The 57671-nt window shown below is 63.3% G+C and carries 44 protein-coding genes and 1 tRNA gene (1 of these 45 running past the window's edge); 19 read left to right on the forward strand and 26 right to left on the reverse strand.

Annotated elements, in window-relative coordinates:
* A partial coding sequence (locus VCS63_RS24105) for an autotransporter-associated beta strand repeat-containing protein (RefSeq protein WP_323881177.1) occupies positions 1–5001 on the reverse strand: 5001 nt, incomplete at its 3' end.
* A 308-nt stretch (positions 5002–5309) separates the two neighbouring features.
* On the opposite strand from VCS63_RS24105, the gene VCS63_RS24110 reads away from it, so the two are divergent.
* A complete protein-coding gene (locus VCS63_RS24110; protein WP_063642819.1) occupies positions 5310–6968 on the forward strand; it encodes a CYTH and CHAD domain-containing protein in 1659 nt (552 codons plus the stop codon).
* Positions 6969–7052: 84 nt separating this feature from the next.
* Here VCS63_RS24110 and ftsY read toward each other — a convergent pair whose 3' ends face one another.
* Positions 7053–8177, reverse strand: a complete 1125-nt coding sequence (gene ftsY, locus VCS63_RS24115; RefSeq protein ID WP_416379210.1) for a signal recognition particle-docking protein FtsY — start codon at positions 8175–8177, stop codon at positions 7053–7055.
* A gap of 283 nt (positions 8178–8460) precedes the next feature.
* Here ftsY and rsmD point away from each other — a divergent pair, with 283 nt between their 5' ends.
* From rsmD to VCS63_RS24135, 4 genes are all read left to right on the forward strand, one after another.
* Positions 8461–9027: a 16S rRNA (guanine(966)-N(2))-methyltransferase RsmD gene (gene rsmD / locus VCS63_RS24120; protein ID WP_042795126.1), complete on the forward strand. Its 567-nt coding sequence runs from the start codon at positions 8461–8463 to the stop codon at positions 9025–9027.
* 58 nt (positions 9028–9085) lie between these two features.
* Positions 9086–9589: a pantetheine-phosphate adenylyltransferase gene (gene coaD / locus VCS63_RS24125; RefSeq protein ID WP_013396175.1), complete on the forward strand. Its 504-nt coding sequence runs from the start codon at positions 9086–9088 to the stop codon at positions 9587–9589.
* A 124-nt stretch (positions 9590–9713) separates the two neighbouring features.
* A complete protein-coding gene (locus VCS63_RS24130; RefSeq protein ID WP_042795127.1) occupies positions 9714–9965 on the forward strand; it encodes a YfhL family 4Fe-4S dicluster ferredoxin in 252 nt (83 codons plus the stop codon).
* Positions 9962–11185 (forward strand): benzoate/H(+) symporter BenE family transporter, encoded by a 1224-nt coding sequence (locus VCS63_RS24135; RefSeq protein ID WP_042795128.1) that lies wholly within the window; start codon positions 9962–9964, stop codon positions 11183–11185. The genes VCS63_RS24130 and VCS63_RS24135 overlap by 4 nt, the downstream gene beginning before the upstream one ends.
* A 29-nt stretch (positions 11186–11214) precedes the next feature.
* On the opposite strand, the gene VCS63_RS24140 is transcribed toward VCS63_RS24135, so the two are convergent.
* Both VCS63_RS24140 and VCS63_RS24145 read right to left on the reverse strand, forming a co-directional pair.
* The gene (locus VCS63_RS24140; RefSeq protein ID WP_042795129.1) at positions 11215–11601 is read right to left on the reverse strand and encodes an MOSC N-terminal beta barrel domain-containing protein; all 387 of its coding nucleotides are present in this window, start codon (positions 11599–11601) and stop codon (positions 11215–11217) included.
* Entirely contained in the window at positions 11598–14111 is a 2514-nt protein-coding gene (locus tag VCS63_RS24145; RefSeq protein WP_042795130.1) for an AsmA family protein, read from the reverse strand. The genes VCS63_RS24140 and VCS63_RS24145 overlap by 4 nt, the downstream gene beginning before the upstream one ends.
* 391 nt (positions 14112–14502) lie before the next feature.
* Here VCS63_RS24145 and VCS63_RS24150 point away from each other — a divergent pair, with 391 nt between their 5' ends.
* Together VCS63_RS24150 and VCS63_RS24155 are read left to right on the forward strand one after the other, a co-directional pair.
* Positions 14503–16101, forward strand: coding sequence for an MDR family MFS transporter (locus VCS63_RS24150; RefSeq protein ID WP_042795131.1), 1599 nt, complete (start codon positions 14503–14505; stop codon positions 16099–16101).
* Positions 16102–16104: 3 nt separating this feature from the next.
* Positions 16105–16551 (forward strand): MarR family winged helix-turn-helix transcriptional regulator, encoded by a 447-nt coding sequence (locus VCS63_RS24155; protein WP_042795132.1) that lies wholly within the window; start codon positions 16105–16107, stop codon positions 16549–16551.
* Positions 16552–16591: 40 nt separating this feature from the next.
* Here the strand turns inward: VCS63_RS24155 and VCS63_RS24160 are convergent, their stop codons facing one another.
* Positions 16592–17488 carry a LysR family transcriptional regulator gene (locus VCS63_RS24160; RefSeq protein ID WP_323881182.1) on the reverse strand — a complete coding sequence of 299 codons (897 nt, stop codon included), beginning with the start codon at positions 17486–17488 and terminating at the stop codon, positions 16592–16594.
* 104 nt (positions 17489–17592) lie between these two features.
* Between VCS63_RS24160 and VCS63_RS24165 the strand changes: the two genes are divergently transcribed.
* The 6 genes from VCS63_RS24165 (at position 17593) to VCS63_RS24190 (ending at position 23838) form a co-directional block, all read left to right on the forward strand.
* Positions 17593–18282 carry an RraA family protein gene (locus VCS63_RS24165; RefSeq protein ID WP_243759317.1) on the forward strand — a complete coding sequence of 230 codons (690 nt, stop codon included), beginning with the start codon at positions 17593–17595 and terminating at the stop codon, positions 18280–18282.
* Between the two features lie 40 nt (positions 18283–18322).
* Positions 18323–19300, forward strand: coding sequence for a tripartite tricarboxylate transporter substrate binding protein (locus VCS63_RS24170; RefSeq protein WP_323881184.1), 978 nt, complete (start codon positions 18323–18325; stop codon positions 19298–19300).
* A gap of 1 nt (position 19301) precedes the next feature.
* Entirely contained in the window at positions 19302–19934 is a 633-nt protein-coding gene (locus tag VCS63_RS24175) for an RraA family protein (protein ID WP_323881186.1), read from the forward strand.
* Between the two features lie 112 nt (positions 19935–20046).
* The gene (locus VCS63_RS24180) at positions 20047–20802 is read left to right on the forward strand and encodes a sulfite exporter TauE/SafE family protein (RefSeq protein ID WP_323881188.1); all 756 of its coding nucleotides are present in this window, start codon (positions 20047–20049) and stop codon (positions 20800–20802) included.
* Between the two features lie 412 nt (positions 20803–21214).
* Entirely contained in the window at positions 21215–22372 is a 1158-nt protein-coding gene (locus tag VCS63_RS24185) for an STY4528 family pathogenicity island replication protein (RefSeq protein WP_323881190.1), read from the forward strand.
* 602 nt (positions 22373–22974) lie between these two features.
* Complete coding sequence (locus VCS63_RS24190) at positions 22975–23838, forward strand: integrase domain-containing protein (RefSeq protein ID WP_323881192.1); 864 nt, start codon at positions 22975–22977, stop codon at positions 23836–23838.
* Between the two features lie 85 nt (positions 23839–23923).
* Here VCS63_RS24190 and VCS63_RS24195 read toward each other — a convergent pair whose 3' ends face one another.
* The 14 genes from VCS63_RS24195 to VCS63_RS24260 all read right to left on the reverse strand — a co-directional run bounded on the left by VCS63_RS24195 (position 23924) and on the right by VCS63_RS24260 (position 43577).
* Positions 23924–25606: an AAA family ATPase gene (locus VCS63_RS24195; RefSeq protein WP_323881194.1), complete on the reverse strand. Its 1683-nt coding sequence runs from the start codon at positions 25604–25606 to the stop codon at positions 23924–23926.
* A complete protein-coding gene (locus VCS63_RS24200; RefSeq protein ID WP_323881196.1) occupies positions 25603–29478 on the reverse strand; it encodes an Eco57I restriction-modification methylase domain-containing protein in 3876 nt (1291 codons plus the stop codon). Before VCS63_RS24200 ends, VCS63_RS24195 begins: the two co-directional genes overlap by 4 nt.
* Positions 29468–32776 (reverse strand): helicase-related protein, encoded by a 3309-nt coding sequence (locus VCS63_RS24205; RefSeq protein ID WP_323881198.1) that lies wholly within the window; start codon positions 32774–32776, stop codon positions 29468–29470. The genes VCS63_RS24200 and VCS63_RS24205 overlap by 11 nt, the downstream gene beginning before the upstream one ends.
* The gene (locus VCS63_RS24210; protein WP_323881204.1) at positions 32773–33834 is read right to left on the reverse strand and encodes a Fic family protein; all 1062 of its coding nucleotides are present in this window, start codon (positions 33832–33834) and stop codon (positions 32773–32775) included. The genes VCS63_RS24205 and VCS63_RS24210 overlap by 4 nt, the downstream gene beginning before the upstream one ends.
* A gap of 337 nt (positions 33835–34171) precedes the next feature.
* On the reverse strand, positions 34172–35383 hold the full coding sequence (locus VCS63_RS24215) for a tyrosine-type recombinase/integrase (protein WP_323881206.1): 1212 nt from the start codon (positions 35381–35383) through the stop codon (positions 34172–34174).
* Between the two features lie 194 nt (positions 35384–35577).
* Positions 35578–36669 carry a redox-regulated ATPase YchF gene (gene ychF, locus VCS63_RS24220; protein WP_042795135.1) on the reverse strand — a complete coding sequence of 364 codons (1092 nt, stop codon included), beginning with the start codon at positions 36667–36669 and terminating at the stop codon, positions 35578–35580.
* Positions 36670–36763: 94 nt separating this feature from the next.
* Complete coding sequence (locus VCS63_RS24225) at positions 36764–37543, reverse strand: type II CAAX prenyl endopeptidase Rce1 family protein (RefSeq protein ID WP_323881209.1); 780 nt, start codon at positions 37541–37543, stop codon at positions 36764–36766.
* Positions 37543–38139, reverse strand: coding sequence for an aminoacyl-tRNA hydrolase (gene pth, locus VCS63_RS24230; RefSeq protein ID WP_042795137.1), 597 nt, complete (start codon positions 38137–38139; stop codon positions 37543–37545). Before pth ends, VCS63_RS24225 begins: the two co-directional genes overlap by 1 nt.
* A 97-nt stretch (positions 38140–38236) precedes the next feature.
* Entirely contained in the window at positions 38237–38851 is a 615-nt protein-coding gene (locus VCS63_RS24235) for a 50S ribosomal protein L25/general stress protein Ctc (RefSeq protein WP_042797362.1), read from the reverse strand.
* A 147-nt stretch (positions 38852–38998) separates the two neighbouring features.
* Positions 38999–39949, reverse strand: coding sequence for a ribose-phosphate pyrophosphokinase (locus VCS63_RS24240; RefSeq protein WP_006227587.1), 951 nt, complete (start codon positions 39947–39949; stop codon positions 38999–39001).
* Positions 39950–40089: 140 nt separating this feature from the next.
* Positions 40090–40166 (reverse strand) — tRNA-Gln (locus VCS63_RS24245).
* Position 40167: 1 nt separating this feature from the next.
* Positions 40168–41079, reverse strand: a complete 912-nt coding sequence (gene ispE / locus VCS63_RS24250) for a 4-(cytidine 5'-diphospho)-2-C-methyl-D-erythritol kinase (RefSeq protein ID WP_042795138.1) — start codon at positions 41077–41079, stop codon at positions 40168–40170.
* Between the two features lie 15 nt (positions 41080–41094).
* Positions 41095–41673, reverse strand: a complete 579-nt coding sequence (gene lolB / locus VCS63_RS24255; protein ID WP_323881307.1) for a lipoprotein insertase outer membrane protein LolB — start codon at positions 41671–41673, stop codon at positions 41095–41097.
* Between the two features lie 17 nt (positions 41674–41690).
* Positions 41691–43577 (reverse strand): tetratricopeptide repeat protein, encoded by a 1887-nt coding sequence (locus VCS63_RS24260; RefSeq protein WP_042795140.1) that lies wholly within the window; start codon positions 43575–43577, stop codon positions 41691–41693.
* On the opposite strand from VCS63_RS24260, the gene mutM reads away from it, so the two are divergent.
* The 4 genes from mutM to VCS63_RS24280 all read left to right on the forward strand — a co-directional run bounded on the left by mutM (position 43576) and on the right by VCS63_RS24280 (position 47504).
* Positions 43576–44403, forward strand: coding sequence for a bifunctional DNA-formamidopyrimidine glycosylase/DNA-(apurinic or apyrimidinic site) lyase (mutM, locus tag VCS63_RS24265; RefSeq protein ID WP_042795142.1), 828 nt, complete (start codon positions 43576–43578; stop codon positions 44401–44403). The genes VCS63_RS24260 and mutM overlap by 2 nt on opposite strands.
* A gap of 139 nt (positions 44404–44542) precedes the next feature.
* Positions 44543–45496, forward strand: a complete 954-nt coding sequence (locus VCS63_RS24270) for an MBL fold metallo-hydrolase (RefSeq protein WP_042795143.1) — start codon at positions 44543–44545, stop codon at positions 45494–45496.
* A 114-nt stretch (positions 45497–45610) separates the two neighbouring features.
* Complete coding sequence (locus VCS63_RS24275) at positions 45611–47290, forward strand: FAD-dependent oxidoreductase (protein ID WP_149063739.1); 1680 nt, start codon at positions 45611–45613, stop codon at positions 47288–47290.
* Between the two features lie 19 nt (positions 47291–47309).
* Entirely contained in the window at positions 47310–47504 is a 195-nt protein-coding gene (locus VCS63_RS24280) for a DUF2783 domain-containing protein (RefSeq protein WP_042795145.1), read from the forward strand.
* Between the two features lie 7 nt (positions 47505–47511).
* Here the strand turns inward: VCS63_RS24280 and VCS63_RS24285 are convergent, their stop codons facing one another.
* On the reverse strand, positions 47512–48420 hold the full coding sequence (locus VCS63_RS24285) for a LysR family transcriptional regulator (protein WP_063642829.1): 909 nt from the start codon (positions 48418–48420) through the stop codon (positions 47512–47514).
* 166 nt (positions 48421–48586) lie between these two features.
* Here VCS63_RS24285 and hmgA point away from each other — a divergent pair, with 166 nt between their 5' ends.
* Positions 48587–49885: a homogentisate 1,2-dioxygenase gene (hmgA, locus tag VCS63_RS24290; protein WP_063642830.1), complete on the forward strand. Its 1299-nt coding sequence runs from the start codon at positions 48587–48589 to the stop codon at positions 49883–49885.
* A gap of 124 nt (positions 49886–50009) precedes the next feature.
* Positions 50010–51329 carry a fumarylacetoacetase gene (gene fahA / locus VCS63_RS24295; RefSeq protein ID WP_323881215.1) on the forward strand — a complete coding sequence of 440 codons (1320 nt, stop codon included), beginning with the start codon at positions 50010–50012 and terminating at the stop codon, positions 51327–51329.
* 7 nt (positions 51330–51336) lie between these two features.
* Here fahA and VCS63_RS24300 read toward each other — a convergent pair whose 3' ends face one another.
* The 6 genes from VCS63_RS24300 to VCS63_RS24325 form a co-directional block, all read right to left on the reverse strand.
* A complete protein-coding gene (locus VCS63_RS24300) occupies positions 51337–52254 on the reverse strand; it encodes an acyltransferase (protein ID WP_323881308.1) in 918 nt (305 codons plus the stop codon).
* A gap of 280 nt (positions 52255–52534) precedes the next feature.
* On the reverse strand, positions 52535–54430 hold the full coding sequence (locus tag VCS63_RS24305; protein ID WP_323881217.1) for an LTA synthase family protein: 1896 nt from the start codon (positions 54428–54430) through the stop codon (positions 52535–52537).
* Positions 54431–54572: 142 nt separating this feature from the next.
* On the reverse strand, positions 54573–55301 hold the full coding sequence (locus VCS63_RS24310) for a FadR/GntR family transcriptional regulator (protein ID WP_042795148.1): 729 nt from the start codon (positions 55299–55301) through the stop codon (positions 54573–54575).
* 148 nt (positions 55302–55449) lie between these two features.
* Positions 55450–56175, reverse strand: coding sequence for a phosphatase PAP2 family protein (locus VCS63_RS24315; protein ID WP_233461715.1), 726 nt, complete (start codon positions 56173–56175; stop codon positions 55450–55452).
* A gap of 86 nt (positions 56176–56261) precedes the next feature.
* Positions 56262–57632 carry a HAMP domain-containing sensor histidine kinase gene (locus VCS63_RS24320; protein WP_308022576.1) on the reverse strand — a complete coding sequence of 457 codons (1371 nt, stop codon included), beginning with the start codon at positions 57630–57632 and terminating at the stop codon, positions 56262–56264.
* Positions 57629–57671: the end of a response regulator transcription factor gene (locus VCS63_RS24325; RefSeq protein ID WP_042795150.1), read on the reverse strand. It continues 674 nt past the right edge of the window; the window shows 43 of its 717 coding nt (coding positions 675–717); its start codon lies off the right edge, out of view — the gene reads right to left on this strand; the stop codon is at positions 57629–57631. The genes VCS63_RS24320 and VCS63_RS24325 overlap by 4 nt, the downstream gene beginning before the upstream one ends.

Below are 57671 nucleotides of genomic sequence, written 5' to 3' on the forward strand. Positions count from 1 at the left end.
GATCGTCGTACCGCCGTCATGGCTATTGCTGCCGCTCAAGACGAGAGTGCCCCCGCCCTGTTTCACGAGACCGGCTCCGTCCGAAACCGTAGAGGTAAGGCCCAGCGTCGTGCCTGCCGCCACGTCGAAGCGGCCGGTTTGCGCCAGCACGACCGCTCGCGCGATATCGAATGTGCCTGTGGTCGCCAGCGTGCCACCGCTGAATACCAGTGCGCCGGCCGCGGCGCCCAGGCTGGCATCGCTGCCTACACGCAGGGTGCCGTCAGCGAGGATTGTGCCTCCGCTGTAGTCATTGCCGCCGCTCATGACCAGTGTGCCGGCGCCGCCCTTGATGAGCGCGCCGTTACCCGACACCGTACCGCCCAATCCCAACGTCGTGCCTGCGCGAACATCGAACATTCCCGCCTGTGTCAGCAGGACGGCACGCGAACTGTCGAAGCTGCCGGTGGTTGCCAGCATCCCGGCGTTCAAGGTCAGGCTGCCGGCCGTCGCGCCGAGATTGGCGTCGCGCTCGACCTGCAGCATGCCACCTTCGATCCTCGTGCCGCCGGCGTAGGTATTGACGCCGGTCAGGCTCAATCTTCCGGCACCCGATGCGGTCAGCGAGCCTGAGCCCGAAACGTCGCCCCTGAAAATGCCATCGACCGTCTGTTGGAAAACCAGCGCGCCGTCATTGATGACATTGCCAGAAATCGAAGCGGCATCGCCGATCAGCGAGCCACGCTGGACCCAGGTATTGCGGTAGGCATTGGCTGCGTTGTCCAGGCGCAGGACGCCCGCGCCTGCCTTGACCAGGTCGGCGCTGCCCGACACCTGGCCAGTCAGGGTCAGGACATTGCCGGCGGCCACGTCGACATTGCCCGCCTGCGCGAGCGTAATGGCGCGCGAGGAGGAAAAGGACCCGGTCGTGGCCAACGTGCCCCCGCCGAACGTCAAGCTGCCGCCCGCGACGCCCAGATTATCGTCGCGGCTCACCTGCAGCGTGCCATCCAGGATTGCCGTGCCGCCACCATAACTATTGGAGCCGCCCAGGACCAAGGCCCCAGCCCCGCGCTTGACGAGCCTGCCGCCGCCTAGAACCGCGCCGCTCACCCCCAGCGTAGTGCCGGTAGAGACGTCAAAGCCCGCATCCGGTGATATCCCGAGGGCGATGGAGCGCGAAATCCCAAAGGATGTCGTCGTCGCCAGCGTGCCGCCGTTGATGATAAGAAGACTGTTCGCCGCGCCGAGGCTGGAGTCATGCGCAATCCGCAGCGTGCCGCCGTCCAGCATCGTGCCGCCGGCGTGGGTGTTTCCGCTGCGCAAGCTCAGCGTGCCGCTGCCCTTTTTGACGAGCATGCCATTGCCCGAAACCTCGCCGTTCAAGCCCAGCGTTGCGCTGCCCGCCACGTCGATGATTCCCGCATTCTCCAGGGTTAACGCGCGCGAGGTATCGAATGACCCGATACTGGCCAAGGTGCCGCCCCGCAGGGTCAGTCCGGCTGCGGCGGCGCCCAGGTTCGCGTCGCGGTCCACCCGCAGCGTACCGCCATCGATTCGCGTACCGCCGGAGTAGCTGTTGGCGCCGCTCAACACCAAGGTTCCTGCGCCGGCTTTGGTAAGGGTCCGCCCGTCCCAGCCCGTCGCGCCATTAGCCGCCTGGTCAGCGAGCGCCGCGCGCACCTCGAACTCGTCCGTCGCGTCGGTCAGGGTGAACGTGCCGTGCGCCAGATTGTTGCCGGTCAGCCAGCTCAGGCCATAAGAGGCGAGGTATCGCAGGTTATCCGCGGACTTGCGGGTATTGACGCCTAGATAATCCACGGTGCCTGCGTAGCCTCCCACGCTCACCGATCCGAAGTCTCCAGTGATGCCCGAGCCGGTCTCGATCAGGACTACGTCTGACAGGCTCGCGCCATTGATACCCCGGATGGCAAGCGAGACGCCGTCACCCAAGGTCACGCTGCCGGCCGTGATGGCAGGTCCACCCGCTCCCGCCGCGATGTCCAGGGCCGTGTGATCGGCCATGCCGATATCGCCCGCCACCGCCAGCGTCGCCGGACCTTGCACCGACAAAACGCTACCCGTCCCCGCCACGCTCAGGTTGCCGCCGAGGCGGCTGGCCGCGCCCCCGAGCTCGTTGCCGAACTGCAATGCGCCGCCGGCCACTTGAGCCGAGCCGCCGAGCGCGCCGATCACCACCAGCTTACCGTTCCACACCTTGGTATGGCCCGTGTACGAAGCATGGTTGCCGGTCAGTTCCAGTGTGCCTGTACCGGTCTTCTCCAGCACTCCGTCTCCGAAGAGTGAGCCGCCAAAGGTTCCGTCGGCCAACTGTTGGAACACTAACGTACCGTGGTTCTCGACATTGCCCCGGACGGAAGTCGCGCTGCCGATCAGCATGCCCGACTGGATCCGGGTATTGCTGTAAGTGTTGCCCCCGTTGGTCAGGTGCAGCGTGCCCGCGCCGGTCTTGATCAAGTCGCCGCCGCCCGACACTCCTCCCGCCAGCAACAGCGTGTGGCCGGTCGCCACGTCGACGCGGCCGGACTGCGCCAACGTAAAGGCGCGCGAGGTTATGAATGAGTTCGAGACCGCCAGCCCGCCGCCGTCGAACACCACGGCGCCCGTGGCGTTGCCCAGGTTTTCATTACGATCGACCTGCAGCATGCCACCGGTGATCAAGGTGCCGCCGCTATAGGTGTTGGCGCCGCTCAGAACCAGCGTGCCGTTACCCGCCTTGGTCAGCGTCCTGCCGTTCCAGCCCGTTGCGATATTGGCTGCCTGGTCCGTAAGCGCCACGCCCAGTTGGAACCGGTCCGGCGCATTGGCAAGCGTGAACGTGCCGTGGGCCAGGTTGTTATTGGCTGTCCAGCTTGGCGCGTAGGTCGCTCGGTACTGCAAGTCGTCGGCCGACTTGCGCGTATTGACCGTGAGATAGTCCACAGGGCCCGTGAATCCGCCCACGCTCACCGCCGCGAAATCGCCGGTGATGCCACTGGTGGAATCAATGAGCACGGCATCGAGTTGGCTCTCGTCGGCAATGCCGCTCAGCTTGAATGTCACGCCGTCGCCCAGCGTCACGGTGTTGGCGCGCAGGGACGGGCCGCCGGTACCGGCTTTCACGTCCAGAATGGTGCCGTCGGCCAAGTCGATATTTCCCGCCACTGCCAGCGTCGCAGGGCCTTGCACCGACAACGTACTGCTGGCGCCGGCAACCCGCAGGTCGCCGGTCAGGTTGCTGGCCACGCCCACCGCGCCGTCGCCGTATTGCAATGTGCCGCCCGTCACTTCCGCCGAACCGCCCAGCGAGCCCAGCACCACCAGTTTGCCGCCGGATACGGTCGTCCTGCCCTTGAAGCCGCTGCTGGCGCCGGACAGCAAGGTGGTGCCGGCGACCTGGTTGACGCGATGCGAGGAGCCGCTGTTGGTCCCGCTGTCCAGCGCGGCGGAAAAGCGGTAGCCGGCGTCGGTGTGGTTGAAGTTCAAGGTGGCGTCCCCCGCGCCGAACTGGATCGCGGAAGCATTGATCACGCCGGCGCCGGCCGCAGCCAGGCCGGCATGCCCACCGATGTTGATCGTGCCGGAGGGGCGGTAGAACAGGAAAGTGCTGGGCGCCAATACGATGGCCCCGGTTCCGCTCGCGCCGACGTTGACCTCTCCCTCGTCCGCGACCGTCAGGCTGCCGGAGTTCACGCCGAGCCCATACCCCAAGGTCATCGAACCCAGGTTGTTCCAGACGGCCCCGCCTCCCCTGACCTCCACGTTACCGACGCTGCCATCCATGCTGCCGACGTAGCTGTCGGTGTTTGAAACGACGCCGCCATTCTGGATGCTGAGCAGTCCGCGCCCGCCCATGTCGCCCACCCGCAGGAAGCCGCTATTGGTCCAGGCCGATCCCGGCCCGCGCACCGTGACGGATCCGTCGCCACCGGCGTTGCGGCCCACGTAGCCATCGACGCTGGTCAACTGCCCCTGGTTCTGGACGGACACCGTGCCGCCGCCGCCGTCCGCGCCAACCAGCAGCGCCAAGGTGTTATTCCAGGTGGACGCGGAGACGGTCACTTGCGCCGAGCCGTTCTGCGCGGCATTGACCGAGCCGAAGCGGTTGGAAACCAGGCCGCCGTTCTGGATGGTCAGCCATCCCTGGCCCGTGCCGCCGACGAAGAGGTTGTCCGAAACGGTCCATTCGGCGTCGGCGCCGGCAACAAGCACCCCTGCCGTATTGCCCGCCGCCGCGCCGCCGTCGATTTTTGCCTCGGCAGAACCCAGCTTGTCGAGGATGCGCAACTGCCCGCCACGGGCTGTCACGACGCCCTGGAAACCGGCGCTATCGCCCGTCAGGAAGGTCGTGCCGGCGTAGTGATTGATGGCGCCCGCGCCCGGTCCGCTGCTGGCAAGGCGCGTGCTGAAGGTGGTCGAGGAACTGGTGTTGAAATTGAGCGTGCCCATGCCCGCCCCGAAACGGATTTCGTCCGCGGACAGCGTGCCCGCGAGGGCGGGTGCGGCTCCAGGCGCCGCGCCGATGTTGATCGTGCCGGTCCCGCCCGCGACCGGGGCCAGCGAGACGATCCCGCCGCCGACGACGACCAGCGATCCGCCATCGACGAGATTCAGCGTTCCGGTGCCGCCGGCGCCGATGGACAGGTCCCTGTACACCGACCAGGAAGACGTCGAGCCCGTCACAGTGGCCGTGCCGATTCCGCCCGGCCCGGTGCCGATCCCGCCCGCTGCGCTGTAAAGGCGGCCTCCGTTGAGTACGGTGATTTCGCCGGAGCGGGTGTTGCCGACCATAAGGTCCACGGCGGCGTTCCACCCCGCCGCATTATCAGGCAGGACATCGCCCGAAGCGATGATCGTCACCTGCGCCCAGGCTGGCGACGAACCGCAGGCGGCGGCCAGCGCAACCATCGCCCCCAGCGCCCGACTGCGGCCCCGGCTCTTGCCATGCCCGCGGGCATGTTCGCCCACGACCTGCCACAGCCCTGCGCTGCGGTTGAAGACAATGCGATAGATACGGTTCATTGCGCTCTTCTGGACGGTAACAAGCGCCGGCGGAACGGTCGCCGCCGGTTATGACGGGCGGCAGGCACGAGAGGGACGGCGCGAAACTTACAATTAGAAAAGCGATTCGTAACATTGCATATCACTGAAACTAGGTAATTCGAGCGCCCGCGCTGGAGCAATTTCCAGCCTGGCTGGAGCCTGGGGCGGGCGGATTGTTGATGCACCGCAAAGCCGTCTATGCTCTGTGTGAACTAAATATGACCGGTCATCAAATCCCCGCCCCGTTTGATTAAGATCTCGGCTTTTGCCGTTGGACACTTGCCGCCATGTCGGAACAGGAATTGAAACTGCACGTGCCCGCGGCTTCCCGCCAGGCCGTCCTGCGAGAGATCAAGCAACGCGAAGCCACGCGCATCCGCCTGCACGCCATGTATTTCGATACGCCCGAACGCGAACTCGCGCGGGCGCGCATCGCCATCCGCCTGCGCCAGGAAGGCCGCGACTGGGTGCAGACACTGAAGATGCCAGGCATCAACGCCATCACGCGCATCGAACTCAATCATCCGCGGCCGGGTCCGGTGCTGGATCTGTCGGTGTATGCGGGCACCGAGGTCGAGGCCGCGCTGGCCGCCATCAAGGGCGAATTGGGCCTGCGGTATGAAACCGACGTGCAGCGCCTGCTGCGCAAGGTCCGCACGCGTTACGGCACGGTGGAGCTGGCCTACGACACCGGCATCCTGCGCGCCGGCGCGCTGGAGCTGCCCATCTCTGAACTGGAATTCGAACTGGTGTCTGGGCGGCCGGCGGCCATCTTCGCGGCGGCTCGCGGGTGGCAGCAGCGCCACAGCCTGGTGCTCGATCCGCGCAGCAAATCCGAACGCGGCGACGCGCTGGCCCAACTGGCGCAGCGCCTGGCCGATGCCGACGCCATCCCCGGCGATGATCTCGAAGCCCGCCGCGCGCAAGCCATCGCGCAGTTCTGGGCGCCGCGCGGCGCGGCGTCGGTCAAGCTGCGCGAAGACATGACCGCGCCCCAGGCCATGGCGCGCGTTGCCGCGGAATGCCTGGACCAGATCGCGCGCAACGCGGCGGTACTGGCCGAAGTCGATACCGAAGGCGTATACCGCGCCGGCAACTCCGAACACGTGCACCAGCTGCGCGTGGGCGTACGCCGCCTGCGTTCAGCCTGGAAGCTGTTCGATGGCTGGATAGCGCCTATCCCCGATGGCCTGCTCCAAGGCGTGCGCACGCACTTCGCCGCTTTCGGCGCCAACCGCGACCAGGACGTGCTGAACGAAACGGTGGCGCCCGCGCTCATGCGCGCCGGCATGCCGGTCATTCCCATGGAAGCCCCACCGCCGGAGCAGGACGCGCGCAGCATCGCTGGTGGCAAGGCCTTCCAGGCCTGGATGCTGGACCTGCTGGAATGGAGCCTGGACGTGCCGCCGGCCCTGCCTGCCGCGGATGGCCAGGCCATCGCCAATGGCACGCCCAGCGACACCGCGCCCGAACCCGCCATCCGCTTGGAAGGCGGCGTGGCCGGCCCTAGCGTCAGGCCCACCATCATTCCCATGCTGGCGCCGGAACCCGATCCGCAGCGCCTGCACAAACAACTGGCGCGACGCCTGCACCGCTGGCACAGCAAGGTCGCCGACCAAGGCACGCAATTCGCGACGCTGGACATCCCAACGCGCCATGAATTGCGCAAACGCGGCAAGCGCCTGCGATACAGCCTGGCGTTCGCCGAATCGCTGCTGCCCGCCGGCAAGCTGCGCGGCTATCGCAAATTGTTGTCGCGAGTGCAGGACGTGCTGGGCGAAATCAACGATCTTGCAGTGGCCAAGGACTACTACGAGTCGTGTACCGCCACCCACCCGCAAGCCTGGTTCGCCTTGGGCTGGATCAGCGCCCGCCTGCAGGAACTGGCGGACGACGCGCAGCAGGCATTCGACGACCTGGCGGCAAGCAAACCTTTCTGGAAGTAAAGCAGGCTTGAATACAAAAGGGACGGCTTGCGCCGTCCCTTTGCTTTTGCCCCACCCGGCGCAAGCGCGCCGGACTCATGGACATCAATCCGCCAGCAAGGCCCCGGCGAATTCGTCAGCCACAAAGGGCTGCAGGTCTTCCAGGCTTTCGCCCACGCCGATCCAGTACACCGGAATCGGACGCACGCCCTGGCTGCCCGCGGCCACGGCAGCCAGCGTGCCGCCCTTGGCGGTGCCGTCCAGCTTGGTCACGACCAGGCCGGTCAGATTGATCGCGGCGTCAAAGGCGCGGATCTGCGCCAAGGCGTTCTGGCCGGTATTGCCGTCCACCACCAGCAGCACCTCGTGCGGCGCCGCGGCATCCGCCTTGCCGATGACGCGGCGGATCTTCTTGAGTTCTTCCATCAGGTGCAGTTGGGTGGGCAGGCGGCCGGCGGTGTCGACCATCACCACGCCCATGCCACGCGCGCGGCCGGCATTGACGGCATCGAACGCTACGGCTGCGGGATCGCCGCCGTCCTGCGAGATCACCGTCACGTTGTTGCGGCTGCCCCATTCGATAAGCTGCTCGCGCGCCGCTGCGCGGAAAGTATCGCCCGCAGCCAACAGCACGCTGGCGCCCTGGCGCTGAAAGGTATGGGCCAGCTTGCCGATCGACGTGGTCTTGCCCGCGCCGTTGACGCCGGCGATCATGACGACCAGCGGCTGCGTGCGCTTCAAATCGAATGCGCGCTCCAGCGGACGCAGGTGGTCGGCCAGCAACTGGCGCAGCGCCGCCTTCACCTTGGCCGGGTCCTCGATGCGCTCTTTTTTCACGCGGGCGCGCAGCGCGGTCAGGAGCTTTTCGGTAGCCTCCAGGCCCGCATCGGCCATAATGAGCGCCGACTCGAGTTCCTCGAACAGGTTCTCGTCGACCTTCACGCCGACGAAAATACCGCCAATGCTCTGACCCGTGCGCGACAGCCCCTGTTTCAGGCGGGACAGCCACGACGCCTTCTTGGGCGCTTCCGCGGCGGCTTCGACAATGGGCGCGGGGGCAACCGCCGAAGGCGCTGCCGGCGCGGGATTCGGCGCCAAAGCCGTTGCCGGGGCAGTCGCCGGTGCAGGCACCGGCGCCACGGCGGCCGGCGCGCTGGGCGCAGGAGCTGCAATGGGAGCAGGCGGCGGTGGCGGCGCGAATGATGGCGCTGACGTTGCAGGCGCCGCGATTGCAGGCGCCGCGGTTACAGGCGCTGCCGGGGCTGAAGCGGGCGCGGCGGCAGGCGCCGCCGGCGGGGCGACAACCGGCGCGGCCGCAGGCGGGACCACGGCAGCAGGTTCTATGCTGGGTTCGCGGCGCGGTTCGGTGGCAACCGGCGCCGGCGGCGCGGGTATGGCCGGCGCGGGGGCGGGCTCGGCAGGCGCGGTTACGGCGTCTGCAGCCTCCGGCGGCGGCGCGGGCTGGGCCGGCGCGGCGGGCGGAGGGGATTTTTTCTTGAAGAAGCGGCTAAACATGGGTAACAAGTATATTCGTATCGTCGGGGGCCAATACAGACGCACCCCCATCGCCGTGCCCGACGTGGAGACGCTGCGCCCCACGCCCGACCGGGTGCGCGAAACGCTGTTCAACTGGCTCAATCACCTGTGGGGCGGCGACTTTGCCGACAAGCAGGTGCTGGATCTGTTCGCCGGCAGCGGCGCCCTGGGTTTCGAGGCGGCCTCGCGCGGCGTGGCGCATGTGCAGATGGTCGAGCGGGACAAGACCGCCGCGTCCGCGCTGCGGACACTGCGCGACAAGCTCAAAGCCGACATGATACGCATCCACGTGGGCGATGCCATGCAGGTCGCCGAACGGATGGATGCGTCCCGATTTGACCTCATCCTCCTGGATCCTCCCTTCGGCCAGGGGTGGCTACCGCGCCTGTGGCCAATTCTGCCGGGCATTCTGACCGAGCATGGGCTAGTCTACGTAGAGGCGGAAAGCCCCATTGAAGCCCCCGAAGGATTCACGATCTTGCGGCAGGACAAGGCAGGCGCGGTCCACTACCACCTGCTGGAATTTGCTGCATTGCGCAAATAGGTCAATAATCCGAGCTTCGGAGGATGGTGTACACCACTAATAACGGTACGGAGCTCGTATGATCACCGCTGTATATCCCGGCACTTTCGACCCGCTGACCAGAGGCCACGAGGATCTGGTCCGCCGTGCCGCCACGCTTTTCGACAAAGTCGTGGTCGGGATCGCCATAAGCCGCAACAAGAAGCCTTTCTTCAGCATCGACGAGCGCGTGGAAATTGCGCGCGAAGTGCTGGGGCACTATCCCAACGTGGAAGTGCAGAGTTTCGGCGGCCTGCTCAAGGACTTTGTGCGCGACCAGGGCGGCCGCGTGATCGTGCGCGGCCTGCGTGCCGTGTCCGACTTTGAATACGAATTCCAGATGGCCGGCATGAACCGCCATCTGCTGCCCGACGTCGAAACGCTGTTCATGACGCCCTCGGACCAATACCAGTTCATCTCCGGCACCATCGTGCGAGAAATCGCGCAGTTGGGCGGCGACGTGAGCAAGTTCGTGTTCCCCTCGGTGGAACGCTGGCTGCAGGAAAAGGCCAAGGAACGCCGCGAACAGTCCTGGCCGGGCTAAACCCGCCCCCAGGCGTTGCTCCACCCTCGAAGGGCGCGTAAAGCGCCCTTCTTGCGCTGCGCGGCCAAGGCGGGCCGCGGCAGTACAATGCGCTTAGCCCCATCCGCCCACACCGCTGCCCGCCATGGCCCTGACCATCACCGAAGAATGCATCAATTGCGACGTTTGCGAGCCCCAGTGCCCGAACGAAGCAATCTCCATGGGCGAGGATTATTACGTCATCGACCCCGACCGGTGCACGGAATGCGTGGGCCACCACGACGAGCCGCAATGCAAAGTCGTATGTCCCGTGGAATGCATCGAACTGCACCCGCAATGGAATGAAGGCCAGGAACAACTCATGGCAAAGTACCGTCGCCTGACCGGTGCAGCATGAGCGACGCCGCGCAGTCCAGCATCAACCTCCCTCCTTCCCGCCACCACGCCCGCCGCGACCTGTCCGCATCGGCCATCGCCGCCGGCCTGGTCGCCGTCCTGGTCAGCTTTGGCGGCACCGCCGTACTGATGGTGCAGGCCGGCCATACCGCAGGCCTGGATTCCGCTCACATCGGTTCCTGGATCGGCTCGCTCAGCCTCGCGTTCGGCCTGGGCGGAGCCTTGTACAGCCTGCGCACGGGCCTGCCCATCGTCATGGCCTGGTCCACGCCCGGAGCAGCCCTGCTGGTCACCGCGCTGGCCGGCGTTCCGTTCAACGAGGCCATCGGCGCCTTCGTCCTGGCGGCCGCGCTGACGCTGGCCTGCGGCCTGTTCGGCTGGATCGATCCCATCCTGCGCCGCATTCCCGGCGAAATCGCGGCAGCCATGTTGGCAGGGGTGTTGCTCAACTTCGGCATGGGCGTTTTCAGCAACATCAAACAACAGCCCGCGCTGGTACTGGCAATGTGCGCCGCCTATCTGCTCTGCCGGCGCTGGGCGCCGCGCTACGCGGTGCTGGTCGTCATGCTGGTGGCCATCGCAATCGCTTTCGGCCTGGACCTCATCCAGCTGGACCTGCTGGATTGGCGCCTGACCGAATTCGTCTGGACGACGCCGGCCTTCAGCGCGCAAGCCGCGGTCAGCCTGGGCATTCCGTTGTTCGTCGTCGCCATGGCGTCGCAGAACCTGCCCGGCCTGGCCATCCTGCAGGCCGCGGGCTACCAGCCGCCCGCCTCGCGCCTGGTCGCTGCGACCGGCTTTCTGGGCCTCCTGGCCGCGCCATTCGGCGCGCACAGCGTCACGATGGGCGCCATCAGCGCGGCCATCTGCACCGGTCCCGAAGCGCATGCGGACCCGTCCAAACGCTACATCGCCGCAGCCACCTACGGACTGGGCTATGTGGTTCTGAGCGTGGTAGCCGGCGCCGTGGCCGTTTTCTTCCAGGCCCTGCCCGCCGCCCTGCTGGCGGCGCTGGCCGGATTGGCCCTGCTGGGTACCATCATGGGCGGCATGGCCGCCGCCATGGCAAACCCGCAACGCCGCGAAGCCGCGCTCATCACGCTGCTGGCCACGGCATCGGGTTTCAGTTTCTGGGGTATCGGTTCGGCCTTCTGGGGCCTGATGGCGGGCCTGCTGGCCCACGCGGCATTCGAGTACAAGCGCTCGGGCGCCCAGGCCTGAGCCAGCCCGGGGGGCCGGTTCTGGCCGGTTCAGGCCGGCCAGGCGGCCACGGGCGTATCCGGATGCACCTTCATGATCCGGCAGGGCACCTGGACGAAGTTCGAAATCCAGGCAGCGGCCAGTTCTCCTTCGTCGATCACGTCGACCACCTGCTCGCCCACCCTCATGCTGTAGCGCACGCTGTCGTCGTCTTCGATGACGTCCAGCGGGATGTCCATGCGCAGCATGCCCGGCGCCTTCAAGACCAGATAGCCCAGTCGCAGCTCGACCGACACGTCGGCCAATCGCGGGCACAGGGCGCGGTTCAGCCACTGGCCGGAATCATTGGCCACCAGCCATTGGCGATGGTAGCCCGCGGCCTCGGCTTGCGTCGTGGAGCCGCATTCGGCCACGGGTTGAAAGTTTCCGGCGTTCATTTACCCAGCAATCCCTTCAAGGCCTTGTCGACGGCGGCGCCGCCCTTGCCCTTGCCCGTCACGGCTTCGCGCAGCTTGTTTTCCAGGCTGCGCTGGAGGATGCCGCCGATGGCATCCTTCCAGAGCAAGGTGTAGGTCGGCTTGTCGAACGGACCCTTGACGTGCACGGGAATGGTCACGTCCTTCAGGTCGATCAGTTCCTTGCCTTCGGGGTCGGCGGCCGGATTGACGACGCGCGCGCGCGCCACCAGGTCCAGCTCGCTCTTGACGAAGTCAATGATGGCGGGATCCCCTTGCGTCACGCGCAGCAAGGGCGACACGACGTTCAGGCGCTTGACCGCGGCCACGCCCTTGGTGAAGGCCAGGTCCGCGTCCATTTCAGAGAATTCCGTCTGCTTGCTGGTATCGGACGCCACGGTTTCGTTCTGCGATTCCGGCTTGAAGGCGGCCTTCAGGTCGCGCAGCGTCTGCGTCAGATTGATGCCCTTGACCGCGCCGTCGCGCAGGCGCAATTGCATGGTGCCGCCCAAGCCGCTCTTCATGGCGTAGGCATTGGCGCCGGCCGTCTTCAGGTCCAGCGCCAGGCTGCCCGTGCCGCTCAGCACGTTCTGGCGCGCCACGTCCATCAGGAACGGTTCGATCGCGATACCGGCCAGCGACATCTTGGTGGCCAACTGATTGCCCTGCGCGGCATCCACCGACAGCGTGCCCGCCAGCTTGCCGCCGTAGAGTCCGGCCGTCAGGCTGGAAATGTCCAGCTTGCCTTTGTCCAGCTTGACCGCCGCGCCGACGTCGTCAGCCTTCAGGCCACGCACGACCAGCTTGCCGACCTTGATCGTGCCATTGACGCTGGGGCCGACCAGCGCCGACAGATCGATCGTGTCGTCCGCAGGCTTGGCCGGAGCCGGGGCCGGTTGCGCCGGCTTCCCTTCTTCCTTCTTGGCATCGGCCGGTTGCTTGGCCGCGGGCTGCGCCGGCGTTGCGGCGGCAGGCGGCACCAGCTTGTCCAGATCCAGCGTATCCACCACCAACGCGAAATTCACCCGCGGCGAATCGCTCAGTTTGGTGATGTCCGCGCTCAGGTCGAACTTGCCGCCTTCCAGCACGGCGTTGATCTTGCTGGTGGCCTGATCCTTCAACAGGTCCGCCGTCACGCTGCCGATCACGGGGATCTGCAGGCTGCCCTTGGGCAGGCCCGGATCCGTGATGTTGACGTCGCCGCGCAAGCCTGACAGGCCGCCGCTACGCTGCAGGAGATTCAAGGACAGCGGCGAGGCGAAGTTCAGCTTGACGACCCGCTCGCCATTCTTGGAGGTGCTGTCCAGCTTGGCTTCCTTGATGTCCAGCTCGCCGGCGTTGCCGCTGATGCCGTTCAGACCGAAGCTCGCATCCAGGCCGCTGATGCGCACGCGGCCCGTCAGGGCTTCTCCCGTGGCCGAGGCCGGGGAGATATTGAGCGCCGGAGCGTCCACGGCAAATTCGAAGGGGCCATCCTCCACGCCGCCCTTGGCGCGGATTGCCAGCTTTTCGATCTGCAATTGGCTCTTGTGCGGATCGATCGCCAGCTTGGGAATGGCCACGCTGGCGTCCACATTGGTGGCGCGCGCGGCGGGATCGGTAACGTCGCCCTGGAACACGACCTCCAGGCCAGCCACGTCCAGTGCCGATTTCTGGCCGTTGAAGGCCAGGTTGCCGCGCATGGCCAGGCTCTTGGCCTCGGCGCCCGGCAGCTTGCCGTCCATGCGCAGGTCCAGCTTCTGCGCGGCATAGCGCTTAGCGGACGGATCCAGCGTCAGCAGGGCCTGGCCGGTCAGGTTGGCATCCACGCGCGGATTGCCGCCCTCGACGCGCGCGGTCAGACGCACGTCAAACGGCTGGTTGAAGGTGACGCGGCCGGTATTGGCGTTGATCTTGGTGACAGCCACCGCCATGCCCGTGATGGCGTCCTGCAGTTGCACCTGGCCGTCCTTCAGGTCGAGGCCGGCGATGTCGATCTGCATGTTGTTGCGCGGCTGCGGCAAATTGCCGTTGGCCAGGGCCTGCACAGCGCTCTGGGCCGCGCCCGCCAGCGCTTCGGCGGGATTGGCCGGCGCCGCCGTGACCGGCGCCGTGCCGCCCACGAGATTGCTGAAATTGAAATGGCCCTGCTTGTCCCGCACCACCCGAGCCTTCAGTCCGCTGATGGCCACGTGGTCCACGACAAAACTGTTGGACAACAGCGGCCACACCGCGACCGCCAGGCGGGTGCTGTCGATGGAAGCGAAGATTTCCGGGCTGTCAGGCTCGGATAGCGATACGCCCTGCACCGACAAGCCGATGCGCGGGAAGAGCGACAGCTCGATCTCGCCGTCGATCGTCAACGTGCGTTGATAGCGTTGCTGGACAAGCTCTTCCAGCTTGTACTTGTACGCGTTGGGGTCGAATGTCAGCAAGAAGATGGCCAGGCCAACGACGGCCACGACAACCAACACTACCAGGCCTATCAAAATGCGCTTGAACCACGTTTTCATTGCTGCCCCGTCGGTACCTCGACTGGATATCCTTGAATGCCGTCCGCAGCGCCAGGCGCGCGGAAGGTGCTTTATCGGCGGAACCCGCCCGGCCTGTGTAGCCATGGCCTTTCAGGGCGTGCCCGCTCTTATGCCGAGCCTGGGGCTGCGGCGCAAAAAATGGGGATCTGCCATGGAAAGCCTGATGAAGACGCCAGCTAGGCCAGCGTACAGATAGCGCTATCGTAACAAATCGGGCCGGCTTCGCGAGAATCGCCGCGCCAGCCGGGACAAAATCATCCATTTGGCCGCCGGCTCGCCTCCGGAAAACCGGCGCCGAAGCTGACAACTTTCTGTCTCGCGGATTGTAGGGCTAGAATGATTGATACATCAATCATTGATAGATCCAGCAATGTCCGCCCCCGCTCCCAGCACGCCGCATTCGCCCGGCCAGGTGCTTCCTTTCCGCCAAACACTGCTCGCCATGCTGGGCATGTGCTTCGTCATGATGATGGTCGCGATCGACCAGACCGTGGTCGGCACCGCCCTCCCGACCATTGTGGCCGAACTCAAAGGCTTCGAACTGTATGCATGGGTAGCGACGTCTTACCTGCTGACCTCCGTCATCACCGTTCCCATCTTCGGCCGGCTGGGCGATTACTACGGGCGCAAGCCCTTCGTGGTCGCGGCGATCGTGCTGTTCACCTTTGCCTCGGTGCTGTGCGGCGCGGCCGATAGCATGTTCACGCTGGTCCTGGCCCGGGCATTGCAAGGCATAGGCGGCGGCATGCTGGTGGGCACCGCCTTCGCGTCCATTCCCGACCTGTTTCCCGACCCCCACGTGCGGCTGCGCTGGCAGGTCATGCTCAGTTCCGCCTTCGGCATCGCCAACGCGGTGGGCCCCACCCTGGGCGGCGCGCTGACGGAACACTACGGCTGGCGTTCGGTGTTCTACGTCAACCTGCCCATCGGCATACTCGGCCTCTGGTTCGTCGGGCGCTACCTGCCGCACTTGCGCAACCATGCAACGGGCCGCGTGCGGCTGGATTGGCAAGGCGCCCTGCTTATCGCGCTGGCGCTGGGCAGCCTGCAGTTGCTGGTCGAGCTGCTGCCCAAGGAAGGGCTGAGCGGATCCCTGATGCTGCTGGGCGCGGGCAGCGTGATCGCCTTCGCGGTATTGATCTGGTGGGAACGGCGCTGTCCTCACCCGCTGCTGCCGCTGGACATGTTCCGCAATCGCGGCCTGGCGATGCTTTTCACGCTTGCCCTGCTGGTGGGCGTGACCATGTATTCGCTGCTGTTCTATGCCCCGCTGCTGCTGCAGGGCGGTTTCGGGCTGTCGCCCCAGGACGCGGGCCTGCTCATTACCCCCATGGTGGTCTTCATCACCGTGGGCAGCATCGTCAACGGCCGCATCATCACGCGTATCCGCAATCCCAACTGCATGCTGTACGCGGGCTTCATCCTGATGGCGTTTTCATGCCTGGGCATTGTTACCACCCATAGCTATACGTCACATGCCCTGATCGCCGTCTACATGCTCATGGCCGGCCTGGGCATGGGTTTCATCATGCCCAATCTGACTGTGTTTGCGCAGCAGACCGCGGGACGCAGCCACCTCGGCATCGCAACGGCCCTGCTGCAATCGCTGCGCATGATCGGCGGCATGCTGGGCACGGCTATCGTCGGCACCATGGTCAGCCACAGCTACTTCAGCGGCGTGGAATCCACGCTGCGCGGCGCTTCCGCCCGCTGGCTACCCGAGCTGAACGATCCTCAGATGCTGGTCAATCCCGAGGCCCAGACGCAGTTCCTGGCACAATTGGCGCATCAAGGCCAGGACGGCACGTCGTTGATCGAAATCGCGCGCGTCGCGCTCGTTGGCGCCATCCATGAAGGACAGCTCATCGCCCTGGCGGTCGCCGTGTTTGCGCTCTGGTGCGTGCGGCGCGTGCCGCCAGTCCAATTGATCCGTCCTTCCAAACCAGAGCCGGCCGGCGTCGGAGAATAGCTTTTGCCCAAACAACAACAAGGCTTGCAAGTCATTCAGCACATGGGACAGGCCTACCGTGGCATGCAAAGCGCCTTCAGCAGCACGGTCGGCCACGCTTTACCCCGCTGGCGCATTCTGCTGGCCCTGCATGAATGCGGCCAGTGTTCACAAAAGCATCTGGCTGAACGGTGCCGGCTCGATCCCGCCTCGCTCACGCGCCAGCTACAAGCCATGCAGAAACTGGGCTGGATCGCGCGCGAAGTGGATCCGCAAGACAACCGCCTGACCAACGCCCGCCTCACGCCCGCCGGACAGGTGGTGGTGGACGAAGCCCTGCCAAGGCGCGCGGCATTCTTCGAAGAATCGCTCAAAGGACTGTCGGCGGCCGATATCGACACGTTGAACCGCGTGCTCAGCGTGCTGGAAGCGAACTTCCTGCGAGCGGCGGACAAGGCGCCTCAAGCCTGAGGCCGCGCAGTGCCTGCCGCGCCCCTCCCGGCGGGCACCTTCAGCGCTGGTCCGACTGCGCGGAAATGATCGCCATGAAGTCATCCGCCAGCCGATGCGTGGCGCCTTTGGCGCGCACCGCATACACCTGCGCCGTCGCCGTCAGGCCCTGGACCGGCAGGTACAGGATGTCGCTGCGGCTGTCATCCGCCACGGATTTTCCGACCAGCGCATACCCCAGGCCGGCCGCCACAAGGCCCAGCGCGGTGTGGATTTCCTTCGCCTCGTATCCCACGCGCACCTTTGCGCCCGCCTGCTCCAGCGCCTGCATGGTGGACCGGGCAAAGCTGCTTTCCGGATCCTTTGGATAGCTGATGAAGGCCATGCCGGCCAGATCACCGGGCGTGAGGCGCTTGCGCTTGGCCAGCGTCCCCGAAAACGGCACCGCGGCGACCAGCCCATCGTCGAACAACGGAAAGTAATCCAGGTCGTCCTCTTCTATGCGTGGCCCCATCGCGCGCGACAGGCCCACATGGATAAGACCGCTACGCAAGGCCTCTGCCTGGTGCTCGCTGAGGATCTCTGTCAGGTCGATGCGCACCTTGGGGAGATCGGCCTTCATCTTGCGCACCGCATCGGGCAGCACCGAAAAAATGGTCGAGCGCGTGAAACCGATACTGAGCCAGCCGAAATGGCCGGCGGCCATGTCCTGCGCCTCGTCGAACAAGCGCGCTGCATCGGCCAGCAAGGCCTTGGCCTTGGGATAAATGAAGCGCCCCAGCGGCGTCAGCGTCATGGGCCGAGTGGAACGATCGAACACCTTGGCGCCCAGCATGGCTTCCAGTTGTCCCAGCTGCATGCTGACCGCCGTGGGGACCACGTGCAGACGCTGCGCCGCCACGTTGGCATTGCGGGTCTCAACTACTTCGCAAAAGAACTGCAAGGATTTCAAGTTCATGGAAATTGATCTTACGCTCAAAAACGCTTGATTGCTTTCCACTTTTCGTTAGCTGAACATGGAATTACAGGCACGCATCGCCGCGCCCACACCTGGAGCTTCCGTTGATTCCCGATTTGAACGAACCCGAATGGCTGCGTCTGGCCCGCGGCCTTTCCACCGCCGAGGTTTCCGATGCCCTCGATTACTACGAGCTGCCCGGCAGCGCGCTGGGCATCCGGCCTGTCGCCGGTCCGGCCCGCATTTTCGGCCTGGCCTACACCGTCCGCTTCGCGCCGATAGACCACGCCCAACCCGGCACGGTCGGCGACTTCATCGACCGCCTGCAACCCGGCACGGTTGCCGTCCTGGACAACGGCGGCCGCATGGACTGCACCGTGTGGGGCGGCATCCTCAGCCGCCTGGCCGCGCACAAGCACATTGCCGGCACCGTCGTGCATGGCGTATGCCGCGATACGGCCGAGGCCGACGAGGCCGGCTATCCGCTTTACGCCCGCGGCGCCTTCATGCGCACGGGCAAGGACCGCGTGCAGGTCCAGGCTTATGAAGAGGCCGTCACGCTGGGCGACGTGCGCGTCAGTCCGGGAGATCTGCTGATCGGCGACGCGGACGGCCTCGTAGTGGTGCCACGCGAGCGCATGCAGCAAGTGCTGTCCAAAGCCCTGGAAACACGGACGCTGGAAGGCCGGATATTGGAAGCAGCTCTGAACGGCATGCCGCTGGCCGAAGCGCGCAGGCAGTTCGGCTACCACACACTGCAACGCTCGCCGGACCGGCTGACGGCCCCGTCCTGACATCGACGCCAACAACAACACCATAATCCAAGGAGACAAAATGTCGATCAACCGCAAGCTGAGCGCAGGCATTCTCTGCGTGGCGACGGCCGCCGCCGCCGCGCCCGCCATGGCGCAAGACCCGTATCCCTGCCAACTCGTCAAGATCATCTCGCCCTATCCGCCGGGGGGCACCACCGACATCCTGGCGCGCCTGGTCGCGCCCGGCCTGGCCGATGAGCTCGGCACCAACGTCATTGTCGAAAACAAGGGCGGCGCCAGCAGCAATATCGGAACCCAGTACGTCACCACCGCCGCGCCCGACGGCTGCACCCTGCTCCTGGGCAACAACACCGGCGTCGTCATCAACCGCAACCTGTACAAGCTGCGCAACGACCCCGTCAGCGCACTGGCGCCGGTCGCGGAAGTGGCGGCGGTTCCGTTGGTGCTCTATGTCAACGCCTCGGTGCCGGTCAAGACCGCCGACGAGCTTTTCACGCTGATCCGTAGCAAGCCGGGCGAGTTCAATTTCGCATCCGGCGGCAGCGGCAGTCCGCAGCACCTGATGGGCGAGATGCTCAAGCTCGACCTGAAACTTGAGATGACCCACATTCCCTACCGCGGCCAGGGCCCGGCGCTGGCCGACGTGATCGCGGGCCAGGTGCCCGTGGCCTTCGAAACCACTACCGCCATCGCGCCGCAGCTTGGTTCCGGCCGTATCCGCGCCCTGGCCACCACCGGCGAAGCCCGCTCCAAGAGCCTGCCCGACGTGCCGACCATGAAGGAACTCGGCCACGCCAATTTCGTGATCGAGAACTGGTATGGCATCTTCGCGCCCGCGCAGACGCCCGCTGCGCTGATCCAGCGCCTCAACCAAGGGATAGTGAAGACCCTGCAAAGCCCGGCGCTGGCCAAGAACCTGGATGAAATGGGCTCCGACAACGTTGCCGGCACGCCCGAACAGTTCGCCAGCTTCATCGCCCGCGAACTGCCTTACTGGGAATCGCTGGTCAAGCGCACCGGCGCAAAGGTGGACTGACATGACCGATTCGCTTGCCACCCTGCGCCAGCTGGGCGCGGCCACCATCTACGAAGCCCAGGGCGCCAAGGGCGCTCTGGATCACGGCATCAAGCCCATCGATCCCACGGTGCGTCTCGCCGGCCCTGCCCTTACGGTGGACTGCCGCCCCGCCGACAATCTCATGTTGCACTATGCGGTTCAGAAGGCGCGCCCCGGCGATGTGCTCGTGGTCGACGCCAAGGCCTTCATGGAAGCCGGCCCCTGGGGCGATGTGCTCACGCTGCAAGCCATGCAGGTCGGCATCGCCGGACTCGTGATCAACGGCTGCGTGCGCGACGCGAACTTGATCATCGAACTGGGTTTTCCCCTGTTTTGCCGAGGCCTGTCGATCAAGGGCACCGGCAAATTCCAACCCGGTCGGATCAATGTGCCGATCACCATCGGCGACACGCTCATCCATCCCGGCGACTACATCGTGGGCGACCGCGACGGCGTCGCCGTCATCCCCGCGGGCGAACTCGAGCAAACCTTGTCGCGCAGCCTTGCCCGCGAGGAAAAAGAAGCCGGGCAACGCAAGGCGATAGAGCAAGGCGTCTACACCACCGAGCTGCTGGGATTGACGGACACGCTGCGCAGGCTGAGCCTGGAGTGAGCGTGAAGCCATAAGCCTCGCGGTATCGGCCCATAGCAAAAGCCGATTTTCGAAGGACGAGGATCGCCGAGAATACAGAACCCCTTCCGCAGCAGGCGTGAAGAGAACGGCAATGGATTCTGTGTATCTGGTGGTCACCCTGGGCGCGGTCACGGCGGGCTTCGTCCAGGGCCTGTCGGGCTTCGCGTTCGGCCTGGTGGCGATGTCGTTCTGGGCCTGGGTGCTGGACCCGCGCATGGCAGCGACGCTTGCCGTCTTTGGCGCCCTGGTCGGACAGATACTCGCCGCCATTACCGTGCGGCGCGGATTCGACCTGCGGCGCCTGCTGCCTTTCGTCCTGGGTGGACTGCTGGGCATTCCGCTAGGGGTCGCGCTGCTGCCGCGGCTGGACATGGACTGGTTCAAGGCCATACTCGGCGCCCTGCTCGTGGTCTGGTGCCCCGCCATGCTGTGCGCGAAAAGCCTGCCACGCATATCCGTCGGCGGCCGGGCCGCCGATGCGGCCGTGGGCATGGCCGGCGGCGTACTGGGTGGAATCGGCGGATTCGCGGGCACCTTGCCCACGCTCTGGTGCACCTTGCGTGGTTTTGAAAAGGACGCGCAGCGCGCCATCATCCAGAACTTCAATCTGTCCATGCTGTTGGTAACCATGGGCACATATCTGGCAAGCGGCATCGTCACACGCGCCATGCTGCCCCTCTTCGCCATCGTGGCCGCCGCCATGCTGGTTCCCACGCTGCTGGGCGCCAGGCTTTACATCGGCATCAGCGAAGCGCGCTTCCGGCAAATCGTGCTGGGGCTGCTGACGGCATCGGGACTGGCACTGCTCGCTTCGGCGCTACCGCGCCTGCTGGAACGCCTGGCATAGTTGCGCGCATTCCGCGAGCATGAGGGGAAGGGCCAGCTTCGATCGATGCAATGAAAAACACCCCAAGATTGGACCGGGATCCAATCTTGGGGTGTCTGCCGAAATACAGTGACGAGAGTCGTCAGACGTTGATCACACGTTTATAAACGTTGATCGGTCGGCAGAGGCTTGTGAACACTAGGTTTCGCGGGGAAATCGGGCCACGGCCTTTGCGGGAATCGCTGGAAGTACCCCCAGTTGTACCCCCATAGGGATGTCGGGATGATAGATCAGTCTGGATGTCAGTGCCAGCGCTGCACCCGGCAGAATAAAACGGTTATGGCGCAGACCGCATTGTTGGCTGACGCATGGAACGGTACGCGATGAGATGCAGGAGAACGGGCCGCTGTGGCCCATACCTTGGAGAACGCTCATGGCAGACCACCACACCCGCCACAACCCGCCTGGACAGGACGCCCTGTTCGCCACGCCGGCATCGCTCATGCTCGATGCCCGCCTCACGCCGCTGGAGCGCAATGGTTGGCAAGTTCTGCGCATGCTGCGCTCTGCGGAAGGCATCAGCCCGCTGGCGAACCTGGGGCAGTTGCGCCGCTATCTCACCTCTACCCCGCTGGGGCAGAGGGCCGGGTACGAGACGGCCCGGCGCGTTCTCGTCGTGCGTCGGCTGACGGGGTGGATCAGTCTAGTGGGCCAGCAACGCGACCCGCTGACCGGCCATGTGCTCAGCGAGCTGTACCAGGTTCACGAAAGCCCCCTGGACTTCCAACAAGCCTGCGCACTCGATGCCAGTCTGTCCGCGCTTCTGCAAGGGTCTATCGGCCACGAAAACAACCAGGTGGATCGGGTGGCCGTCCACATTCAGGCAGTGCTGACGCAGGCACCTGAAGCCGCCTCCATTGCGACCCACGGTCAGCGCCACGATGACGATGATTTGCCCCCTACGCCGCCGTCGCCGGCAAGCGAGGCAGCCGACCCACTGCCATTGTCTGGCGACTCCGCTGGCAGCACGCTTGTTCCGCAACAGACCGGACACGCTCGCCACATGACGGCTGAGCCGGGCGGTACGTATAAGACGTATATGTATAAAAAAGAACGTACGTACCGCGCGCGCGAGGGCGACGGCGATCCGGCATCGCAGTCGGTGAGCTTGCCGCCCTGCCTGAGCAATGCCCAGGCAGATCAGAAAAAGGACGTGCAGGCCGCCTTGCGGCGGCTGCCGCCGCAGCATCGCCAGGAAGTGCTCGACGAGTTGCAGGCACGCAGCCAGAGTGGCACCGTGCGCAATGTCGTGGCCTACTTCTTCGCCTTGGTGAAGCGCGTCTTTGCGGGCGAGTTCCGCTTGTGGGCAGGTCGTAAGGAGACATCTGCCGCCCCACGGCCTGCCGAAAATCGGCCTGCAGCTCCGCCGCGCACCGCAGACCGCCCAGAACCGACTGCGCAACCGGCATCACGTGAAACCGCCCTGGCGCACATCGCAAACATCCGCAAGATCATGAACACCTCGACGAACGCTGGGGACATCGCAGCGCAGGCAATGCAGGCCAGGGGATGGCAGCCGCATCCTGCGTAGTAAATGCTGCCGCAAAATGGGGCGTCACTGCACGCCGCAGTGACGCCCCCACGCACACGAGCAACAATGCGGGCGAACGCCAGATCCCATTGTGTGCGGCATACATGATGATGGCCGCCCTACACTGACCGGGCAGTCGCCAAGACCGATGGGCTTCGTACATCGGTGCCCCCCAACGGCGCAGGTTCCTGCAAGCGCTGGCCCGACAGGGTGGAGCCACCCCAGGTATGCCCAGGCTCCGACCGCATATCGGCCCTACTCAGGGCAGAGCCTTCTTCGTCAGTTTGAACTCATCCCTGCCGCGCCATCTGGCGCACTGTCCTTTGCGGCAATTGCCTGTGCGCAACGCACAGGGTTCCCGCTGCATTTCTCATCCCACTCACTTCATAGGAGGACTCGTCCACGTTCGCATCACTTTCGTCTTGTCGTACCCCCGTCCGGGCTTCCAGCAGGGAGCAAGACGGACGCCTCATTCGAGGCTCTGGTGTCTCCTGAACACCATGCCCTTGCCCTCACGGGATCTCGCCTTGGCGAGCTGGCACCAACACTAACCACTGAATTTCAGGACAACGCAGTACGGCGCTTTGCTTGGAGGCCGGAAGATGGACGACTTGACCTACACCCTGCGGCAGCTTTGCCAGCGCAACCGTGACGGCAGCCACAACACACAGGCTGACCGGATGCGTTCGCTGTCGTTGGCCGCGCGGCAACTGCGCGAGGCTGGTTTCAGGCAGATGAAGGCATCGTCGCTCAAGGGCAAGCACGCCCAGGCGCTGCTGGATCGCTGGCAGGGCGAAGGCTTGGCGTCTGGCACCATCAAGAATCGACTCTCTCACTTGCGCTGGTGGGCCGAGAAGATCGGCAAGGCCGGCATTCTGCCGGCGGACAACACGCAACTCGGCGTGGCCGAGCGCCGCTATGTGACCAACATCAATAAGGCCCAAGAACTGGGCACAGGTATTGAACAGGTCACCGACGCGCACGTACGCATGAGCCTTCAGCTACAGGCCGCCTTCGGATTGCGTCGGGAGGAAGCGATCAAGTTCCAGCCCAGTTACGCGGATCGGGGCGACCACATCGCCCTCAAGGGATCGTGGACCAAGGGCGGTCGGGAGCGAACTGTGCCCATCACCACGACAGAGCAACGCGACGCGCTCCACGCAGCACACCGCCTGGCGGGCACAGGATCACTGATCCCGGCAAACAAAACCTACATCCAGCAGCGGCACGTCTACGATGGACAGTGCAAGGCGGCGGGTCTGAGTCATATGCATGGCCTTCGGCATCAGTACGCGCAAAGCCGTTATGAGACTCTGACGGGGTGGTCAGCACCTGCAGCGGGTGGGCCACCCGTCAGGACGCTGAGCGATACACAGCGAACCCAGGATACCGCAGCACGACAAATCATCAGCCGAGAGCTTGGACACGAGCGGTTGCAAGTCACTGCTATCTACCTTGGAAAGTAGGCCTTGCCAGTCTGCTTGAACTCCACCACCTCGTTTTCCCAGGTGGCCATCAGGCTGTGCAGCAATTGGGATAGATTTGGTCGCGTCATCGTTGCACCTCCAGCAGCACCTGCTCAAGACGATCTATCAGCTTCTTGGCGCGGCGCACTTCCTCTTCGTAGAGCGGTGTGGCGCTACCGTGGGATGCAGGATTGAGCACACGCTCGGTCATTTCCAGCACGCGGTCAACGGCCTCCACGGCCTCCATCTTGGCCCAGCCATCGTCATTCAGCACCTTGCGAAGTGCGTTGCGCTTCGACTTGAGAATGCCCCTTTCTTGTGGCGACAAGTTGGCGTTGCCATCAAGATCACTGTCATCGGCAGACAGCAATAGAGCGCGATGCTCTTCGGGAATGCCCTTGAGAGCCCGAGCATAAAGGGCAACAGGCACGCTCTCCAGTAGCCTTTTCCGCGCCTTGCGCAAATTCTCAGTCAACGAGACGAACTCTCCTGGCGGAAGAGATTTTCCGTCAGCCCATTCACGAGCGCGCTTGGCAATGTCCTCCGCCGCCTTGCGCAGGAACATCGCTGCCTCTTCAATGTCATGGCCATTGAGGTAGTCCTCGGCCTTTTCAATATCGCGTTTATCGTTTTCAGCTTTGATATTCTGTGCGGCGTTGCCCTGCAAGCACACGAATTGCCACTCGGCATGACCGCTTCCGATGCGGCGGCGAAACTCGCGGAAGAACCCAAGTTCGTGGGTCAGGATGATCTTCTGATAGTTGGCGAAGGTGTCGGATAGCAGGATGTCCACCACCTTCATGCGATTGCTCATGTCCAGGCTGACCAGTAGGTCATCAAGAACCAAGAGCTTGAGGTCGGATTCGTGCAGATTGACGAGTGAGGCGGCAAAACGGACGGACAGCGCCAATTGAGTTAGCTTTGCCTCGTTCAAAAAGCTTTGAGGTCGCTTGATTTCTTCACCATCAATCTGGATGCCGAAGGATATTACTGGCTTCGTAAATATGAACGTGCTTTGGGTTGAGCCAATTGATCGCGGTGTTGTTGTCACTGCGATTTTTAAATTCACTTTTGCAGGGTCATCAGCAGCAAAGTGCTCGTCGTAGAACTGTTGGGCCTTCGTACTGATTGAATCCACTATCCCAGGAAGAACAGCCGCAAAAGCATCCGTTTTTCTCCTGAACTGATTATAAGAATTTGTCCCCGCCACACCACTTAATCCACGAGGATTTGGCATTTCGAATCTTATGGCGTCCCACATCTGCAATGGGCTTCCGCCACTGGTCGAGGCACAGAATGGCAATATTTCCTTTTCAAACAGCGGCCACAAATCGAAGTCTTCCGAATTGCGGAAGTGAGAAAATCCGAAGAAGAAACGATAGGTGATGAAGTCACTGGCAAGATCGCCTTTCAGAATGATGGGTTGATTATAGGTTCCATGATCGGCCTGACTAATGCGATAGATAGTGTCGTTGCGGGTCTCTGTCTCCCGCAACGTCAATGCGATTTCCCCAGGTCTGGGGGCCATTTCTTTCTGCTCATGCAGATTAAGCAAGTGTTGTGGATTCGCAGGATCGAAATACTTGGCGATACTGCCGTTCGGCTTCTTTCCTGCACTCTGGAGAAAGGTGTAGAGCGCCCAATATAGCGAAGACTTGCCTGCCCCATTGGCACCGTACACTAACAGGTGGCGCCCCTCCAGCTTAAGCGAAAACTCACGAAAAGCTTTGAAGTTGGTGATGGCGATGTGGTGCAAGCGCGCCTTCATACCTTGCCTTCCTCCTTGATGACGGCCAGGAGATCGGGGCTGTCGGCGGAAATGCGCAGCAGACGGTTGCGTATTTTCGACGCGGGCTCGTTCAGTGAACGATAAAGTTGTGCAATGAAATCGCGCTGCTTCGAGTCCGAAGCGTTAGGATCGTAGACGGCGAGATGTGGAACGAGAGCATCAATGAACAACAAGTCGCGCTCGGCCATATGAGCGTTGAAGTAGCACTCCATTATGCAGGCATCGATCAGGTCTTCGAGGAAGCTGGCGGCGGCATCTTCGCCGATGCGTTTGGTCAACTGCACCATTGGCACCAACTTCTCGAACAATGCCGCCTGCTGCGCAGTTGGCTTTTTTACTGGAATCTTGTCGAAGAAAATCTTCCGCAGTTCCCGGCGATCTTCGCCTTGCGTAGGAAACTCATCAATGTAGCTGCACCGAAATACCGTAGAGTTGAAGAACGCGACCAGATAACTTAGCGAATCTCCCTTACTGTTGATTATGAATGCCTTGTTATTCGGAAAGTAATTGTCGCTCTGATCAAGATAGAATCCCAGCCACTTAGTAATTTCCGGGTAGATAATTTTTGGCTCTCGAAAGAGGTTTAGGTAGTCGTCAGTGGGATTGTTATCCAATTCCAGCCAGTGATGTTGACCAGGAAATGCGCCTTGGTTCGCAGCCGTCCGCGAACGGGAATACTGGCATTGCCCGCGTGCCTTGAGCTGTTTCTCGAACTGGTGCAGGTGTCGATAGACCGCTGGATAACGGTCTTCCAAGTATTCGTGAGCACCAAACTTGACGATGATCTGATACGTGTCTTCCCAACCTACCTTGTATCGCTCAACTTCGCGCCCGCGAATGAGCTTTACGATCAATTCGTCTGACGCTGAATCTTCTTCAACTAGCTGGTTACGCTGCTCAGCGGTGAGGTAAAATGCTTCGTTGAAACCGGATTTTATGCCGTAGCCAATTTTGATATTCCAGCGGCCAATTGGAACCCCTTGAGACCTGACTTGCTCACGAATTGCTTGTCTGGCTGAGGAAAGCACGGCCCATGATTGCGAGGCATCGAGTGGAAGTTTAAAGGTACTTGAGTTGGATTCGGTGAATTCAGCCAGAGAGCAATCAAAGGCAAAAGCCGATCTCATGTAGCTCGATGGGAACTGCTTTTGCGGCTCATTTTTCGAGAGACGAATCGTGCAAGTGTCCACAGTAGCTGAGTTGAAGACTAAGACGCCACCGAAATCTAGAATCTCGTCGATCCGAACCTTCTTGATGAACAAATCACGGAGGTTCTTTCCGTAGCCCGCACGCATCCACTTGTTAGACGTGATGTAGATCAGCGTGCCGCCCTTTCTCAGCAGGTCTATGCCGCGCTCATAGAAGAAGCAGTAAACATCTCCTCGTGCAGCATAAGTGGCGAACATTTCTTGCCATTTGGCCTGTATAGGTGTTCCCGAGAAACGCTCAACGGAAATATAGGGTGGGTTGCCCACGACGATATCAAACCCATCGACCAAGGATTGATCGAACATCCATAGTGGTTCAAAAAATTCGGCCGACTGCTGTGGATCGTAGGGGTTCCATGCTGCGAGCTTCCGGCTCGAATCGCGGTCACCAAAGGATCCCTGCTGAAGTTCAGTGGCGAGTGCTTCACGAATTTCGTTGTCGCGCTTCTGGAGAGCCAATTTGCGTTGGCGAGTCGTTGCGGCGAAGTGATCGTGGCGGACGCGCTGAAGTTCAGATTCGAGCGCCTTGACCTTTGGGCTGGCGAATAACTCAAACTGATTTTCCATCTCCAGTCCAATGAGCGCATCTGCAGCAACGAACTTCGTTTCCAGGTTCGGCAGCGGACGGATGCCGTGGTTCTCCCGCTTGTTGCGGTTGGTGCGCTGATCGCAGATAAGGGAGATGAAAAAGCGCAGCTTAGAAATCTGGATGGCAATGGGCTGGATGTCCACGCCATAAAGGCAGTTCTCAATCAGGTAAAGCTTGCGCCCGTAATCATCCTCGTTGTCGGCAAAGTCGCGCTCGATGGCGGCGATGGCGGCATCACGCGCGGAAATATCAGGAATCTTCGCGGCGGCATCAATCTGGAGTTGCTTCCAGCGCGCGTTGTCGGGATCGAGCTTGTGGATGATGTAAACCAGCTTGTGCAGCATGCCCATTGGGAACGCGCCTGAGCCGCAAGCAGGGTCAAGAATCTTGCAGATGTGGATGGCATCCAGCAGCGTGGCAGCCTCTTTCTCGTTGAAGGGGTGCGCCCGCTCGGTGTAGGCGAAGAGGATGTCGAGACCGGCTTTCGCGTCCTGCTCGCTCATACCCGCCTTCGCAAGCGCGCCGGTGAGGTGCGCTTTGAGCGATTCGTCCACCATGTATTCAACGATGGGGCGCGGGGTATAGAAGGAGCCTGTCTGCTTGCGGGCTGTGGTCTTGGTTTCCTCGTTGTAACTGGCCAGCAGGTTCTCGAACACCTTGCCCAACAGTTCCGGGTCAAGCGCGATTTCCTGATCGACCGGCGTGTTTTCGACGATGGTGAACTTGTAGGCGTTCAGGATGTGCAGCAGGCCACGCACCTTCTCCCGCTTGCGCTTGGTGTCGCCATATGCCCCGGACAGATCTTCTTCGTGCTCGCTACCGAAGAAAAGATGATTGGGGATGGCGGGGCGCTTTTTCTTGTTGCGTGAGAAACCATCGAGGTAGAGCTTTTTGCCCGTGCCGTCCTCGATGCGATCAAGGCACTCGAACAAGCCGCCGTTCAGAAAAGGCACATCGGCAAAGTGTTCCAGCGCAGTGGCGGGGTCGCGGAAGTGGTCTTCGTAGCGGTAAAGCGTGTCCACGCCGTAGGTGCTGCGGTTCTTCTGCAAGCCCTCGTCAGTGGCAAAGGCGCGGAATGGTTGTCCATTTTTATCCTTGCCCATACGCTGGTTGAGCGTGGCGAAGAACAAGTTTTGCAGGATGGCCTCGTTGTAGGTGGAGGCGTTGGGCGACAGGTCTTTCAGGATTTTCTTCAGGTCGGCCTCGGCAAAGAGCTTGTCGGGAACCAGCCCTTTCTCTTTCAGGAACCAGCAGAAGATGAGGCGCGTAAGCAGGCGGATCAGGCCGGTGGCGCGGCGCTTTTCGTCGTCCTTTTCGATGTCGGCCGGGAAATCGACTTGTGGCAGCGCCCAGAAATACCAGTTGGCGAGTTCGCGGTAGAAACGCTTGTTGAGTAGTTCGACATTGAAGACTTCTTCCCAGGCGGCATGAAGCTGGTCGAAGTTCTGGATGACACGGCGCCCCTCGGTCAGCTCGGCTAGCGAGAACGATGCCAGGATGTCCAGATGGCCGGGGTGCGGTTCGTCGATGGCGATGTTCCGTATCAGCGTGACCTTGCCCAGCACGTCCTTGTTGTCATCGCGCTTGTTTAGACGACGATTGATGACGGCAATGGAGAGCCGTCCGCCGATCTTGAACAGCACCATCACCGGCATGGGGAAGATGCGGTTGATCTGGCGGGCGATACCAGCGAGCTTGCCGCGTGCGTAGTCGCCATCCGCCAGCTCGATGGCGATGAAGACGTAGGACTGAAGCAGGGAGGTCTTGACGGCTTCATCCTTGAACAGCGCGGTGCTGCGGGAAAGCTCTTCGTCTGTAAGCTGGAACAACAGTTCAGCAGACTGCCAGCTTGCGATCAGTGCTGCCGGGTGTTCCAGCTTGGATTCTGAATCGAACTGCGCACGGAAATCGGCAACCGAAGGCGTTTCAACGGTACGGTCGGATGCGTAGCCCAAAGTGGAAAACAGCGACAGCGCAGCTTGACGCAAGGGCTGGCTGGAAAATTTTTGGATGTGCTGGCTGATTGCCTGCTTCATTTGGATGCTATTGCTCATGCTTGATCACCAGCCAGGTAATAAGGTCAAAGTCAGTTGTGGCCTTGATAGCGCTCTGGCTGCTCAGCAGCTTGCCACCACGCCCTGAGAAAAGATTCCCTGCGTTCTTGCGCCCAAACTGTGCGGCAATGGCAGCCACCGCCTTGTCGAGCAGGCCGCTGTAGCGGCTCATGTCCTGCCCGTGGGCAGTCTCTTCGTCGAACAGCTTGCACAGCTTGGAGTGTGGTTCGGTCTGGCCCTGGCAGACCGCGCGGAAGATTTCCAGAATCTGCTTGGGCGCGGTGAAGTTGTAGCGCACCTCACCGTCGTCACGGATATAGACGAGGAAGTACGGTTGCAGCGGGTTGACGGCCTCATTGCCGGCGGCGTCGATGCGCTGCTTCAGGCAATAGATGATGCCGGGCTTGATGGCGCTGTACTCGGCGTGCGGAGGCACTACGGCGTAAAGGCCGAAGGGAGCTTCTTCCAGCTTCTCTCGGTTGGCTTCGATGTAAGTGGCCAGTTCCATGCGGAAGTCATCCAGAGTGAACTCGCCCAAAGCGACGGATTCGTTGAAGTCTTCCAGATCCAGCACTTCGTCCTTGAGCCGCAACAGTTGCTTGTCGCGGTAGCGCATGTCCTGCTTGATGAGGTCTTCCAGGTCTTCGGTTTGCAGGATGTTGTCTTCCGCCGTGGCGGCAATATCGACCAGCGCCATGCGCGCCTCGACACGGTTCTTGAGATTGATGTACTTGTTCAAGTCCGGCGTGGGCCAGAAGTTGACGAGCTGGATGGCGCTGTTGGGGCTGCCGATGCGGTCGATACGACCAAAGCGCTGGATGATGCGCACCGGGTTCCAGTGAATGTCGTAGTTGATGAGGTAGTCGCAGTCTTGCAGGTTCTGGCCTTCAGAGATGCAGTCGGTGGCGATGAGGAGGTCTATTTCGCCATCCTGCGGCATGGACTTCATCTTGCCCCGTTGTTTGGCGCGTGGAGCGAAGTTGGTGAGGATGTGGGTAAAGTCGGCCTGGCCGAAGGTGCTGCGGTTGGGGCGTGCGCCGCCAGACACCAGGGCGATGTGAACACCCAGCGTGTTGCGTGACCAGTCTTCTAATTCTTCGTATAGATACGCAGCGGTATCGGCGAAGGCGCAGAACACGATGACCTTGCGGTTTTCCTCGCCTAGCGTGTTGGTGCTGGGGTGACGAACTTTGTGTTCGATGAGGCGCTTGAGTTCGGCGAGCTTGGCATCGCGCGATGCATCGACGGCTTGGGCAGCGTCGGCCAGCAGCGAAAGCTGTTGTTTGTCGGTGACCAGATCGGCCAACCAAGCGGCTACGTCCATGTGCTCCATGCGGTACTTGAGCTTGGTTCCCGCCTGGAAGGCCTGGGCCAGTTCTTCGTCTTCTTCGGCTGGTTCCACGAAGAAATCAGGCTGGATGTCTTCCGCCGTCTCGGCTTGATGTTGCAGAAACTGCTTGAGCCGTTCTTCCAGGTCTTCGATCTTGCTGACGGTGCGTTCCATGGTGATGGCGAAGGCGCGCACAGAGCTTTCCAGGCGCTTGAGGAAGTTCACCTTCATCATGCCGATGAGGAATTTCTCGCGGTTCTCCTGGCTGAAGTTCTGAACGCGATGGTCTTCGTACTGCCCCTTGAACGCTTCCAGCACGTACTTGGACGGCTTGAAGATGGAAAGCTGATAGTTGTCGATCTCGTCGTTTAACTTGTCGTAAGAGAGGAAGCGGCCCTTGAGGTCGATTTCGGAAAACACAGATTCCGGCTTTTTGCGCTTGGGGAACTGGCCGATCTGCGCCATCGAGGCCTTGTAGTACTTCTGGATGTGCTTGCGCGAACGGGCGATGGTGAGTTCGTCCAGCAGGGTGAAGAACCCGGCGGAGAGCCTTTCCATCAGATCACGGGCATCCCGCTCGCCAGAGCGCCTGGCCCACTCCATGAAGGTCTTTTGGGCGACGGTGAGCGTGTCCTTGATGCTGTTGATGCCGAAGCTCTGCGAAAAGGCGATATCCCGCCCTTCGGTGACGAAGTAGATTTGGTTTCGCAGGTCTTTGAGGTCGTTGTTGACCGGGGTTGCGGACAGCAACAACACCTTGGTCTTGACCCCAATCTTGATGATGTCATCCATCAGCCGCTCATAGCGGCTCTTCTTGATGAGGTTGCCTTCTTCGTCGCGCTTACCCTTGGTGTTGTTGCGGAAGTTGTGCGATTCGTCGATGACGATCAGATCGAAGTTGCCCCAGTTGAGCGTTGCCAGATCGATGCCGTCTACGCGGCCGCTGTCACGGGACAGGTCGGTGTGCGAGAGCACGGTGTAGGCGAATCGATCTTTGAGGAAGGGGTTGAGTTCGCTGTTGTTCTGGGCGAGATAGACGGTCCAGTTGTCGCGCAGCTTCTTGGGGCATAGCACCAGCACGCGGTGATTGCGCAGCTCGTAGTACTTGATGACCGCCAATGCCGAGTAGGTTTTACCCAGGCCCACGCTGTCGGCCAGGATGCAGCCGTTATGCTGGTTGATCTTGTGGATGGCGCCTTTGACACCGTCCTTCTGGAAGTCGAACAATGCCTTCCAGACCTCCGTGTCGATGATGGCGGTTTGGTCGAACAATGCGGCGTCGGCTTCCTGCCCGGACAGGAAGCGCTCGAAGACGTGATAGAGCGTTTTGAAATAGACGAACTCCGGCGCGTGATCGACGTAAAGTTGCTCCAGGTAGCGCAGAACATCAGCCTTGACGTCGGCAACCAGTTTTTCATCGCCCCAGATTTCATCGAACCATTGTTTGAGGTCGGCCCTGTCGCGGTCGCCATCGACAATGAGGTTCAGCTCGATGTTGGGCGTGTCGGACAAGCCGAGGCCGCACCGGGTGAAGTTTGAGCTGCCCAATAGCGCATGTTCACGTCGGCCATCGTCAATGTGATAGAGCTTGCCGTGCAGGAGGTTGGCCTGGCGGACTGAGCGGATATCGACCTTGTCGCGCAACCATGCAGCGCAGCGACGAGCAACTTCCTTCTGTTGCAGGCGGTTGGCCAGCTCCATGCCTTCGTCTTCGATCTTGAAAGCTTTCTTGTCGGTCTTGTCCGGGTCGAGCGAAGCGATGAAGCGGGGTTCGCCGAACAGGAAGTTCAGATGATCGATCTGGTCAAGCTGACTGGACAGCGCATCGTAGGCGTAGATGGTGAAGTAGGCCGATACCACGGAAAGTTGGCTGCCTGCGGCCATTTTCTCGGCCAGGAAGTCGGCGACCTTGCCGCGAGTATGGTTGTCGCGGATGCCATGACTGATGATGTTTCTTTGAGTACTCATTTCTCACCCGATTGATCGGTGCGAAGCCACTTCGCACCTCGCCCCTTACCAGTCGATTCAATCAAGCCTTCTGATTTCATCGCTCGCAGCACTAGTCGAACCATGTCCCGGCTCACGCCCGGGCAGGCTTCTTCAATCTCGGAAATCGAGAACGGCAGGGTGCGTCCCAGGACTTCCGCACGCACCCGGTCTCCTTTACTGCCACGTCCCCGCTCGATAGTGCCGACACGCTCCTCGAACTCGCGGTAAGCCCGCAGCAAGGCACCCCAGAAGTAGTCGAGCCAGGGCTTGACGTCGTGCTGCCCCTGGTGCCAGCCCTGCGAGCTGGCTTCCAGCGTCTCGTAATAGCCTTCCTTGGTTTCCTCGAAGATGCGTTCCAAGCTGATGTAGCGACCCACGGCATAGTCGAAGTGGTAGAGCAGCAGCAGGGTCAGCAAGCGGGACATGCGGCCATTGCCGTCCGGGAAGGGATGGATGCACAGGAAGTCGAGCATCGCCAGCGGCACCAGTACCAGAGGGTCGGCCAGGTGCTGGTCCAGTGCGGTGGCGTAGCGCCCGCTCAGATCAGCCATGGTCATCGGCGTGAGATGCGCAGCCACCGGCTGGAAGCGCAAACGCGAAGTGCCATCTGGGTGACGCTCGACGATGTCGTTATTGGTGGCCTTCCAGCGTCCGCCCGCCTGCGGCATGTAGCGGTACAGCAGGGTATGTAATTGCAGCACAACACCCTCGCTGAAGGGCATGTGCGCGGCGGACTCGTGGATCAGCGCCAGGGCATCACGGTAGCCGGCGATCTCCTGTTCGGAGCGGCTCTTTGGCGTTGCGTTGCGGATGACCAGAGACTTCAGCCGCGAGGGTGCGACGACAACGCCTTCCAGGCGGTTGGATGACTCGGTGGATTCGACTACCGCGATCTGGCGTAGCCCTTTGAGGGCTTCGGGCGACTGCGCGGCGTAGAGTTGCTGCTTACCCTGGTACTCGCCCAGTGTGCGCAACGTGGCGGCCTGAGTACCATCGAAGCGAAGTGCGGCTAGGTACTCGGGTGTGAGCGAGTGCATGGAAATGTAAGCCCAGGCTGTCTAAATGGGGTAATCATAGCCTTTAAATGGGGCATTGTCTCTAAAAATACCTCATTAAAGGTGTTTGATTACCCCATTTCCTGAACGTAGGCCGGTCGCGAGGGGCCGGCATGGCCGACCAGGAAGGAAATGCCTAAAAAGGGCAATAATTTCACAATTACCCTATTTTCTCCATTGTTTACCCTATTCCCAGGCCCAACTCAGGGCAAAGGCAAACGGCAAGGGAACGGCACTCAAGAGACAACGGCCCTATCCTGAAAAGGAAAAGGCCGCCCACCCTTACCCACTCGCTCTGTAACAACCAGCCAAACCGTCCCTACGCTGTGCCGCTGCCCTCCGCAGCACTCAGGTAGTCCGCCCAGTCCTGCAACAGCGTCCTTCTCTGATCCAGCAGCAGCGCCTTGTTGTAGGTCGCCCGCACCTTGTTGCTTTCCACGTGGGCAAGCTGCCGCTCAATCGCATCAGGCCGGTATCCGTTCTCATTGGCCCAGGTCGAAAAGGTCGTCCGCCAGCAATGCGGCGTCGTACCCCAGCCCAGGTTCATATCACGCATCGCGTAGGTCAGTCGGTTGGGCGTAGTAAAGCCCTTTCCGCTCCGGTGCGGAAACAGATAGCGCCCACCGCCCGTGATGCACTGCAAATCCTTCAGCACGGCAATGGCCTGTACAGACAACGGGCTGACATGATCACGCCGCGCTTTCATCTTCGCCGCAGGCCGACGCCACAGTGCATCCTCAAAGTCGAACTCGCCCCACTCGGCATCCGCCGCTTCCCCTGGACGGCAGGCGGTCAGCGCAATCAGCCGCAGACACAACGAGGTTTCCGGATAGCCACGGTAGCCGCGCAACTCCTGATAGAACTTCTGGATTTGCTCTCGCGTCATCGCCGCCTTGCTCTCGCTGAACGGCACGCGTAGCAGCCCGCGCAGGCTGGGAATTGGATTGGCCTCGACCAGCCCCCGCACCACCGCAAACTCGAAGATCGCCGAAAGATCACCTTTGACATGGATGGCCGCCCACGCGCCATGAGCCTTGCATTCCTCCAGTAACGGGCGAATCTGCTTCACGCCGATATCGCACATCGGCATCCCATCAAACTTGGGCGACAGGTACTTCCTGATGCGGGATTCTTTCGTGCGGTAGGAACTGAGCGCAAAGACCGGCTTGATCTCGGCCAGGTACGCCTGTGCCACCTTGGCGAACGAGCTTTCCTTTGCGCGCTTGCGCTCCTCCAGCACTTCGAGGTTGCGCCGCTTGACCTGCTGCCGCTCATGAGCAGGATGGATGCCTTGCTTAACCAAGGCACGCGCTTTCTCTCGGACCGCGCGCGCCTCCGCAAGGCTTACTTGAGGAAAGCTGCCAATGGCAAAGAGGTTCTCCTTGCCTTGCAAGCGGTACTTCCACCGCCAGAGCTTGCCGCCGGTGGGCTTGACCAGCAGGAACAAGCCCCCGCCGTCTGAAAGTTTCCAATCTCGATCTGTCGGTCTGGCCGCCTTGACCTTGGCATCAGCGAGTAGATTCTCGGGCATCGTTGGACTCCACTGCGGGGAAAAGTACCCCCACGGTTGAACACGAGTACCCCCAACGCTACCCCCGAATTTTTCAGATCTCGATGAACAATAGGAACGCTCAGTAGACCGTATTGTTTGGCAAGCCATTGATTTAAAAAGGCCTACTCAATCCACCAAGCGCCACGGAGCGCTCCTGAGTTCCAAAAAAAACGTCAGACGTTGAACAGGAAGTTCATCACGTCGCCGTCCTGCACGATGTATTCCTTGCCTTCGGCGCGCATCTTGCCGGCTTCCTTGGCGCCTTGCTCACCCTTGTAGGTGATGTAATCGTCATAGGAAATGGTCTGCGCGCGGATGAAGCCGCGTTCGAAGTCGGTGTGGATGACGCCGGCGGCCTGGGGCGCTGTGGCGCCGATCGGCACGGTCCAGGCGCGCACTTCCTTCACGCCCGCGGTGAAGTAGGTCTGCAGGCCCAGCAGCTTGAAGGCGGCGCGGATCAGGCGGTTCAGGCCGGGTTCTTCCATGCCCATGTCCGACAGGAAAGCCTGGCGATCGGCGTCGTCTAGGTCGACGATTTCGGATTCGATGGCGGCGCAGATAGCGACCACGGGCGCGTTGCGCGCGGCGGCGAATTCGGTCAGGCGGTCGAGCAGCGGATTATTGGTGAAACCGTCGTCGGCCACGTTGCCCACGTACATCGCGCGCTTGGCGGTGATGAAGCAGAGTTGCGCGATGTCGGCCTTTTCCTCGGGCGAGAGGTCCAGGGCGCGAATGGGCTTGGCTTCGTTCAGCTGGGCCACGCACTTTTCCAGCACGGCCACGATGCGCTGCGATTCCTTGTCGCCCGAGCGGGCCGTCTTCTGGTGGCGCTGCAAGGCCTTTTCGGCGGTCTGCAGGTCGGCCAGGGCCAGTTCCGTTTCGATGACTTCGATGTCGGCGATGGGGTCGACCTTGCCGGCCACGTGGATCACGTTGGGATCTTCGAAGCAGCGCACCACGTTGACGATGGCGTCGGTTTCGCGGATGTGCGAGAGGAACTGGTTGCCCAGTCCTTCGCCCTTGCTCGCACCGGCGACGAGGCCCGCGATGTCGACGAATTCGACGGTGGCGGACAGGATGCGTTCGGGCTTGACGATTTCAGCCAGCTTCTGCAAGCGCGGATCCGGCACTTCGACCACACCGACGTTGGGTTCGATGGTGCAGAACGGATAGTTCTCGGCGGCGATGCCGGCGCGGGTCAGAGCGTTGAAGAGTGTCGATTTGCCAACGTTGGGCAGGCCGACGATGCCGCATTGCAGAGCCATGGGAATCCTGTGTAAGTACGGTATTGATCGTTAACGTTCTAGTTTACCCCGGCCAGGCGACGAGGCTGCGCCCGGCCCGCGGGTTTCGGCCCCGCTAAGCGGCCGCGGCGGGCACCCAGCGCATGATGATCCAGATCATCAAAATGGGGCCGGCATTGAAAACGGAGTGCAGCAGAATGGCGGCGCCGATGCCGCGCCGCACGCGCATCCAGCCCAGCACCAGGCCTGTCAGCCACTGGGGCAGCACCAGCAGGGGCAATAGCCAGAACGGCGTCTTGGCATAGACGAAATTGGTCAGGTGCACGGCGGCGAAGGTCAGCGCGACCAAGTGAAACACCAGGCCGAAATGCTTCAGGTAGTAGCGCCGCCAGGTCGTGTCCCAGCCTTGCAGCGGCTCGGGCCGTTGCCGCGCGCCCCAGCAGGCCAGGATCACGAACGCGGCCAGCAGCAGACCGGTCCAGACTTTGGGGCCCCAGAGCACGACAGGCACCATCGCCGGAATCAGCCATAGCGCCTGCTTCGGACGGCGCAGGCCGTAGCGGAACAGTGTCTCTTCAACCAGCGGCGCCCAGATCACCGCCGTCAGCCAAGGAATATTGGCAGGATCCAGCCGGTGCGTGACGCCACCCAGTCCGGCGGCGGCTACCGCCACCGGCCCCAGCGCAAACAGGTTCACGGCCCACAGCAGCGCGGCCCAGGCCAGCAGACGGCCGGGCCCCAAGCCCGGCCACCAGTCGGCCACCAAGCCGCTGGCGGACGCGCGGCCCGGTAAACGCGATGCCGGATGCGGATGGCGAATGAAACGCCAGAAATCCACGATCTCGCTGCGAAAGCGCAATTTCCCGCGGAGCGCGGCCTGCCGCAAGTCTGTCATCAGGCTTCGTTGCCGCTATGAAGTTGGCGCGTCGCCAAGGGGAAATCGCCGGCCAGCATTGCCGGCACCACGGCGCGGCAACGGTCGATGACCGATTCGATCTGCTTCTGCTCTTCCCGGCGCGGCGGGTGTAGAACGAAGTCCGCCACCTGCTGCGCCAGTCCCAACGTACGCGGATGACCGATGCCGATGCGCAGGCGCCAGAAGTTCGGGCTGCCCAGGGCCGCCTGGATGTCCTTCAAGCCATTGTGGCCTGCGTGGCCGCCACCCTGCTTCAGTTTCACCTGCCCCGGCATCAGGTCCAACTCGTCGTGCAGCACCAGCACCTGCTCCGGCGTCAGTTTGTAGAAGCGCGCCAGCGCGCCCACCGCCTGGCCGGATCGGTTCATGTAGGTGTTGGGCTTTAACAGCAACACGTTGTCCGCGCCCAGGCGGGACTTGGCCACCATCCCGAAAAAGGACTTCTCCAGCGCAAAAGAAGTGCGCAAGTCGTCCGCCAGGTGGTCGGCCAGCCAGAAGCCGGCGTTGTGCCGGGTGGTTTCGTAGTCGGGGCCGGGATTACCCAGTCCCACAATGAGACGTATAGGAGTAGACATGATGGGGGTGTTTAAACCAAAAAACCCTGCGCATGCAAATGCACACGCAGGGTTTCGGGCACCAGCCGTGGAAAGCCCGAAGGCTTTCCGGCAGGACTTAGGCGGCCGGAGCTTCGGCAGCGCCTTCGTCGGCGGCAGCGCCGCCCTTGACCACGGCCGTCGCGGCCAGCAGCGGGTTGGCGTCGCCGCCATGGGGGACGTACGTCACGCCCTTGGGCAGCTTGATGTCGGCCAGGTGCACCGAAGCGCCAGGCAGCAGGTCCTTCAGGTCCACTTCGATGAACTGGGGCAGCGCTGCCGGCAGGCAGGTGATTTCCAGTTCGGTCAGGACGTGGCTGATGATGGCGCCGCCCAGCTTCACGGCCGGCGAGACTTCAGCGTTGATGAAGTGGAACGGGACCTTGGTGTGCAGGGCCTGGTTGGCGTCCACGCGCTGGAAGTCCACGTGCAGGACTTGCGGCTTGTAGGCGTGCCATTGAACCGAACGCAGCAGGACTTGCTCTTCCTTGGCTGCGCCTTCCAGCGCCATTTGCAGGATCGACGCGTGGAATTCTTCCTTGCGCAGGGCGTGGTAGATCTCGTTGTGGTCGAGTTCGATGTTCAGGGGGGCAGCCGTACCACCATAGACAATGGCGGGAACGCGGCCCGCGCGGCGCAGGCGGCGGCTCGCACTCGAACCCTGGACGCTACGCGCAGTGGCATTGAATTTCATGGAAAACTCCAAAAACAATAAATGGCGAAGAGACTCCGCCGGTTGGTGCACGGCACGCAAAATGCGCGCCGTGTTTGTTGCGCCTTGCCGCGACCAGCAAGGCGCAGAACTCAGTATCCGGACTGCTCGTCCGAGGGACGCTGCGTCTTAATCGACGAACAGCGAGCTGACCGATTCCGCGTTCGAGATACGCAGGATGGTCTCGCCCAACAGCGCGGCGCACGACAGCTGGCGAATCTTGCCGCTGGCCTGGCCTTGCTCGGAGAGCGGAATGGTGTCAGTGACGACCAGTTCGTCCAGTTCCGACGCTTCGATGCGGTCGATGGCGCCGCCCGACAGCACGGGGTGCGTGCAATAGGCGTAAACGGCGCCGGCGCCGCGGTCCTTCAGGGCCTGGGCCGCCTTGCACAGCGTGCCGGCGGTGTCGACCATGTCGTCCATGATGATGCAGGTGCGGCCGTCGACTTCACCGATGATGTTCATCACTTCCGACACGTTGGCGCGCGGACGGCGCTTGTCGATGATGGCCAGATCGGCTTCCAGTTGCTTGGCCAGCGCGCGGGCCCGCACCACGCCGCCGATGTCCGGGGACACGACGACCAGGTTCGAGAAATTGCGACGCCAGATGTCGCCCAACAGGATCGGACCCGCGTAGATGTTGTCCACGGGGATATCGAAGAAGCCCTGGATCTGGTCGGCGTGCAGGTCCATCGTCAGGACGCGATCAACACCGGCCACTTGCAGCATGTTGGCCACGACCTTCGCCGAGATGGCCACGCGCGCCGAACGCGGGCGGCGGTCCTGGCGGGCATAGCCGAAGTACGGAATGGCGGCGGTGATGCGGCCAGCGGAAGCGCGGCGCAAGGCATCGACCATCACCATGATTTCCATCAGGTTGTCGTTGGTGGGAGCACAGGTGGGCTGGAGGACGAAGACGTCCTTGCCGCGCACATTCTCGTTGATCTCGACCATCACTTCGCCGTCCGAGAAGCGACCGACGGTCATCTTGCCCAGGGACATATCGAGGTGGTTGACTACGTCCACGGCCAGCCGAGTGTTGGCTGTGCCCGTGAAAATCATGAAGCTATCGTTTGCCATGATGGATGATGCGATGGTCGTTTCAAGACACTAACGAGGTGATGCGAGATGATGCACCAGCGGACCCGGAAAATAAAAAAGCTGCTGAACCCGGGCCAGTGTCTTACAGGCGTGTTCAACAGCTTTTTTATGTATTCGGTTGGCTGGGGAGGAAGGATTCGAACCTTCGCATGCCGGAATCAAAATCCGGTGCCTTAACCAGCTTGGCGACTCCCCAACTATCTTGCAATCCAATTCCGCAACGGATGTTCAGCTAATCCGGCACATGCCTGCACTAACCGAAACCGTGGATGCGTTTGGCTGAATGTTTTATCAGCGCCGCGCATTATAGCGGATATTTCTGCTTCTGCCAAAACGGCTTCGGAAAGTTCGGAAAATTCGGCGAATAAACACGCACCCGATCCCGACATGCGAACTGGGGTTCCACGAAGGATTCCCTGTTCAGCAAGCCACCGCGATGCCCCAAGCACTTCAGGGTAAAGGCGGAAGACCACCGGCTCCAAATCATTTCTGCCGAAGCAGAAAGTAGGCGAAGCAAGAAAGTCCGCTATTGTGATGTAAGAAGAATCCCTTGTCAAATCGGGCGCGGAAAATATTTTTGGCGTGGGCACGCTGGCGTCCGGCTGCGCCACCAGATAAGCGCGTTCCGGCAGCGTCACCGCGCTCAGGTCCTCGCCCACGCCCTGCGCAAACGCCGACTGCCCGAAGACGAACACCGGCACATCGGCGCCCAGCGGCAATGCAAGCGCCATCAGCTCGCGCCGCGACAGTCCCGTCCCCCACAGCTTGTTGAGCGCGATCAGCACCGAGGCTGCGTCGCTGGAGCCGCCTCCCAGGCCGCCCCCCTGAGGAATGCGTTTTTCCAGCCCGATCTGCACGCCTTGCCTCACGCCCGTGGCCCGCTGCAGCGCATGCGCGGCCCGCAAGGTCAGGTCCTGGTCCTCCGGCACGCCCGCCAGCTCCGTCGCACGGCTGATGACGCCGTCCGAGCGCAGGTCGAAATGCAGCGTGTCGCAGAGATCGATGAAGCGGAAGACAGTCTGCAGCAGGTGGTAGCCGTCGGCGCGCCGCCCCACGACATGCAGGAACAGGTTCAGCTTGGCGGGAGCAGGTACGTCGTACAGAGTCACGGCGGGGCCCGTCGTTCAGGGCTGATTGACGACCAGCCGCAGCATGATGCGACGGCCCGGCTCCAGACGCTCGAGCACGAGCAATTGAGGGCCCAACGTGTCATAGCGCGAAAGCCGAGCACGCCAGCCGCCCTGCTCGAATGACGCCGGGCGGCCCAGCTCATCGCGCGACACCTCGGTCGCCTCGGGCGTGGCAGCCAGCTTGCCGCGCAACCAATCGCGCAGGCCGGACACCGGCATGCTGCTGCCCAGCGCTTCCGCGGCCAGGGCGTCGGGATTGTCCGCGACCAGGCGCGTGCCGTCGGCCTTGGTCAGGCTGGCCGCGCCGGGACGCCCTTCAACGCGCGCCTCGGTCGAGCCCAGCGGATTCGTCAGGTCCAGCACATAGTGGCGGCCATCGTCCGACCACGAGAAGCCGCCCTGCACAGCGTTCTGCTTGCCGCTTTCCTCGTTGACGGTGATGGCGAAGCGGCCGATGCGCGAAAACGCGTCCGCGCTGGCGCCTTCAATGGGTTTGGGCGTGGTGCAGGCAGCCAGCGTAGCCGCCAGCGCCGCCATCAGAAACCAGCGCAGCGCAGCTGCGGCGCCCTGCATGCGTCGAACAACTGCCGTCACAGGTTGATCCCCAGGCGCTTGGCCACGTCTTGGACGGTCTTGTTCTTGGGGTCTTTCGTCAGTGCGGCGCGCAACAGCTCGATGGCCTGGTCGCGCTTGCCCTGGGTCCAGAGGACTTCGGCAAGGTGGGCCGCGATATCGGCTTCCGGACGCACGCTGTAGGCACGCCGCAGATAATCGGCGGCCGCAGCGGAATCGCCCATGCGGTATTTGACCCAGCCCATGCTGTCCAGGATGAATGGATCGTTGGGAGCCAGTTCGAGCGCCTGCGTGATCAGGTCCAGGGCCTCGGGCAGGCGCTGGTTATGGTCGGCCAGCGTGTAGCCCAGCGCGTTATAGGCATGCGCATGATCCGGATCCAGCGCGATGACCTGGCGCAGCATGCGCTCCAGGTCCGCCAGGCGGTTCTGGCGTTCATACAGCATGGCCAGCTCGTATTTGATCTCGACCGTATCAGGCAGCGCCTGATCGGCGGCCTCCAGCACGGACACTGCCTGCGCCACGCGATCCGCGTCGCGCAGGATCTGCGCCTTGGTCAAGACGCCCAGCGTGCGTTCTTCTTCGTCCTGGGGACCTGCGGCGTCGATCAAGGCCAGCGCGTCGTCCACGCGGCCGCTCTTGGCGCGCAAGGCGGCCTGGCGCATGCGCACCGAGTAACGCAGCGTCGGATCGTCGATGCGGCCCAATTCGGCGATGGCGTCGTCGTAATGGCCCTGGTCTTCCGCGATGCGGGCCAGCAGCACGTGGGCGTCGGCCGCAGCCGCGCCGGCGTCAGTGGCGCCCGGCACGGTGGCGCGCTGCCGCTGCTGCTGCACGTCCAGGTATTGCTGCAACAACGTCTTGGCCTGCGGCAGCTGCCCGGCCTTATAGGCCAGTTGCGCCTGCATGAACAGCAGGTCGAAATCTTCCGGCGAACGGCGCGACATCGCTTGCAGTTCAGCCAGCGCGCCGTTGTAGTCGCCGCTGTCGGCCAACTGGCCGGCCAGCATCAGGCGCACCTTGCGGGCGTTGGGATTGCGGGCGATGTAGGCGCGCGCCTCGGTCTGCGCGCGCTGCGGATCTACCTTGTAGCCATATTCGAGTACGCGCAGGGCAGCGGCTTCCGACTTGGGCTCCGCCGCCAGGGCAGCGCGCGACTCCTGCGCGGCGCGGGGGTAGTCGCCTGCGGCGGACGCCACGTCCGCCAACGCCAGGTGTGCGGCAGGCAATTTGCGCACGCTGTCGCTGAAGGATTCGTCGAGGATGCGCAGGGCCAGACGCCGGTCATTCAGCCGGCTCAGCACAGCCAAAGCCTGGCCAATGGCCGCCGGCTTGTCGCGCGAGGAATCGATACGGTTGCGCAGGGCCTGGGACAGCCCCTTGGTCTGACCGTTGGCCGCAGCCAGCGCGAGCTCGGTGGAACTGGCCTCGACGTCGTTGGGAGACAGGCGCGCCCAGACCCGCGCGGCGTCCAAGGCGCCGGGGAGATTGCCGCCGGCCAACTGGAACTCCAGGGCGCGACGGGCCAGGCGTGGATCACCGGTATCCCGCGCCAGGCCCAGCATGGTGGTCGCCGCCGAGCCGTACATGCCGCGCTGCGCGGCGATCTCCGACGCAAGCACGCGATAAAAGATATCGGCGGTCAGCGAGACATAGGGCAACTGCCCGGGGCGCAGCCGTATGACTTCGGTTTCAGGTTGGCGGCTCTGGGGCGCCATCCTGGGCCCGGTCGCATCGCGCGTCCGGCTGTCGGCGGCCTGGGCCGGCGGGGTCAGTATTGCTGCCAGCGCAAGCGCTAGCGCGGCGATCCCGATGTTTATAGGTTTGAAAGACGACTTCACGCGGCCCGTCCGGTTGATGGCACAATCTTCGTACACGCAATTAATGATCTTACACTGGCTCATGCCGGAACTGCCTGAAGTCGAAACCACGCGTCGGGGAATCGACGCCGTCATCACCGGCCGGACGCTGACGCGGCTGGTCGTCCATGAATCCCGCATGCGCTGGCCGATCCCGCCGGATCTGCCGGCCACGATCGCCGGCCGCGCCGTGCTGGAGTGCGCCCGCCGGGGCAAGTATCTGCTGCTGCGGTTCGAACACGGCACCCAGATAGTGCATCTGGGCATGTCGGGGTCGCTGCGCAGCGTCGCGCCCGGTGAATTCCTGCGCAAACATGATCACGTCGAATGGATATTCGACGAGGCCGTGCTGCGCCTGCATGACCCGCGGCGTTTCGGGGCAGTGCTTTGGCATCCCGCTGGCGACGGCCCCATAGACGCCCATCCCTTGCTGGCCAAGCTGGGCATCGAGCCCTTCGACCCGCGCTTTGACGGCGCATGGCTGCATCGCCACTTCAAGAATCATGGCGCTGCCGTCAAGCAGGTGCTGCTGGCTGGCATGGCGGTGGTGGGCGTGGGCAATATCTATGCGTCGGAAAGCCTGTTCCGCGCCCGAATCAATCCCAAGACGCCAGCCAACAAGCTATCGCCCGCCCGCTGCGAGCGCCTGGCCGACATGGTGCGCGCCACCCTGGCCGACGCCCTGACCTCGGGCGGCAGCACGCTGCGCGACTATGTTGGCGCCACCGGCGAGCCGGGCGCCTACTTCGAGATCCACGCCGCCGTCTACGAACGCGAAGGCCTGCCGTGCCGGGTCTGCGCCACCCCGATACGCCGCATCGTCCAGGGACAGCGCGCCACCTATTACTGTCCGAAATGCCAAAGAAACTGACCGTAACGCCCCCGAAAATCCGCGGGAAATCCCTGTAAAAACAAGGCCATTTGTTTATAGCAAACGTATTGCACAAACACTAACGTCGGGCTATATTCCTTCCACACACCCTATTCCTATAAAAGTGGAAGGAGCCTCCATGAGCAAGCAATTCGCCTCGCACGCCGATCTGGACGACAAGGTCGTCTCGTTTGAAAAACTGTCCGACAACGCCTATGCCTACACGGCCGAAGGCGACCCCAACACGGGCGTGATCATCGGCGACGAGGCCGTCATGGTGGTCGACACCCAGGCCACCCCGGTCATGGCGCAAGACGTGATCCGCCGCATCCGCGAAGTCACGGACAAGCCCATCAAGTACATCCTGCTGTCGCACTATCACGCCGTGCGCGTGTTCGGCGCGTCCGCCTACAACGCCCAGGAAATCCTGGCCAGCCGCGACACCTATGACCTGATCGCCGAGCGCGGCGAACAGGACAAGGCCAGCGAAATCGGCCGCTTCCCCCGCCTGTTCCGCAACGCCGAATCGATCCCGCCGGGCCTGGTCTGGCCGACGATGACGTTCAAGGGCGAAATGACGGTCAACCTGGGCAACCTGGAAGTCAAGCTGCTGCAAGTCGGCCGCGGCCACACCAAGGGCGACACCATTGCCTGGCTGCCCGAGCAGAAAATCCTGTTCGCCGGCGACCTGGTCGAATACCAGTCCACCCCCTATTGCGGCGACGCCTATTTCCGCGATTGGCCCACCACGCTGGACGCGCTGTCCGGCTTTGAAGCCGAAAAGATGGTCCCGGGTCGTGGCCCGGCGCTGAAAAACGCCACCGAAGTCCGCCAGGGCCTGGCTGGCACGCGCGCCTTCCTGACGGACCTGTACGGCGCAGTGAACCGCGGCGTGGCCGAAGGCAAGGACCTGAAGACCATCTACCGCGAGGTCTACGACTTCATGAAGCCGCGTTACAGCGACTGGGTGATCTTCGATCACTGCATGCCGTTCGACGTGTCGCGCGCCTATGACGAGGCCACCGGCCATACCCACCCGCGCATCTGGACCGATAAGCGCGACCTGGAAATGTGGGCGCAGCTGGAAGGCTGATTCCAAATGGGGCCGCGCCACGCGGCCCTAGCCAGCAGGAACCGGAATCGCGCGCCGCAAGGCAGCGCGCGGTGACGTGACATAAAAACAATATGACCCACACAGGAGACAACCGTGGGAGACATCGACTTTCAGGCGATGGAGTTCGCCTATGAAAAGCACGCGGACCAGGCCGCCAGCGAGCTTGCGCGCCATCAGGTAGTGGTTGTGGGAGCGGGCCCGGTGGGCCTGACCACCGCGCTGGATCTCGCCCGCCAGGGCGTGCGCGTGGTGGTGCTGGACGACGATTTCCGCCTGTCCACGGGCTCCCGCGCCATCTGTTTTTCCAAGCGCACGCTGGAAATCTGGGACCGTCTGGGCGTGGGCCAACGCATGATAGACAAGGGCGTCTCGTGGAACGTGGGCAAGGTTTTCTTCCGCGAACAGGAAGTCTGGCGTTTCGACCTTCTGCCCGAGCCCGGCCATCGCCGCCCCGCCTTCATCAACCTGCAGCAGTATTACGCCGAAGGCTATCTGTACGAGCAGGCGCGCCAGGAACCCAACATCGATCTGCGCTGGAAGAACAAGGTCGTCGGCGTGGAGCAGCGCGATGACGGCGTGGTCTTGAACGTGGAAACGCCCGACGGCGCGTACGCCCTGCATGCCGACTGGCTCGTCGCCTGCGACGGCGCGCGCTCGCCGGTACGCAAGCTGATCGGCCAGGAAAGCCATGGCCGCATTTTCCGCGACCGCTTCCTGATCGCCGACGTCAAGATGCAGGCGGACTTTCCGACCGAACGCTGGTTCTGGTTCGACCCGCCATTCCATCCCAACCAGTCGGTGCTGCTGCACCGCCAGCCGGACAACGTCTGGCGCATTGACTTCCAGCTGGGCTGGAACGCCGACCCCGTCGAAGCCGTCAAGCCCGAAAACGTGCTGCCGCGCATCCGCGCCCTGCTGGGCCCCGACGCGCGCTTCGAGCTGGAATGGGTCAGCGTCTATACCTTTGCGTGCGAACGCATGGACAAGTTCCGCCATGGCCGCGTGGTCTTCGCGGGCGACTCCGCGCATCGCGTGTCGCCGTTCGGCGCCCGCGGCGCCAACAGCGGCGTGCAGGACGCCGAGAATCTGGCGTGGAAATTGAAGCTGGTGCTGGCCGGCCAGGCACCCGAAGCGCTGATCGACAGCTACAGCGCCGAACGCGAATTTGCCGCCGACGAGAACATCCTCAACTCTTCGCGCGCCACCGATTTCATCACGCCCAAGAGCGACATCAGCCGCAGCTTCCGCAATGCGGTGCTGAACCTCGCGAAGACTCATCCCTTCGCGCGCTCGCTGGTCAACAGCGGCCGCCTGTCGCTGCCCGCGACCTACGCAGGTTCCCCGTTGAACACGCCGGACACCGACGCCTTCACTGGCCGCATGGTGCCGGGCGCGGTGGCGCTGGACGCGCCTGTGGATACGCAAGGCGTGCAGGACTGGTGGCTGGCGCAGCTGAATGGCGAATTCGTGCTGGCCCTGTTCTGCGGCGATACCCTGCCCGAGCGCGACACGCTGCTCGCCCTGCAGGCGCTGCGCCTGGCGCCCGTGCCGGTCAAGGCCGTGCTGGTGGCCAGCCCGCTGTGCGACCTGTCGGCGCTGCCGAAGGAGCTGGCTGCGGTCACCGACCGCGAGGGTTGCCTGGGCAAGCGCTACGACGCGCAAGCCGGCACCGCCTACCTGATCCGCCCCGACCAGCACGTCTGCGGCCGCTGGCGCACCTTCGACGCCGCTGCCGTCACTGCCGCCGTCGGCCGCGCCACGGGCCGCGCCTGAACTTCGAGATCACTCCATCATGCTGATTACCGAAACCAACCTGAGCTCGCCGGACGACTTCTACGAAGCGCTGATCGAGACCCATCGCGATCTCACCAACGAGCAAAGCCAGGAACTCAACGCGGCACTGATCCTGCTGCTGGCCAACCACCTGGGCGACATGGACGTGCTGCGCGAGGCCCTGAGCCAGGCACGCGCTTCCGTGGCGCCGTAAACGCCAGTCAGGCTCCCACCGCAAAGGTGTTCACGATCAGCGTCCGCAGCCACTGGTTGCCGCTGTCCCGATCCACCCGGCGCTGCCAGTACATATTGGTCTGCAGCGCCGGTACCCTTATCGGCGGCGTCATGTAGCGCAGGCCGAATGGCGGCGCGGCGCTGGCGGCGAGTTTCTCGGGCACCGTGGCCAGCAAATCGGTAGCGCTGACGATATACGGCACGGCCGAAAAGTGCGGCACGCTGAAGTGCTCGGCCAGGTCGACGCCCGCGCGCTCCATGGACTGATTGACCTGCCCATAGGGCGCCGCGCGCGAGACGATCAAGTGGCGCTCGGCTCGGAAGGCCTTGAGGCCCATACCGGCATGGGCCGTCGGATGAGCCTGCCGGAACAAGGTTGCGTAGCCCTGGCGGAACAGCATGCGCTGCAGCGTCCCCGCCCCCATTTCATCGAATGCCCCGATCGCCAGGTCCACGCGCCCCGTCTCCATTTCCCGCGGCAGGTCCGGCCCCTGCACGCGCACGGAATCGATACGCACCAATGGCGCCACCTGCACGCAGACTTCCATCAGCCGCGGCATGAAGTGGATTTCGCCCACGTCGGTCATCGCCACGCGGAAGCGGCGCGTGCTGGTGGCGGCGTCGAAGACGTCCTGGTCTTTCAGCGCCTGCGACAGCATTGTCAGCGCCTCGCTGACAGGGCCCGCCAGGCGCTGCGCGCGCGGTGTGGGCAGCATGCCCTGCGCCGTGCGTACGAACAGGTCGTCGCCGAATGCCTCCCGCAGCCGCCGCAGCGCATTGCTGACAGCGGGTTGCGACAGGTCCATCCGCCGCGCCACGGCCGACAGGTTGCGATCCTCCAGCAGATGCTGGAAGAGCAGCAGCAGATTCAGATCGACATTGCGCAGTTCCGCCATGCGCCCCCCTACTATTCACAAAATTTATAGTCTCTATTTTTGCATTCCCGTAGCCGCAGCGGGGATTTTTTCCGACAATGGCATATCGGTCACCGGAAGCCTTCCGGACCGACCACCCGCATCAGGCCGCGCGGCCAAGCACCGCGCCGCCGCTCAGGAGGATTCCATGGAACTGCAATACCAGACCGGCTTTGGCAACAATTGCGCCACCGAGGCCCTGCCCGGCGCGTTGCCGGTGGGCCGCAACTCGCCGCAGCAATGCCCTTACGGCCTGTACGCCGAGCAATTGTCCGGTACCGCGTTCACCGCGCCGCGCAATGAAAACCGCCGCTCCTGGCTCTATCGCATCCGTCCGGGCGTGCAGCACAAGCCCTTCGAAGCCTTCGGCGGCGCCACGGGCTGGCTGAGCACGTTTGGCCATGGGCCCGTCACGCCCAATCAGTTGCGCTGGAGCCCGATGCCCATTCCCTCCGCCCCCACCGACTTCCTGGAAGGCGTGAAGACCTGGGGCGGCAACGGCGGCCCTGACGAACAAAGCGGCGTGGGTATCCACCTGTACGCGGCCAACCGTTCGATGCAGGGACGCTTTTTCTACAACGCGGACGGCGAGCTGTTGCTGGTGCCGCAGGAAGGCCGCCTGCGCCTGGCCACCGAACTCGGCCTGATCGACCTGGAACCGCTGGAAATCGCCGTCATCCCGCGTGGCGTGCGTTTCCGCGTGGAACTCCTGGACGGCACCGCGCGCGGCTACATGCTGGAGAACTTCGGCGCGGCCATGCGCCTGCCCGAGCTGGGCCCCATCGGCTCGAACTGCCTGGCAAACGCCCGCGACTTCAAGACTCCCGTGGCGTGGTACGAAGACATCGAAGGCGACTTCGAACTGATCGCCAAGTTCACAGGCGGCTTCTGGCGCGCGTCCATCGGCCATTCGCCGCTGAACGTCGTGGCCTGGCACGGCACGCACGCGCCGTACAAGTACGACCTACGCAACTTCAATACCGTCGGCTCCATCAGCTACGACCATCCGGACCCCTCGATCTTCACCGTGCTGACCGCGCCGTCGGACACCCCGGGAACGGCCAACATGGACTTCGCGATCTTCCCGCCGCGCATCCTGGCCATGGAAAACACCTTCCGTCCGCCCTGGTTCCACCGCAACATCGCCAGTGAATTCATGGGGCTGATCCAGGGCGTCTACGACGCCAAGGCCGACGGCTTCGCCCCTGGCGGCGCCAGCCTGCACAATTGCATGAGCGGCCACGGGCCCGACGCCGAGACCTTCGAAAAGGCCTCTCACGCCGACACCAGCACTGCTCACTACATCCGCGACACCATGGCGTTCATGTTCGAGACGCGGCGCGTCATCCGCCCGACGGAACAGGCCTTGGCCTCGGTAGAATTGCAGGGCGACTACTACCGGTGCTGGCAGGGCATAGCCAAGCATTTCGACCCCAGCAAGGCGTGATACGCAGAACCTCTGCTTTCCGCGCCCACGGCGATGAGCGCAAGCTCATCGCCGTTTGGCATTTGGATTTTCCGGCGCCTGACGCCCGGCCACCGCATAACCACACTGAAAGAGACACGCAGCCATGACCACCACCATCAATGAAACCCACGACCCGTCGCTCAAGAGCTGGATCGCCAGCGCCAACACCGGCGAGTCGGATTTCCCGGTGCAGAACCTGCCCTACGCCGCGTTCCGCCGCAAGGGCACAAACGAATCGTTTCGCCCCGGCGTGGCCATCGGCGACCAGATCCTGGACCTCGCCGCGCTGGCTGCCAAGCAGCCCTTCGAAGGCCTGGCTGCCGAAGCGCTAGCCGCTTGCGCCACGGACAGCCTGAACGCCCTGATGGCCTTGGGTCAGGCGCACTGGAGCGCCCTGCGCCTCGCCCTGTCCCGCGCACTGCGCGAAGGCGCGGCCCTGCGCGGTACCGTCGAGCCGCTGCTGATCAGCCAGGCCGACGCCGAGTACACCACCCCCGCCCGCATCGGCGACTACACCGACTTCTACATCTCTGTGCACCACGCCACCGCCGTGGGCAAGCAGTTCCGTCCCGACAACCCCCTGCTGCCGAACTACAAGTGGGTGCCCATCGGCTACCACGGCCGAGCCTCGAGCATCGGCGTGGATCAGAAGTTCCCCCGTCCCGTCGGCCAGACCCGCCCCGCCAACGAAGGCGAAACGCCCCAATTCGGTCCTTGCGCCCGCCTGGACTACGAACTGGAACTGGGCATCTTCGTCGGCACGGGCAATGCCCAAGGCGATCGCATCAGCCTGGCTGACGCCGAATCCCATGTTTTCGGCCTGTGCATCCTGAACGATTGGTCGGCGCGCGACATCCAGGGCTGGGAATACCAGCCCCTGGGTCCCTTCCTGTCCAAGAACTTCGCCTCCACGATCTCGCCCTGGATCGTCACCATGGAAGCGCTCGAGCCGTTCCGCACGCAATGGAACCGCGGCCCGTCCGAACCGCAGCCCATGCCCTACCTGGCGTCCGACGCCAACCGCGCCAAGGGCGCCTTCGACGTGCAGATGGAAGTCCTGCTGACCACCGAGAAATCGCGTGCCGACAAGCAACCGCCCGCCTTCCTGTCGCGCAGCAACTTCCGCGACGCCTACTGGAACGTGGCGCAACTGATCACGCACCACACGGTCAACGGCTGCAACCTGCAACCGGGCGACATGCTGGGCACCGGCACCCTGTCCGGTCCCCAGCCTTCCGAAGCCGGCTCGCTGCTTGAACTTTCCAACGGCGGCAAAAATCCGATCGAACTGCCCTGGGGCGAAAAACGCACCTTCCTGCAGGACGGCGATCAGATCATCATGCGCGCCGAATGCGTGAAGGCCGGCTATCCGCGCATCGGCTTTGGCGAAAGCTCGGGCCAGGTACTGCCGGCCCGCGCCTGATCCGCGCCTAGTCCGCGCCGGCGCCCGCTCTTGCGGGCGCCATCAACGCCTCGATCTCTTCGTCCTTGGCCTGCCATTGCTGGCCCAGCCAATGATGGAAGGTCGAGCGGAAAGTCTTGTCACCGGTGTAGTCGGCGTCACAGAACTCCGGCGGCACCGGCAACTGCCGCATACGCACCAGCACCTGGCCCGCACGGCCGCAAGCCAGGTCCCAAAAGCTGGGAGCGCCCCCCGGATAGACGATCGTCACGTCTATCATCGAGCGAAAACGCTTGCCCATCGCGTTCAGCGCCACCGCCAGTCCGCCCGCCTTGGGCTTGAGCAGATGCCGATACGGCGATCCCTGCGCATCGCGCTTGGCCGCACTGAAACGCGTTCCTTCAGCAAATACCATCACGCTGGTCGGGACCAACGAGAACTTCGCGCACGCGCGCCGCGCGGCTTCCTGATCCTGCCGCCCCAGATCCGGATTGCGCCGCAACGCCGCCTTGCCGTGGCGCTTCATGAACGGAAAATCCAGCGCCCACCACGCCAGCCCGATCACGGGCACATAGATCAACTGCTGCTTCAGGAAGAACTTCAGCAGCGGAATACGCCGGTTCAGCGAATGCTGCAGCACGAAGATGTCCACCCAGGACTGGTGGTTGCAGTTGACCAGGTACCAGTCGGCGTAGCGCAACCCGTCATGGCCCCGCACATCCCAGGACATATCCTGGATCCGCGCCAACCATCCGGCGTTGCAGGACACCCAGGCCGTGGCGATGCCATTGAGCACGGGATCGACGCCCCGCCTGACCGCCGCGAACGGCAGCAGCAACTTCAACAAGGCCAGTGGAAACAGCAGCAGGCACCAGAACACCGTGTTGAGCGCCAGCCAGACGGTACTGACGGTCCCCGTCACCCATGCGAACCGCCCACGCGGCAACGGCAACACGCGGCGCCGCTCGGACGCGCGGGCATCGGATTTGTTTGATTGGGCGGCAGCGGCGCGGCCAGCCCCGGAAGACGATTCAGGAAAAGTCATGCGCCAGTTTCCTACCTTCACCAAAAATCCGACTTGCGCAGAATCAAGCCTACGATCACGCGCAGCGTCAGCACCCACCGCAAGACAGAACGTATGCTCGATGAGGCCGCCCGCGCGCCCCAGGCTCCCGACACCCCAAGCATCTTAAAAACCAGCGGCATCCCGCAGAGGCCAGCCGCCATCAAGGCAGGCGATACCGCTCTTCCCGATAAGCCCAACTGGCCCACAAAGCATGCGCCAATGCCTCTTCCGAGAGCTGAGGATCCAAAGGCTCCACCGGCGCATACACCTCATCCCGCCCCACAGGCGCAGCCTCGTATCGGAACTGCCGCGGCGGCTTCGAAGGCTCCAGCACCAGCAACTGATCCCCCCGCAGATAGCCGAAATTATCCGCGTACTGCATCATCGCCCGGTTCGGATCCCGCTGCGTCAGATCCACGCCGAGCATAGGATTCACGTTGTCCAGGCCCATCAAGGACAGCATGGTAGGCGCCATGTCGATCTGGCTGACCAGCCGGTCGTCCTGCCGCGGCGCGATGCCCGAGCCCAGGATCAGCGCGGGAATCTGGAAATGCCGCACCGGAACGGGAATGGAGCCGTAGACGCGCGAATCGTGATCCGCGATCACCAGGAACACCGTGTTGTCCCAGTACGGAGCCTTGCGCGCCTTGTCGAAAAACTGGCCCAGTGCCCAGTCCGCATAGCGCACCGTGTTGTCCACGGTGGCCGGATCCCCCTGAGGCTGGATGCGCCCTTCCGGATACTCCCACGGTGAATGATTGGACACCGAGAACGCCAGCGTGAACACCGGCTTATCGCCATCGGCGCGCAGCAGCCGGTCCACCTGGTTGAACATGTCTTCGTCCGAGGCTCCCCATGACCCCTCGAATACGGGGTTCACGAACTTCGGACGGTCGACGATCTCATCGAAGCCGTTGCCCAGGAAAAAGGCCCGCATATTGTCGAAATGCGATTCGCCGCCATATACGAAGCGCGAATGGTAGCCATGTTTGCCCAGCACCTGCGCCAGCGTGAAAAACCCGGTCTGCGAACGCGGCAGCTTCACCACCGCGTCAGCCACGCTGGGCAGGAAACCCGCGGTAACGGCCTCGATGCCCCGCACCGACCGCGTGCCCGTCGCATAGGCGCGGTGAAACATCCAGCCTTCCTTGCCCAGCCGGTCGATGTTGGGTGTCAGATCACGTCCGCCCAGACTGCCCACGTACTGCGCGCCCAGGCTTTCCTGCAGGATGATCACCAGGTTCAGCGGCTTGTCCTTGCGCACCGTCGCCTTCTGCTCATGCAGGCTGGGATAGCGCGGATCCAGCGGCGCGCCCGTCAGGCCCGCCTTCTCGCGCACGATGGCATTCATTTCATCCACCGGCATCTTGGGATACATGGCGGCCGACGAGCGCTCATCGCGCATGCGATAGGCAGCGTCGAACACGCTGTACAACGAATTCAATGCCAGCGCATTGACCATGGCGTCTGAACTGTATGCCACCTTGGCCGGATTGATCGGACGATGCTCCAGCGTGCCGCGCGCGCCCAGGAACACCAGCGCCAGGATCAGGAACGAAGCCACCGGCCGCTTCCACCACGACATGAACGGATCTCGCACTCGCGTGGGAAACAGCCGGATCGCCAGCCAGGCAGCCAGCACCAGCACCACGAAGGCGGCCAGCAGCACGCCCTTGTAGCCCTGCCACAGCATCGACCCGACTTCCTTGGGATTGAGCAGGTAGATGAAATAGAGCCGGTTGGGCCGCGTGTCGTACTCCGCGATGAACTGCGGCGTGGAGACTTCCAGCAGCACATAGAGCATCCACCAGACACGGAACCACCAGGCAGTGATGCGGGCCGCCAACGGCCGGTGTCCGAACCAGGGGGACAGCACCGCCGGCAGCGCGATCACCATCGCCATCAGGCAGATGTCGATGCGCAGACCGCCTAGCAGCAACGGCGCCAGCCCGCCCGCGGCCTCGACGCGGTCCCACATCCAGAAGGCCAGACCCAGGCGTGACAGCGTCAGCAGGGCCAGGACGGCGAGGATGAACCGTAAAGTCAGTTGGCGCATGTAACCGCCCCGTGGCGCCGCGACGCCCGCTCAGAAGAAAAAATGCCGTCGTGTATGCCGAGCAGAGCCATGCCGCCTCGTGGTTCGAAATTTGAAAACGCGCAAAGGTTAACGCGGTTTGGGGCGAACGACCGGCCGCGCCCTATTGGGCGCGCCGCAGGCGTTCGCGGCTGTTGCTCAGGTGCGTGCGCATGGCCGCGCGCGCGGCCTCCGCATCCTGCCGCTGGATGGCGCCGTAGATATCCTCGTGCTCCAGGTTCACGCGCGCCAGATAGGAAGCGCGGTCTTCGTGCGCGAACTTCGCTGAATTGATCCGGGTGCGCGGAATGATGGCCGACCCCAGGTGCGACATGAGATCCGCGAAATAACGGTTGCTCGTGGCTTGCGCGATCAGGAGGTGAAACTGGAAATCCGGCGTGACCGTGTCGCCGCCGCCGTCCAAAGCGCTCTTGAAGGCGTCCAAGGCGCGCCGCATCTCATGCAGCTGCGCCTGGCTGCGACGGGCAGCGGCCAAGCCGGCCGCCTCGCTTTCCAGGCAGATGCGCAGTTCCAGCAACACCAGCACATCGCGCACCGTGGCGATATCGGCGGGGTCCACGCGAAAATCGCCGCTGCCGCTGGGTTCCAGCGCATACGTGCCCACGCCATGATGCGTCTCGACCAGGCCGGACGCCTGCAACCGGGACAGCGCCTCGCGCACTACGGTCCGGCTGACGCCGAACTGGCGCATGATCTCGGATTCCGTCGGCAACTTGTCGCCAGGCCGGATATCGCCATTGCGGATACGTTCCGTGATGTTCTCGACCAGCCCTTGGGCCAGGTTCCGGGGACGACGCCGCGGCAAAGCGGGGGTATCGGCGGGAGCGTTCATCAAGAAAGGTCCGAAAGCGGTTGAGCAGGGCCCGGAGGCCGAGCATCGACGCCCATTGTACTTTGGGCGGACGACGCGATCCGGCCCCGATAAGGCGTGTCCGATGAACCGCGCGCCAGCGCTTCAACCGTCTTGCCAGGTTTGCGTCTCAAAGGTCCCGCGCTTCGCGCTCAGACCTGGCGGCGCCGGTACCCGCCACGATCATGGGGTAAAAAAAGACGGCAGCCAGGAACCACAGCAAGGCGGCGGACCAGAGCGTCTGGCTCAGGAAATGGGCGCCTTGCAGGATACGCACGATGGAAAAGCCGACGCCCGCCGCGACACCCACGGCCAGGCCCCACCAGCGCCAGGCCGGCCGCCCCAACGCCCATCCCGCGAAATACAGGGTCAGCATGGAATAGCCCGCCCCGGCATGGCCGCTGGGCAAGGCTCCGCCGGCTTCCGACCTCACCCAGGTCCACCAATGTTGCGGATAAGGCGTGTACCCGCCCAACGAATCCAGGTCATAGGGACGCGGCAAGGTTGTGTAGTGCTTCAGCTGGTTCACCAGCAATTGTCCGGCCAGACAGGTCGCCGCCACCGCCAGCGCCGGCCCTCGCCACGGCCGCCAGGCGGGGATACGGTAGCTTGCCGCGACCACGCCCACGGCGGCCAGCGCCACCCCGATCGGCAAGGCCAGCACCATGCGGTGGCCGACGAGGTCCAGCCAGCGGTTCAGGTGCAGGGGAAAATCATCCAGCGCCGGATCGAACAACGACCGCGCGATGCGCAGGTCCAGCCCGGAAGCATTGGCCCACCAGGCCAGACAGGCCAGCGCGAGCGTGACTGCAACGACGTGGCTGAGCAGGTACGAGGCCGGCGTTGGCTTGCGCATCGCGGGCGGCGATAGAGGCGGCATGAAAGATGACAGGAGACCGTCGGGCAAACGAAAAGCTTAGGCCGCCCGCAGTCGAAATTTCGTCAAATTTCGGCCTGACCGCGGCCTTCAATCGCCTCTGTCTTGCCTTCGTCGGCACCGAAATGCAATGTGAAGCAGGTGCCGCGCTGCGTGCCCTCGCGCGACGAGTCGACCGACAGCGACCACCCCTGCATGTCGCAAACGCGCTTGGCGATCGCCAGGCCCAGGCCGCGCGGCGTTTCGTCGGGACTGCCCGCCCCCGAATCCCGCATGCGGCCGCTGTAATAGCGGCGAAACAGGAACGGCAGGTCGTCGGCGGCGATGCCCTTGCCGTCGTCGCGGAGTTCCAGCCCGCCGTCGGCCGCCATGCTGGCCGTCAGCGTCGCCGGCGCAGCGTGCTCCACCGCGTTGCGGACCAGATTGCGCAATACGGTCAACAAGGCGTAGCGGTCCAGGGTGCGGACCTGGCCCGCGGCAATCCGGTTTTCGAAGCCGAGCCCGGCCAGCCCGGCCTGGGCTTCGTACCCGCGCCAGGCGTTGTCCATGCATTCGGCAAGATTGACGGGCTCTGCGGGCCGCAGTTCGTCCCGTGCCATGGAACGCGCGCTCTCCAGCGAGACGATCACGTCGTCCACGTTGTCCACCACGCGCGCCAGACGCTGGCGCTGGTCTGGAGTGAGGTCCTGCGTCAGCAACATCAGCTCGCTATCCGAGCGGATCGCCGCCAAGGGCGTGCGCACCTCATGGCTGAGGTTGCCGGCGAATTCGCGTTCGCGCGTGATAGACCGATCCACCTGGTTCTGCACGCGGTTGAAGGCCTCGATGAGGCGGCCCGCCTCATCGTCGCGCGTCACCGCCATGTCCGGGGATCCGGGCGCCCAGGTGGCCAGCCGGTCGGTCAGGTCCAGCAACGGGCCGACGGCGATGGCGGCCACGCGCCGCGACAGCGCATAGGCTCCAACCACGCAAATGGCGCCCACGCCCAGCACGATCAGGCCAAAATCATGCACCCGGCCCTCGTTCTCAGTGGCGTCGTACACCAGATACACCTTGCTGCGGCCCGTGTCGGCCACCATGACATGCCAGGTGTACGCGCCGGGTTCGACCAGGTGCAGGCCGCTTTCGAGGGCGGCGATCTCCTGGGGCATGCCTATGGGCGGCTTGCCGTCCACGCTGAACCAGGCTCGCATGGAACCGCCCAGTTCGCGGACGCCGTCGCGCGGCAGGAAGCCGTCGCTGACGCGCGCATGCTGCACCAGCCGGTCCATTTCGGTATTCAGAATGTCATTGACCAGATCGTCTTCCATCTGGTCGAAGGTCAGATAGGCCAGCAGAGCCAGCGCCGTCACGAAAAGCGCGACGGTGCCGGTCAGCGCCCACACCACCCGCTGGGTCAGGGTGCCTCCGGCCGCCGCCGACGAGACGCCCGTCATCTTGACGCTCCGCCTTCCATCGTCAGGCGCCAGCCTGTC

This window comes from Achromobacter sp. D10 (assembly GCF_035282245.1).
In the GTDB taxonomy this organism is placed as follows: domain Bacteria; phylum Pseudomonadota; class Gammaproteobacteria; order Burkholderiales; family Burkholderiaceae_B; genus Achromobacter; species Achromobacter insolitus.

What these genes read in the sequence shown, in the direction of transcription:
- VCS63_RS24110 (WP_063642819.1), top strand. Translation starts at nt 5,310, where the DNA reads ATGTCGGAACAGGAATTGAAACTGCACGTGCCCGCGGCTTCCCGCCAG.
- rsmD (WP_042795126.1), top strand. Translation starts at nt 8,461, where the DNA reads ATGGGTAACAAGTATATTCGTATCGTCGGGGGCCAATACAGACGCACC.
- coaD (WP_013396175.1), top strand. Translation starts at nt 9,086, where the DNA reads ATGATCACCGCTGTATATCCCGGCACTTTCGACCCGCTGACCAGAGGC.
- VCS63_RS24130 (WP_042795127.1), top strand. Translation starts at nt 9,714, where the DNA reads ATGGCCCTGACCATCACCGAAGAATGCATCAATTGCGACGTTTGCGAG.
- VCS63_RS24135 (WP_042795128.1), top strand. Translation starts at nt 9,962, where the DNA reads ATGAGCGACGCCGCGCAGTCCAGCATCAACCTCCCTCCTTCCCGCCAC.
- VCS63_RS24140 (WP_042795129.1), bottom strand. Translation starts at nt 11,601, where the DNA reads ATGAACGCCGGAAACTTTCAACCCGTGGCCGAATGCGGCTCCACGACG.
- VCS63_RS24145 (WP_042795130.1), bottom strand. Translation starts at nt 14,111, where the DNA reads ATGAAAACGTGGTTCAAGCGCATTTTGATAGGCCTGGTAGTGTTGGTT.
- VCS63_RS24150 (WP_042795131.1), top strand. Translation starts at nt 14,503, where the DNA reads ATGTCCGCCCCCGCTCCCAGCACGCCGCATTCGCCCGGCCAGGTGCTT.
- VCS63_RS24160 (WP_323881182.1), bottom strand. Translation starts at nt 17,488, where the DNA reads ATGAACTTGAAATCCTTGCAGTTCTTTTGCGAAGTAGTTGAGACCCGC.
- VCS63_RS24170 (WP_323881184.1), top strand. Translation starts at nt 18,323, where the DNA reads ATGTCGATCAACCGCAAGCTGAGCGCAGGCATTCTCTGCGTGGCGACG.
- VCS63_RS24175 (WP_323881186.1), top strand. Translation starts at nt 19,302, where the DNA reads ATGACCGATTCGCTTGCCACCCTGCGCCAGCTGGGCGCGGCCACCATC.
- VCS63_RS24180 (WP_323881188.1), top strand. Translation starts at nt 20,047, where the DNA reads ATGGATTCTGTGTATCTGGTGGTCACCCTGGGCGCGGTCACGGCGGGC.
- VCS63_RS24185 (WP_323881190.1), top strand. Translation starts at nt 21,215, where the DNA reads ATGGCAGACCACCACACCCGCCACAACCCGCCTGGACAGGACGCCCTG.
- VCS63_RS24190 (WP_323881192.1), top strand. Translation starts at nt 22,975, where the DNA reads ATGGACGACTTGACCTACACCCTGCGGCAGCTTTGCCAGCGCAACCGT.
- VCS63_RS24195 (WP_323881194.1), bottom strand. Translation starts at nt 25,606, where the DNA reads ATGAAGGCGCGCTTGCACCACATCGCCATCACCAACTTCAAAGCTTTT.
- VCS63_RS24200 (WP_323881196.1), bottom strand. Translation starts at nt 29,478, where the DNA reads ATGAGCAATAGCATCCAAATGAAGCAGGCAATCAGCCAGCACATCCAA.
- VCS63_RS24205 (WP_323881198.1), bottom strand. Translation starts at nt 32,776, where the DNA reads ATGAGTACTCAAAGAAACATCATCAGTCATGGCATCCGCGACAACCAT.
- VCS63_RS24210 (WP_323881204.1), bottom strand. Translation starts at nt 33,834, where the DNA reads ATGCACTCGCTCACACCCGAGTACCTAGCCGCACTTCGCTTCGATGGT.
- VCS63_RS24215 (WP_323881206.1), bottom strand. Translation starts at nt 35,383, where the DNA reads ATGCCCGAGAATCTACTCGCTGATGCCAAGGTCAAGGCGGCCAGACCG.
- ychF (WP_042795135.1), bottom strand. Translation starts at nt 36,669, where the DNA reads ATGGCTCTGCAATGCGGCATCGTCGGCCTGCCCAACGTTGGCAAATCG.
- VCS63_RS24225 (WP_323881209.1), bottom strand. Translation starts at nt 37,543, where the DNA reads ATGACAGACTTGCGGCAGGCCGCGCTCCGCGGGAAATTGCGCTTTCGC.
- pth (WP_042795137.1), bottom strand. Translation starts at nt 38,139, where the DNA reads ATGTCTACTCCTATACGTCTCATTGTGGGACTGGGTAATCCCGGCCCC.
- VCS63_RS24235 (WP_042797362.1), bottom strand. Translation starts at nt 38,851, where the DNA reads ATGAAATTCAATGCCACTGCGCGTAGCGTCCAGGGTTCGAGTGCGAGC.
- VCS63_RS24240 (WP_006227587.1), bottom strand. Translation starts at nt 39,949, where the DNA reads ATGGCAAACGATAGCTTCATGATTTTCACGGGCACAGCCAACACTCGG.
- lolB (WP_323881307.1), bottom strand. Translation starts at nt 41,673, where the DNA reads ATGCAGGGCGCCGCAGCTGCGCTGCGCTGGTTTCTGATGGCGGCGCTG.
- mutM (WP_042795142.1), top strand. Translation starts at nt 43,576, where the DNA reads ATGCCGGAACTGCCTGAAGTCGAAACCACGCGTCGGGGAATCGACGCC.
- VCS63_RS24260 (WP_042795140.1), bottom strand. Translation starts at nt 43,577, where the DNA reads ATGAGCCAGTGTAAGATCATTAATTGCGTGTACGAAGATTGTGCCATC.
- VCS63_RS24270 (WP_042795143.1), top strand. Translation starts at nt 44,543, where the DNA reads ATGAGCAAGCAATTCGCCTCGCACGCCGATCTGGACGACAAGGTCGTC.
- VCS63_RS24280 (WP_042795145.1), top strand. Translation starts at nt 47,310, where the DNA reads ATGCTGATTACCGAAACCAACCTGAGCTCGCCGGACGACTTCTACGAA.
- VCS63_RS24285 (WP_063642829.1), bottom strand. Translation starts at nt 48,420, where the DNA reads ATGGCGGAACTGCGCAATGTCGATCTGAATCTGCTGCTGCTCTTCCAG.
- hmgA (WP_063642830.1), top strand. Translation starts at nt 48,587, where the DNA reads ATGGAACTGCAATACCAGACCGGCTTTGGCAACAATTGCGCCACCGAG.
- fahA (WP_323881215.1), top strand. Translation starts at nt 50,010, where the DNA reads ATGACCACCACCATCAATGAAACCCACGACCCGTCGCTCAAGAGCTGG.
- VCS63_RS24305 (WP_323881217.1), bottom strand. Translation starts at nt 54,430, where the DNA reads ATGCGCCAACTGACTTTACGGTTCATCCTCGCCGTCCTGGCCCTGCTG.
- VCS63_RS24310 (WP_042795148.1), bottom strand. Translation starts at nt 55,301, where the DNA reads ATGAACGCTCCCGCCGATACCCCCGCTTTGCCGCGGCGTCGTCCCCGG.
- VCS63_RS24315 (WP_233461715.1), bottom strand. Translation starts at nt 56,175, where the DNA reads ATGCGCAAGCCAACGCCGGCCTCGTACCTGCTCAGCCACGTCGTTGCA.
- VCS63_RS24320 (WP_308022576.1), bottom strand. Translation starts at nt 57,632, where the DNA reads ATGACGGGCGTCTCGTCGGCGGCGGCCGGAGGCACCCTGACCCAGCGG.